Here is a 57,671-nt window from a genome sequence, read left to right on the forward strand (position 1 = left end):
TGTCAGTGTTGAGTGAAATCATCACGGCTGTTGTGGCGAAGAGAGCGTACCCCAACGTCTTTGATCTATAGGCGGCTCTCGCCCTCCGTTAATATCAAGTCAAGTTACCTTGGTGAACGATTACGATAAAACACACAATGTCACGCTATAAGTGTGTGATTCACTTTGCCCCATGAGCTCGCTTTGATATAAAGGCAAATAGAAATTTCCTAAGATGTACCTATTAATGCAAATAAGCCAGCTCAACCGACTCAAGCGCAGCGCCCTAATTTTTGTTTCTGTGCTACTACTCTCTGCCTGCCAGATTGAGTCGGAACCCAAAAGTGAATTCGAAAAAATTCAGGAACGTGGCGTGCTTCGTGTTGGCACGCTAAACAATCAGCTTTCCTATTATATTGGTCCCGATGGTCCCGCTGGGTTGGATTACGAATTGGCGCGTCAGTTTGCGGAGCAGCTCGGCGTCAAGCTCGAGATTAAACCTGCCTTTCGCCAAGCCGAGCTTTTTCCTGCTCTTAAGAAAGGAGATATTGATCTCATCGCTACGGGCTTAAATCAAACGTCACAAGCGGTAAAACGCTTTAGACCGGGCCCTGCTTATTATTATGTAAGCCAACAAGTTGTGTATAAAAAGGGGCAACTTCGACCACGTGATATCGAACAACTGATTGAATACCAAGCATCGAAAGACAGCGAATCAGACGAAGATACAAATGCTGGCGCGCAAACATTAAAGATCGTCGAACAATCGCAATATGTTCCGACCCTAACCGCATTAAAGAAGCAATACCCAGAGCTGCAGTTTGAAATTGTTGGCGATGCTGACACGAGAGACTTACTTAAATATGTATCCACTGGTGAGTTGCGTTTTACTGTGACTGACTCTGTGGAGCTTTCCCTAGCTCAGCGCCTTTACCCCGATCTTGCGCTCGCGTTTGAGCTTACAGAAGATCAACCAGTATCGTGGTTTACTCGACGTTCTGAAGACGAAAGTTTGTATGCGATGCTGATAGAGTTTTTCGGTAACATTAAACAATCAGGAGAACTGTCCACTCTCGAAGAGAAGTACATTGGTCATATTGAAGCATTTGACTACGTTGATACTCGCGCATTCATTCGAGCTCTGGATGACAAATTGCCTAAGTGGGCACCTTTATTCCAAAAGTACAGCGAAGAGTTCGACTGGCGCTTAATTGCAGCATTGGCGTATCAAGAATCACACTGGAAGCCAGCGGCAAAATCGCCAACGGGTGTTAGAGGGATGATGATGCTTACTCTGCCAACAGCGAAAAGCGTCGGGGTAACAAACCGTTTAGACCCTGAGCAATCTGTTCGTGGTGGTGTCGAGTACTTACGTCGCATTGTAGGTCGCGTGCCTGATAGCATCAACGAGCATGAAAAAATATGGTTTGCCCTGGCTTCATACAACATTGGCTATGGCCACATGATGGACGCACGACGACTTACTAAAGCGCAAGGTGGCGATCCAAACGCTTGGGCGGATGTAAAAGACAGATTGCCTTTACTGCGTCAGAAGCGTTACTACAGTCAAACTCGCTATGGGTACGCCAGAGGTGATGAAGCGCGTAATTACGTAGAAAATATTCGACGTTACTACCAATCCATCATTGGTCATGTCAGCCAACAGCCAGCGATTGATGAGAATAGCGATGACTTACAAGTGATTCCGCCGCTCAACCCCGACATTTTGATATCAGGAGCAGTAGAGGTTGTCGTCGAGCAAGTCTCAGGTGCTTCTGATGTCACGGTTGAAGAAGACACCGAACAAGAAAGCCTTGAAGAATAGACCCCCTGTAAACTAAAAAATGACGAGCCCATGAGCTCGTCATTTTTATTGAGTCCTAGCGAAAACTTATCTAGAATCCAAGACTCTGAGTGACACCAACCACACTCAATCATTCCTATGGTTGGTCGCCTTTTCTTCACCATTAGTTAAACTGATTGCTTTGTAACAGATTGCTTCGTAACCACATGGTTTAGCTCACTTGATGAAGCGGCGCTTTCGGCTACGCTCTGCCGAAATAACGTCACTCATATTATTAAGCACCGTATTGAAATTGTTTGCTGGCTCTGTGCAATGCAGAAGTCAAATGAAGAACGTTAAACCATCAAATGTTTAGTGCGATTATCGAGCCTATTGTAAAGCATCGATGAACCGCTATTTACTGGTATAAGTCTTGTCTGCAGGAGGTTTTGAATATGAGAAGACGTAGAGTGCAGTCAAAGCGTTTAAATAACACAGTAGCTGCTATCCGACGTAAACGTAAACTGACATGTATGAAAAAGAAAGTAAGTTCACGTAATCGTGTTTTTGTACATTTAGTCAATCACTAGTGCGTCCAAGCAAACATCTACCACGTTGTAGGTGTTTGCTAGCCCTCACTACTCCCACTACCTTGTTCGCTCTCTCCATTTTCTAATGCTTTTTGTGCTTGTTTCTTTGCTTTAATTTCCTTTCGGCGACGCTTAAAAAACGCTTGTAGCTGAGTGCGGCACTCATCTTCTAGCAGCCCCTTTTCAACTAAGGCGTAATGGTAAGCAGCTTGGCTTTCAAACAAATTAAGCACTGTTCCTGCTGCTCCCGCTTTTAAATCTGGCGCTCCAAAAACGACCCGCTTAACGCGGCTATGCAGTAAGGCTCCGGCACACATTGGACATGGCTCAAGTGTTACATACAAAGTCGTATCCAGAAGGCGGTAATTTTCTATCTTTTGGCCTGCTTTACGCAGTGTTTGAATCTCAGCATGTGCGGTAGCGTCATTAGTACCAATAGAGCGATTCCACCCCTCAGCGATAATTTCACCATCTTTGACAAGCACTGCGCCGACAGGTACTTCCCCCTCAGCTTCTGCTTGCTCAGCAAGCACCATCGCTCTGCGCATAAACAATTCATCTTGAGGGGTAAACGGATGGTTAGACAAAGGAGGCTCCAAAGAAACAAAAAACGATTGAATTCAGGAATTTTAGCACCAACTTCGGTTTCACTACAGCAACACATCACGGGACAAAGTTTGCAACTCCAAAAAACCTAGTTACAAGACCTATCGATGTTCGTTTTGCGAGAACAAAAAAGCGCAGATCGAAGACCTGCGCTTTTTGGCTGCCAATTAGCGGCTTTCACACCCTACACGTTTTTACATTGTGTAAGTGTAAGGAGCTTGAATGCCTAGCGGGATACCTACCATCCAATAAGCAACTAGGAAGATAGACCAACCGATCAGCATTGCAATCGAGAATGGCATCATTAGTGACGCAAGCGTACCGATACCAGCCGACTTCACATAACGCTGACAGTAAACCACTACAAGAGGGAAAAATACCATTAGAGGCGAAATGATGTTCGATACAGAGTCACCCACACGGTAAGCCGCTTGAGACAGCTCAGGCGAGATACCAACCGCCATTAGCATTGGCACTAAGATTGGACCAATTAAAGCCCATTTTGCCGATGCAGAACCAATAAGTAGGTTTACAGACGCAGTTAGAAGGATCATACCAATGATGGTCACTTCACCAGGTAAGTTCATCGCTTTCAGACCTTCTGCACCATACAACGCTAGCATCGTACCGATGTTTGACTGAGCAAATGCAGATAAGAACTGAGCACAGAAGAACGACATTACAATGTATGCGCCCATGGTCGACATAGTATCAGCCATCGCTTTGATAATGTCGTTGCTGGTCTTGAACGTACCTGACACTTTACCGTAAACGTAACCAGGAATGATAAACAGAATAAAGATCAACGGCACGATAGACTTCATTATCGGTGCTGAGAAGGCCGTAATTTCACCTTCAGGCGAGCGAAGAGCTGATGTTTCTGGAATTAACGCTGCAACAAGTAAAGCAATACCCGCCATCATTGCCCAACCTGCATAACGGAATGCTTTTGATTCCAGTTCAGTAAATGAGCCTAGGTTTGGCGCGGTTTCCGCATCGTCATCAATTGGCATTTTTGATAAACGAGGCTCGATGATTTTCTCTGTCACGTACCAACCAATCCCCACAATAATGATGGAAGATAGGCCAGTGAAGAAGATGTTCGCTAATGGGTTAACCACATATTCAGGATCAAGAACCTGCGCCGCGGTTTGTGTAAAGCCAGCTAGTAGTGGATCGATACCTGAAGGGATAAAGTTTGCAGAGAAGCCACCAGATACACCTGCAAATGCTGCCGCAATACCCGCTAAAGGGTGACGACCTGCCGCATGGAAGATAATACCGCCAAGAGGAATAACCAGAACATAGCCTGCATCTGCCGCAGTATGCGATACAATAGCAACCAAAATAAGCATTGGAGTAAGAAGCTTAGCTGGCGTGAAGTTCAGCATCTTCTTAAGACCCGTCGTAATAAAGCCCGAAGAATCTGCAACACCCACACCTAGCATTGCGACAAGCACGATACCCAATGGCGCAAAGCCAGTAAACGTCGTCACCATGTTAGCAAGGAAACTTGCTAGCGCTTCGCCCGTAAGTAAGTTGGTGATAGTAAGAGCTTCGCCCGTTCGAGGGTTTGGAAGATCGAATGATACATTCGATAAAAGTGCTGACGCCGCCCAAGTAATGATCAATGCCCAGAAGAACAAAATCGCAGGATCAGGGATTTTGTTACCTGTCCTCTCGATAAAGTTTAAAAAGCGCTCCATACCGCTCGGCTTCGATGATGGTGCCTTATTTACAGCTTGGTTACTCATGGTAACTCCATAGTGAATGATGTTGGTGCCAAGGCCTATTTGAGTAATTATGACGGCCTACTATCCAACGAGTATTCTAGTAAACACTAATGGAGAAAGCACAAGGTTCTATATTTTTTTTCATAATTGGAGACATATTTTGCAAAAACACCACTTCAATTAAACATAATAAAAACAGTAGCACATCAACTCGATTAACAGTTCAAAAACCATTTATTAACCGTGACAAATCCGGTATCAAACAGGAATTACACCCGCATTTGTCTCAGCGGATGCAATTGAACTTAGTTTTCGAATTCACTGTATTGTGAGATCATCGTTTTAAGCTGAACTGATCGCGTCTCGCCGATTCTATCCTTCCAGCTAGAGGTAATAGTGATAGTTTTCAGTGTTCCTGAAACCGTGGCAGCTGGAACTTCCCACTCGACGACATAAGATCCAGTAACAGAAGAGCCTGTTGCAATAGAAGCAAAATTTGCAGGTGTGATGGTAGACATCGCCGCAGAAGCACCACGCGTCCGGAACCATTCGAGCTGGTTTTCTGCTAGACGCAGTGCTTCAATACTTTTTATGGCATATTCGGATTCGCGTTCTAGATACACGTTTAGCTTCGTTAAACCTAACGCGCCTACGCCAAGAAGCAGGAAAGAAATTAAGACTTCTAGAAGGTTAAATCCTTTTTGTTTAGAGATCATTCCAAGAGCCCTTTTTCCAATGTGCTTTCTTCAGCTTCTCTTGAGGCTCCTCAATTACATCGCGATTGTATTGGAATGATAACGCGGCATTAAAGAGTGCAAATGTTCCTGGTGCATCCATGACAAATCCTCCTAACGGGTTAAATGCACCGTGCTGAAAATAGCCAACCTTTGTCTTTTCCATAGGCACTGTTGTTTTTAAAGCCGCTATGACGCCATCCAATGCGGCATCATTGGCAGAGCCAGACCAGTCGGTAAAATCAAATGTAGCCCCAGTTGTAGGTTCGGTATACAGCGGAGAAATAAAGTGGTAAAGCATTCCTTTGAAATCCTGCGTGCCTATCGTAGAAAAAATACCGTCTTGAACGACTAGAATTATCCCGCTCCCACCCAGGCTATTATCTATGGCGTTCTTTATACTCGTAAAATCGGCCGTATTAATTTCACAGCCACCATAAACCCAAATAAGATCTTTCCCATTTTCGATATTGCTAACAATCCCCTCCGCGCATGTCTCGTTGAATACAGGAGAAGGGAGATCTGCTTTTGAGTTCAATTTCATACTATTTAATGACAAGGGTACATATCCGAACAGGGAATTATCCGACATCACATCGAACCACTCACTTCGAGGGACATCAAATACATCTTTAAACGGATCCATATCCGAAGACTGACGATAATCACTCTCAGATGCAGCAACACTTGTTCCCCAACTATAGTGAGTAGATGCGCACTTTTGTTCTTGTCCTGCAGGACTGTCAGGGAAACTCGAATAAGGCTTATCAGATAGCTGATAGGGGTGAAAAGTGTTTACACTTGTTGCATAAAAAAAGTTGTAGTAAAGAACAGAAGTGCATTCCCAGAAATTATTACCGAGACTTTTACTCGGATCTGGAGAGCTCGTATATGAGCCATTAATCACGAGGTCGGATTTAGATTTTATCGCTCCAGCCCCACTGCTTGTAGGTAGTTTAATGGTCTTTTTAATTTCCCGATTACCTATCGTTGAAGTCACTAGACTTGAAGAGCCCGAGGAATATGTTAAGGCATCAAGCCCCATAGCTGTGATGCAATCATTCACATTAGTTGGCAATGTTTTATTTATTTTTGTCTTGCTATAGACGCACTCTAGCCCTCCTTCTGCACGCCAATGTTCCTGTCTTGCTTCAATTTGATTATTGGCTCGTTTAATTTGGTAAAAGAGGGATTTATAGCTACCGAGAGACATCATTAATGCCACAACTAGCAATACGCTCACAACTAACAACGCAGCTGCACCTTGTTGTTTCTTCATTACTGCCAGTTCCTTTGCATCGCAGTAAACGACTGCTGAGTGTGAATATCAGTCGCATCTTTCAATTCGGTTCCCAATGTAACGGTCACCAGTACACTTTTTGCATCAGTGCTTTCTAACAGTTCACTAGTAAGGTCAAAACGATTAACGTGAATAACTTTCTTATCAAAAAGATTTTTACATGAGCCAGTGCCTGCAAGGTTAATCACGTCATCAACATCCCATATCGTTGTTTGCTTTTTTTCACAAACAAATAGCGACTCTGGCGTGCTAACTCGTTGCTCATAAGCTACGTTTTTATATAAAGGAAAAGAGCTAGCGCCAGCGCCAGAAACACCTATGTAATAAGCATAAGCAATCACCCCTCTATCAACATCATCGAGAGTGTAAATTGTGTTTGATGAGCCAGATATTTTTATAGAATTGCCATCGTTACCATCAAAACCAGCACGCTGAATGTCACTCTTGAGCATTTGCACGACACTTTCAGAGTTCTGTAACAACATTAGCTCTTTCGACCGTTCCATTATCACCCTTTGACCACTCACATAAATTGCCCCCACTGTCGCAAGAGAAATAAGCCCAAGTGCAGATGCGATCATAAACTCAACAAGGCTTGCCCCTTTTTGTTTAAACATAATCATCCTTTTAAGAGCAAGTTGAATAACCGTAATATTCTGTATTGCTGCTATCACTACACACTCGCACGCGAGCAGACAAAGTGTGGGAAATAAGTTTGAGGACTTTTGAAGGTTCCCCTACGGGATAAAAACGAATACTGCCTGATGACGGACGGCCATAAACGTCGTCAAAACTGATTTGGTCTGAAGCGTAGCTAGGTGTAACGACGATCCCCTCATAAGGTGTTCCTGAAAAAGAGAACAAAACTGTCCCTTCTCCCTCCGTTCCGTTATCAGTAAGCTCGATACGCCAATTACCATCACTGGATGCACTACCGGGCATGATGATGTGTGCCCAAAGTCTTTCACGCTGTAATACTGCTTCAGACTTGCCTTCAATAACAAAGCCATGCAATTCATTAGCTAAGCGCTGCATTTTGTTGGTTTCAAAAACATTTTGGAAAGATGGTGCTGCAAACGCCAATATAATACTCAGCACAGCAACAGTAATAAGAAGCTCCAACAACGTAAACCCGCGAGGCATTTCCCAAATTCCTATGTAAACGGCAAAAGGGCCGTAATTCATCTTGCACAGATGCTATCACCTGCCAAAAATAGGCGGAAAAGTGAAAAGGAAACTACTCGTGATGATTCGAATTTCTCGCTGTAACAGCTACAAAAAAAGATTGGGAGGGATGACATTGATCGAATTACTGATAGCCGTAGTGATTGTCGGGATCATTGCGGCTGTCGCCTACCCTTCTTACACCAATCATGTAATCAAGTCTCATAGGACGGTTGCCTTGAGCGATCTTAGTCGAATTCAGCTAGAGCTAGAGACATCTTATGATGGTGGGTACGACTGGAGTCATATTATCTCTGGAGGCACATGCACTCTATGTGATTCAGACACAGATAGATTTTCTTTCAATATTGCGAGCTCTGCAAGTACGGCCTATACCATTACAGCAACAGCAAAATCGGCTCTGGGACAAGACGACGACGAGTGCTTGACTGGCGCTAAAACGATTACTTTAACGTCAACAAATGTCGAAGAACCAAGTGATTGCTGGAATTAGAAAGAACACCGAGATGCAAAAAGGCCTGCATTTTAGCAGGCCTTTGTATTTGTGCTTTTCACTAACGTCTAGCTGGTTAAATCATCAAAGAACTTTTTCACACCGTTGAAAAAGCCTTCTGATTTAGGCTTGTGCTTTGTCGCCGCTTCACCACCACAAGACTCTTCAAACTCTTTGAGCAGTTCTTTTTGGCGTGAGCTTAGGTTTACTGGTGTTTCAACAACCAACTTAACAATCAAGTCACCGATACCGCCACCGCGAACGCCTTTCACACCTTTACCACGCATGCGGAACATACGACCTGTTTGCGTTTCTGAAGGTACTTTTAGGCTTACGCGACCATCTAGAGTTGGTACTTCAACTTCACCACCTAGAGCCGCCATCGCAAAGCTTACAGGCACTTCACAGTATAGGTTGTTACCATCACGTTCGAAGATATGGTGCTCTTTCACGTGCACTTGTACATACAAGTCACCCGCTGGAGCTCCCATCTCTCCCGCTTCACCTTCGCCAGATAGACGAATACGGTCGCCAGTATCAACACCTGCAGGGATCTTAACGTTAAGTGTTTTGGTTTTCTGTTTACGACCTTGACCATGACACTCATTACAAGGGTCTTTAATGATCTTGCCTTTACCGTGACAGGTTGGACAGGTTTGTTGCACTGCGAAGAAGCCTTGGCGCATCTGTACTTGACCATGACCATGACAGGTACCACATGTTTCAGCAGATGAGCCTTTCTTCGCGCCACTACCATCACAGGTATCACAGTGTACTAGTGTTGGTACTTCGATCTCTTTCGTTACACCACGAACCGCCTCTTCTAGCGTCAGTTCCATGTTGTAACGTAAGTCCGCACCACGTTGAGCACGGTGACCACCACCGCCACGACGACCACCACCAAAAATGTCGCCGAATACATCGCCAAAGATGTCGCCGAAATCAGCACCGCCGCCACCAAAGCCGCCGCCACCGAAACCACCGCCGCCTTGTTCAAAAGCAGCATGACCGTACTGGTCGTACGCCGCTTTCTTTTGAGGGTCGGTCAGAACTTCGTACGCTTCTTTTACTTCTTTAAACTTGTCCGCCGCAGACTCATCACCCTGGTTTCGGTCTGGGTGGAATTTCATCGCTAGACGCTTGTACGCCTTTTTGATATCGCGCTCTGAGGCATCACGGCTTACGCCTAATACTTCGTAAAAATCACGTTTTGACATGTTCTTCGTCACCAGTTAATTACTACAAACGGCATCGATTCACCGCTTGGTGTTTGTATCGTTCTAGGTAAGTGCACTTATCCGCAACATACTTAACTAGAAAGACAGCGTTTACAAACAGACGGGCGTAAGAGTTGCCCCAAACGCCCGCACACGAAGTCTTATCGACCCCAGATGGCTTTGCAGCCATCTGGTTAAGAAATATTATTTCTTGTCGTCTTTAACTTCTTCGAACTCAGCATCTACAACGTCGTCTTCTTTAGACTGTGCATCGGCGTCAGCACCTTGTGCTTGCTGCGCTTGAGCTTGTTGTTGAGCGATTTCCATCAGTTTTTGAGAAGCGGTCATTAGTGCTTGAACTTTAGCATCGATAGCTTCTTTGTCTTCGCCTTTGCGCGCTGTTTCTAGCTCAGAAATTGCTGCTTCAATCTTCTCTTTCTCTTCTGCAGGTAGTGCTTCACCAGCTTCTTCTACTTGCTTACGAGTACCGTGAATCATTTGGTCAGCTTGGTTACGTGCAGTCGCTAGCTCTTCGAACTTCTTGTCCGCTTCTTTGTTAGCTTCTGCTTCTTGAACCATTTTCTCGATGTCTTCATCGCTTAGACCGCCAGAAGCTTGGATAGTGATCTTCTGCTCTTTACCAGTCTGCTTGTCTTTCGCAGACACGTGTAGGATACCATCCGCATCAAGGTCAAAAGTAACCTCGATTTGTGGCATACCACGTGGTGCAGGCTGGATGCCTTCTAGGTTAAATTGGCCTAGAGACTTGTTGTACATCGCTTGCTTACGCTCACCTTGTAGAACGTGGATAGTAACCGCGCTCTGGTTGTCTTCCGCTGTAGAGAAAACTTGGTTCGCTTTAGTTGGGATAGTTGTGTTCTTCTCAACTAACTTAGTCATTACGCCACCCATTGTCTCGATACCTAGAGACAGTGGAGTTACGTCTAGTAGTAGTACGTCTTTAACGTCACCAGCAAGTACACCACCTTGAACTGCAGCACCCATTGCTACTGCTTCGTCAGGGTTTACGTCACGGCGCGCTTCTTTACCAAAGAACTCAGCAACTTTCGCTTGAACCATTGGCATACGAGTCTGACCACCAACTAGGATTACGTCAGTGATGTCGTTTACTGATAGATCAGCGTCAGCTAGAGCTACTTTTAGTGGCTCAAGAGAGCGTTGTACTAGGTCTTCAACTAGAGATTCTAGTTTTGCACGAGTCACTTTAATGTTCATGTGCTTAGGACCAGTTGCATCTGCAGTAACGTAAGGTAGGTTTACGTCAGTTTGAGAAGTAGAAGAAAGCTCGATTTTCGCTTTTTCTGCTGCTTCTTTAACACGCTGCATTGCTAGTGGATCGTTCTTAAGATCGATACATTGCTCTTTCTTAAACTCGTCTACTAAGTAGTTGATTAGGCGGTTATCAAAGTCTTCACCACCAAGGTGAGTATCACCGTTAGTCGCTAGAACTTCGAATGTTTTCTCGCCTTCAACTTCATCGATTTCGATGATAGAGATATCGAATGTACCACCACCAAGGTCGTATACCGCGATAGTGCGATCGCCGCCTTTCTTATCAAGACCGTAAGCTAGCGCTGCTGCTGTTGGTTCGTTGATGATACGTTTAACTTCTAGACCTGCGATACGGCCAGCATCTTTTGTAGCTTGACGCTGAGCATCGTTAAAGTAAGCAGGTACTGTGATAACTGCGCCAGTTACTTCCTCACCAAGGAAATCTTCAGCAGTTTTCTTCATTTTCTTAAGAACTTCAGCAGAAACCTGAGGAGCCGCCATTTTTTGGCCTTTTGCTTCTACCCAAGCGTCACCGTTGTCAGCCTTAACAATTTTGTAAGGCATGATTTGGATGTCACGCTGAACTTCTTCGTCTTCAAAACGACGACCGATTAGACGCTTAATTGCAAATAGCGTGTTTTCTGGGTTAGTTACTGCTTGACGTTTCGCAGGTTGACCTACTAGCGTCTCACCGTCAGTGTAAGCAATAACCGATGCAGTAGTACGTTCGCCCTCTGCGTTTTCAATTACACGTGGTTTGTCGCCGTCTAATACAGCAACACATGAGTTAGTAGTACCTAAGTCAATACCAATGATTTTACCCATCTGGCTATCTCCGAATAAATTCTATTTTCGTTTGGTTATAACCCCAATGTGGGGGGAGGAGAATCGGGTTTCAACCCTTGCTCACAAACAAAAATAATCAATGTTTGCTTCTCTATGCCACATAGATAAGGGCGGCAAAATGCTTTTCAAGGGCAGAATTAAAAAAAAGCGTCTTTTTTCGAAATTTATGTGTTTCTTTCTGATTAGTTGGGAACTCGTCACACTGCTGTAGCGCAACAAAACACCATTTCTCAGGTAAATGTATTTATGCCCGACTCTTCCTAAACAAAAAAACGAGCTCATAAGAGCTCGTTTCAATATTAGGGTTAAAATAAATGATTCAAGACATTAAGCGTTCGCTTGAGCAGGCTCAGCGTCAACGCCTTCTTCTTTACCAATCTCACCTTCTGTTTTTGCAACAATGGTGTTTACCGCCGTGTCGCCCACAACGTTTGAAGACGTACAGAACATGTCATTAATACGGTCAACCGCAGCAATAATTGCCAAGCCTTCAGGTGGTAAGCCTAGTTGATGAAGCAAAACGCCTACCATTACCACGCCGCCTCCAGGAACGCCACCAGCACCAATAGATAATAGAAGAATAGTTAAACCAAGCGTGAAGATGTCTGCGGTGTTAATTGGCTGGCCAAAAGCGTTCGCAACAAACATCGTTGCTAGAGCAATATAGATAGACACACCAGACATGTTCATCGTTGCGCCCAGTGGTACACCGAAGCCAGCAACCGATTTAGAGACCTGAAGCTTTTCTGTCAGTGTTCGCATCGTTACCGGGATAGTCGCGTTTGAGCTCGCGGTAGATAGAGAGAACAGAATCTGCTCACGAGTTGCACGTAGGAAAGTCTTTGGAGAAGTTCCGGTCGCAATACTCACTGCCATTGGGTAGAAGAAGAAGATCCAGAACACCAACATCGCAACCACCAAAGCCACGTAACCAGCCACGGACATCAATGTATTGGCGTTTAGTGTTGCACCCAATTGAATCATTAGCGCGAACACACCATATGGCGCAAGACTCATCACTAACCCAACCAGTTTCATCATGATTTCATTTGCCATTTTGAACGTGCGGATGGCAGGACCACCACGAGAATCCAAAGCTTGAATTGCAAGACCTGTCAGAATTGCCATGAAGATGATTTGCAGCATGTCGCCGTTAGCAAACGCTTGTACTGGGTTGCTAGGAACAATGTTAACAACTAGAGAGAAAATGTCCGGCGTTTCTGTCGTCGTCAGCTGTACGGCCTCAGATACCGTTCCTGCCAGATTAGCACCAGCTCCTGGCTGGAAAATCAAACCAACAGTCAAAGCCGCCGTAATCGCAATGATGGTGTTAAGAATGTAGAGGGTAAAAGTTTTTCCACCAAGACGACCAAATGCACTGATGTCTTTCAAGTCAACAATGCCGCATACGATTGAAACGTAAACTAAAGGAACAACAAGCAATTTGATCAGCGAGACAAACATGCCGCCAACGCCTTCTGCTGCTCCAAGTAGGTATGTATCAAAAATCGCAATACCGCTAAATAAGTACTGAATTGCTGTTCCGAGCACAAGGCCGGCAAACAAGCCTATAAAAATCTTACTAGAAAGCGATTTATCCATTATAAATCTCCGATATGTTGTGTTTGCTATTTACATCTTTGTAGTTATATATGCTTACTTTTAAAGCATTAGTCGCAAATCATACACACGAAGGTTACAAAATAAAGTCATAATTTACATTTTTGTTAACGGAATTGTTGTAGAAAAAATGACTATCTTTACATTCCTATGCAGGACAAACATTCACACAACGAATGATTACAATTACTTATAGCCCTCTTCGTTCATAAACACGCAGTGAGATGAGAAGAAATCTCCTATAGGAAAATAATTAACCAATAAGAAAAAATATGAAGGGGATCAAACTTCCATTTTATCGATATACAATGAAGCTCATTACAACAACTTACGTTTAAAACAAAAAAGCGCCCATCAAAAAATGATGGGCGCTTTATATTTGAAAACAGGCAGTTAAGGTTATTTAGCAACCATTACCATTGCCGGACGAATCACACGGCCGTTTAGTTCGTAACCTTTTTGCATAACAAACATAACTGTGTTTGATTCATGATCTGGGCTTTCCTGAATCGACATCGCTTGATGGAACTCTGGGTTGAATGCTTCACCTTCAGGGTTGATTGCTTTCAAGCCAAATTTCGCCACAACGTCGACAAACGTTTTGTGTGTTAACTCAACACCTTCTAGGAACGGCTTAACCGTTTCATTCTCTGTATCTGCCGCTTGAATTGCACGCTCTAGGTTATCAATAACAGGAAGCAACTCTTCGGCAAACTTGTTCAACGCAAACTTACGTGCTTTATCGATCTCTTGCTCGGTACGACGACGCATGTTTTCTACTTCAGCTTTAGAACGCAACACCGCATCTTGCTGCTCTTTTACTTTTGCCTCGCTAGACAATAGTGCCGCTTCTAGTTGAGCAATCTTAGCGTCTGTCTCATCACCAATTTCTTCAAGCTCAGCTTCTACTTCTTGTGCTTCAGCTTCTACTTTTTCAGCCTCTTCGATGATTTGATCAAGCTCTTCTTCTGTAACTTTGTTTTCTTCGTTGCTCATGATATCTCCAGAATTCAACATAATGCCCTTAAAGCCATGCGCGTTTTTGCGGGCTTTAACCACATAAAAATTCGCATATTTAGGTGACTTGCCATTATTATGGGGATGAAGATTCCTGATTCAAGCCTCTTTAATGCGGAAATGCTATGAAAAATCCATGTAACGTGATCGCGATTATCGGAAAACCAAGAGATCAACAAGCAATTCAAACTCATAAAGAGTTGTACCAATGGCTGACCTCTGAAGGCTATAAAGTATTTATTGACGATCGCCTTGCCGCAATACTGGATGATATCCCGCAGAGTCAATTTGCCAGTTTAGTTGAACTAGGAAAAAATGCCGATCTAGCCATTGTGGTTGGTGGGGATGGCAACATGCTAGGCGCGGCAAGAATTTTATCCCGATTTGATGTACCAGTCATAGGGGTGAACCGTGGAAACCTGGGCTTCTTAACTGACTTAAACCCAGACGAGTTCCAAGCGTCTCTGCAAGCGGTACTCGACGGTGAGTATATTGAAGAAGAGCGCTTTCTCTTAGAAGCGGAAGTACACCGTCACGGGCAAATTAAAAGCCACAACGCTGCGCTAAATGAAGCTGTACTTCACCCAGGGCAAATTGCCCATATGATTGAATTTGAAGTGTACATTGATGAAAGCTTCGCCTTCTCTTTACGAGCCGATGGTTTGATTGTCTCTACACCAACGGGCTCGACCGCATATTCGCTTTCTGGCGGTGGTCCAATTCTTTCGCCTAGCTTGAATGCCATTTCACTCGTGCCAATGTTTCCTCATACCTTGTCGAGTCGACCTTTGGTGGTTGATGGAAAGCGTCGAATTAAATTGGTGGTGTCACCAGAGAACCGAGGAACACAAGAAGTTAGCTGTGATGGACAAGTGTCTCTCCCTGTTTCTCCAGGAGACGAAATCCACATCTATCAAAGTCCAAATGTACTAAAGCTCATCCATCCAAAAGACTACAGCTACTATCACGTCTTACGGAATAAGCTTGGCTGGTCTAGTAAATTGTTCTAACACTTGTTACTCAGGGAAATGACTTCAATAAAAAAGCCAGTAGCTTAATTGCCACTGGCTTTTGGCTTTCTTAGACAAGAAATAGACACAAAGTAGTGAGGCGACACGATATTTGCTGTCATTAAAGAGAAGTTTATAAATTTTGATCCTGTGGGCAAAGTTTACACAAAAGATAGAAAAGCAAATTCAATGATCTATGTCCGGTGATATTCTCACCATGAATAGAGTATTAACTCTATTTCATAAAATCAATAAAGGACATATTATGAAGAAAACCATCATTCTGTCTGTTCTCAGTACATTAGCACTTATTGGCTGCCAATCAGAGGAAACGCAAGTCAACAGTGTATCCAACGCAAAAGCGGAAGATATCACTAAGACGAAGCGTGCCCTCGCTCAACAATTGAGTGAGAACTATGCTGCCATTGAACCCATGTTGAGAAGAGATATTACTCCACAACAGACTAGCGTCTCTGTATCAGCATTTGTTCAACAAAACCCCAACTCCGAGTTTAGCCGTCAGCTTGTACAAGCTGACACTCAAATTCGTAGCTGGAAAGGTATTTCTGAATACTCAGATCAGTTGCTGGAAGTTCGTTTAGCGAATGAGAGCATGATAACAGCATGGCAAAGTGGCGAGGTCGAGCCATTATTTGCATTTGAACCAAGTGGTGATGATGAGAATTGGCAATATATCGAAGCATTTGATGTGTATGGCAACATCCATCAACTCGATGTTTACCAACTCCCTGAGGTACCTGTACTCGTTGTTGATAACAACAGCTCTGCAGAGCTAAAAGCAGGCTTGCAAGCTATGCAAGCTGAGATGAAAAAACTCGGTCAGCCAGCTTTAGTTCAACCATATATTGCTGATGAACAACGCCAAAATGCACCGCTATTGTCAAGTAGCACAGTGGGCGAAGCGGCTCCAATTCAAACAACGCAGTTGAAAAAGATCCGTCTAGCCGATGACAAAGAACCTTGGATCTCTGGCAAGGCAGAAATCTACGCTATCGTAACGGGCGTCAATCCAAGTCGTGATGAACCTACTCTCGATTTAGTAGAGCTTCCATACTTAGACTACGATAACCAAGATTACTACCCAAATCAGATCATTATTCACTGGTCTCGTTACCGTTGGGGCGCTGCGGACATCGTGCTCATGGAACAAGATGATGGTACAGACTATAAACAGTTGGCAAAACTCCTTGTTCAAGTTGCTGGAGAAGTGCTGAAAGCGATTCCAGATCCAGAAGTTCAGGCTTACGCGATTATTCCGCAAATCACGAATAAGATCATCGACACGATCCCTGACGGCGTCCTAACGAATGATGATGACTTCGTCGACGTTTACTACACACTAATGCAAGACACATCATACGTGGATCATCCAGGTGCTGGTGTGAATGCAGTAGTCACATTAGAGCCGCTCACGATTAACCCAACTCGTCCGTAACCTGTTCAATTTTAATGAGTCGTTGTAATCACTTCGGCTCATTTTTCCCACTTCATCACAAAAAAGCACCCCACACAGAAATTTTTTCTCACCTGTCTTTACTGTATAAAGAAACAGTATATACTGTTCTCTTATACAGTATTGTTCAGTTATACAGGTAAATAAAAATGCTGGCTCATCTAAGTGTTAATAATTTTGCGATTGTTAAGTCTTTACAACTCGAGCTGTCTAAGGGCATGACCACCATCACAGGTGAAACAGGCGCGGGTAAATCCATTGCTATCGATGCACTTGGGCTCTGCTTAGGCGGACGAGCCGAAGCTGGCATGGTTCGACAAGGTGAAGAAAAAACCGAAGTTAGTGCCGCTTTTTTACTGGACAACAACCTACATGCAACGCGTTGGCTAGAAGATAACGATCTGCTTGATGGCAGTGAATGTATTTTGCGTCGCATCATCACAAAAGAAGGTCGCTCAAGAGCCTTCATTAATGGCAGTCCTGTCCCACTATCACAACTCAAATCTCTAGGGCAACTGCTGATCAATATCCATGGGCAACACGCTCATCATCAATTGATGAAAAGCGAACACCAAATGGCTATGCTCGACCAATATGCAGGCCATCTGAACCTACTAAAAAGCACACGAAGTGCTTACCAACATTGGCGTCAGGCAGACAATAACCTCAAGCAACTAAAAGAAAATAGCCAGCAAAACCAGGCGCAAAAACAGTTGCTTGAATACCAAATCAAAGAACTAAATGAGTTATCGCTAGGTGAAGAAGAATTTGCAGAGCTCGAGCAAGAGCACAAACGACTATCCAACAGTGGTGAACTCGCCACTACCTGTCAGCAAGCCATCGAACTTATTTACGAAGGTGAAGAAGTCAATGCGCTTGGTATTTTGCAATCGGCCAATCACTCCCTAATTCAACTAGCTGAGTTAGATGAAAAGCTATCTGAGCTACCCAACATGTTGTCAGAAGCGATGATTCAACTGGAAGAAACGAAGAACGAATTACGCAGTTATCTAGATGGCATCGATGTGGATCCTGCTCGTATGGCTTATGTAGAAGAACGTTTTTCTAAAGTGATGTCTGTTGCTCGCAAACACCACGTGATGCCAGAAGAACTATACCAACATCACCAAGATCTTCTGGCCCAAGTAGAAGCGTTAGATTGCTCTGATGAACGTTTAGATGAACTCGCGCAAGAAGTGGAACAAAAGTACCAAAGCTTCCTAAACCAAGCAGAAAAACTACACAAATCACGCAGCCGTTACGCTAAAGAGCTGAATAAGCTGATCACGCAAAGCATGCACGAATTGAGCATGGAAAAAGCGGTATTCAATATCGAAGTCAGCAATGAAAACACGCACCCATCACCACTTGGCATGGACAGTGTGTGCTTCTTAGTATCGACCAACCCAGGACAGCCATTGCAACCTATAGCAAAAGTTGCGTCAGGCGGTGAGCTATCACGCATCTCATTAGCTATCCAAGTGATTACCGCTCAGAAAGTGGATACACCAAGCTTGATCTTCGATGAGGTGGATGTCGGTATTAGTGGTCCAACAGCAGCTGTAGTCGGCAAAATGCTACGCAAGCTTGGCGAGTCTACTCAGGTATTGTGTGTCACTCACCTCCCTCAAGTTGCGGGTTGTGGCCATCAACAAATGTTCGTGGCTAAACAAACAAAAGCTGGCCAAACCGAAACACAAATGCACGCATTAGATGAACAACAACGTGTGGCAGAATTAGCTCGCCTACTTGGAGGTAGCCAAATTACAGATTCTACCCTTGCAAACGCCAAAGAGCTCCTCATCGCCGCTTAGCCATGCTCTTCCAAAGATAGAGTCACGAACACTGCTCCGTGACTCTACCTCCCCCATCACCATATCAAAGTGCTTGGGTGCTGATTCCCTTTCGAAATAATGGTCAGTGCCACCCCATAGCTCAATAACTTGGCTATTTGTCATTAGTTACCGCTTAAACTGGATAGAAAACCGCTCATCGACATAAACATACATGTGAGAGAATCAATAAATGCAACTCAACTCAAAATTCGTTGTCAGATTTCCTATCATACGACGCATAGCTTTTTACATCTGCGTCGAGCTTGTTTATTATCAGCGCAGTATTTTAAAGGTTACTAAGAAATTATTATGCAATTAAAGAAGTGGTTAGTTGCCGTACCATTAGCAATGACATTGCTGACAGGATGTTCGGTATTGGAAAAACTGGTTTATCGCATTGATATCAACCAAGGCAACTATGTAGAACAAAGTGCGGTAGATAAATTAAAGTTTGGGATGACTAAAGCACAGGTTCGCTTCGTACTAGGGTCGCCAATGCTTATTGAAAACGGCTACCCGAACACTTGGTACTACATTTATCACCATACTCCTGGTCACGGTGATCCAGTGCAAAAAGACCTGATCGTTAACTTTAACGACCAAGGCACACTCGCAGATATCAGTGGTGACTTCCCAAAAAGTGACGCTTTTTACGAACAGATTCAGTAAACGACTTTTGCAAAAAACCTCTCACATGAGAGGTTTTTTATTATCTAGATATCGCGCAATCACACTTTGAATCAATGACGCCATCCATTGGGATTGATATCAAGTCTACTTATTCTTACGTACAGAGCTAGGCTTACCACCGGTGACTGGGTCTGCATTCCCCTCGGCTTTAGCCTGCTCCGCCCGCTTACGACGAATCTCTTTCGGGTCTGCGAGTAACGGACGATATATCTCTATTCGATCTCGATCTCGAACGGTCGCATCTAACTTCACATTACGACTAAACACACCCACTTTATTCTTAGATAAATCAATTTCAGGGTATAACTCTAACACGCCAGATTGTCGAATGATCTCTTCTACCGTTGCGTGATTATTCACCACTAAATTAAATACACGCTGTTCATGAGGAAGAGCATAGACAACCTCTACGTGAATCATATCTGACTCAATACTCATAACACTCGTAGACCTGTTTTGCGCGTTTAGTGAATGCATTTACCATGTTACTGGTAAGCTCGTTAAAAACCTTACCGAAGGCCATCTCAATCATTTTACTTGAGAATTCAAACTCAAGCTTTAGCTCAACCTTGCAAGCTTGCTCATCTAGCGCGGTAAAAATCCAACCACCACGCAATGTCTTAAACGGACCATCCACCAAGTTCATCATAATTGCTTGGCCTGGGATCAGCTCATTTGAAGTAGTAAACGTTTTGCTGATACCAGCCTTCGCCACATCGACAGAAGCCACCATACCATTACCCGAAGACTCAATGATTCTAGAGCCCGAGCAACCAGGCAGAAACTCAGGGTATTTAGCAACATCGTTAACCAGATTGAACATCTGTTCAGCACTAAAAGACACAAGCGCAGAACGGCTGACTTGCTTCATACATACTCCTATCGATACATGTACAGATTTAAAGCTCCTGCCAATTTTACTTTTATTCCACGATTGCGCAAATAAAAGGATTTCCTATCCGATATCCAACCCGTATAATGTCGCTATTATGGCAAAGAAAAAAACGAAACAAAAAGCGGGTAGCAATACTATCGCGCTGAATAAAAAAGCTCGCCACGAGTATTTCATCGATGATGAAATCGAAGCTGGCTTGGAGCTCCAAGGTTGGGAAGTGAAAGCCCTTCGCCAAGGTAAAGCCAATATTTCTGAAAGTTACGTATTTATGCGTGACGGTGAAGCCTTTGTGAGTGGCATGACAATCACTCCTTTAAATCAGGCATCGACACACGTTGTGGCGAACCCCACACGTGTGCGTAAACTACTAATGAGTCGTCGTGAACTAGACAACCTATTCGGACGTGTGAACCGTGAAGGTATGACATTAACGGCCCTCTCTCTGTACTGGTCTCGCTCTTGGGTGAAACTAAAAATTGGCGTAGCAAAAGGTAAAAAGCTGCACGATAAACGTACGGATTTAAAAGAAAAAGACTGGGCAAGAGAGAAAGCACGCGTAATGAAGAGTACACTGCGTTAATCTTGACCACTTAAACGCATAGTACTGGACAGCCAATGCTTTTCTGTTACTATGCGAATATTACCTGGGGCTGATTTAGGATTCGACGGGAATTCAGAAGTCTGAGGTGCATGCCGAGGTGCGGTAGGCCTCGTTAACAAACCGCAAAAAAATAGTCGCAAACGACGAAAACTACGCACTAGCAGCTTAATAACCTGCTCAGAGCTCTCTCGCCCTAGCTTCCGCACGTAAGACGGGGAATAACGAGGGATCAAACCCAAACGCGCTAGCCCGGATTCTCCCGCCTGAGAGATGAACGGCGAATTTTAATTCAGGCTAGTCATTCATTAGCGTGTCGGTTCGCAGGTGGGTGGCGAAATTAAAGATCGACTAAGCATGTAGTACCAATGATGAACGGTTTTCGGACGCGGGTTCAACTCCCGCCAGCTCCACCAAACGTTTGGAAAAGGCCACCTTCGGGTGGCCTTTTTTGTATCAACAATCCACTTTCCACATTGTCTTCTTTTCTCACGCACTCATGCTACCTGATAACTTTTCACGAGCATTGCTGCATAACTCTGAACGTACGCCGATTTAAAAACTCGTTGAGTATTAAGTAACAGACGATACGCTCATAAATACACAACCAAAAGCACATGGAAGTTCAGAAGAACTCATTCAAGGCCAAAAAGTGTGTACTATATGCTCTTCGATTTAAAGTGTTCTAAGTCTTTGGGGTATCAACAACTACGAGTGCTAAATCTAAGTTATAGAATTATGATGGGTTAAAGTTGAACAATTTGGGTTTATCACTAACCATCAAAAGATACTTAATAAGCCTTTTCTTTTGTTCTTGGTTATCACAATTGGCGGAAACATAAATTATCAAGTCAATCTAGCATTACGATGTAAATTAATAAAAACACCTCTTGACCAAGCGACTAATTAACTATTTTCAATATGATTTCATTGTCTGAAACCTAGTATTTATAGAGATCTTTACCATTCGATAGCTCTCGTTTATTTTGCTTCCACATTACCTGATGAAAGCCTCAAAAATCCAATATAATATAACTACCAAAGATTAGCGAAGACTGAGTGTTCCAGATTTAAACTTTATTAATGCTAATAAAAAGCGGTCAAGTAGATAAACATAAATCTAAAAATGTAATTTTCAAATTCACAAGTTACAAGGACAATGCAGTACTAATCACATAGTTAACATTAAATATTGTAAAAACACACAATACATATACATTTATAGATTTTTAAAATGAAAAAATTCGATGTGAAAAATTACTTAGTTGGATTTATTACAATCATATTGTTGAGCATTAATATGAGTTTTGGAGAGAGTATATTGAATTGCGATAAAGTTAACCAATACACACCACAAATCAATGGTGTGCTAACAAAAAAAGGAAAGCCGATTAATAACCAAAAGGTTAGTCTTAGTATTGGTTTAAGCGCTTCAGGAAAATCAATAGACTTATCAACATTTACTGACAGCAGTGGTCGGTTTGAATTTTCTCCTGTGTATGAGAACAAAGAGAGCGTTAAGATCCCGCTTATTGAACATTATGTAACTATTGTTTTAACCACAGAACTAGATATTGATGAAAGCGTTATTATTTGGGAAGGTTCGTTCGATGGCTATGAAATAGAGGATTACGTAAAAAACAATATGGCTAATCTAGTCTGTGATGCAGCAAACCCTCTTAAGTACTTTGCTTTTTCAATTGATGATGACGAAAACGATGACTACTACGTAAATAGTCAATGTGAATTATTTGGATATATTGACTCTGACTTATATGGAAATTAAAGAATGCAATCACTCTCACCAAAGCTATCATCTAGAATCGCAGAAATCCCTTATTCTGTATTCGCAACTAATGTTCGTAACGTTAGTGGTTATATAGCAAAGTTTTTTACATTTGATCTAAGGAATGATGTCAAAAAAGGAACGACAAGTGGCTTTATGGGATTTGGTGGAATGACATCAGATTTTGTAGCGATAGGTCGAGGTAAGGGCGAGTTTGCCGATACTTTAGTATTTTCCTTCCGAGGCACTCAAGCAAACATCGGCGACATTATGACCGATGGAAACATTGGGATATCAGGTACCTCATCCGGTTACAGGGTACATGCAGGTTTTGTAAATCTCTTCAATACGATAAAGCCACAACTTGCAGCATACATCGCTGGTTATTCGAAAAAGAACATGAAAGCACCGAAGGCAGTACACTGTGTAGGTCATAGTTTAGGTGGTGCTCTTGCTTCATTAGCGGCAGATTGGGTGAAGAGTCAGTACGGCTATAGCGTACACCTATATACTTTTGGCGCACCAAAAGTTGGCTTTAAACCATACGCAAGAAGGGAGTTAGATTCTTCATATCGCTGCACTCATGGTGCAGATCCAGTTCCGATGTCTCCTCTTTGGCCATTTACTCACGGTGGTATTGAGTATCGGCTAGATGGAAGTTCTGGCATCTACTTCTGCGCTCATGGACTAGGAAAAAAATCTGTTCCGGGTTATGTCAATACCGCTACAAGTAATGAGTGGTCGGCACTACAACCCAAATCTCAAACTTACCTAGAACGCAACGTATTTCTTGACTTCAACAATAGATATAATGCTCGAATGACTGATGGTTGGGTAAGTAAAATAGTCTCTTCAATTTTGACCTTACTAAGAATTTCAGGTCTGGGTCATATAATACAACAAATAGCAACCGTAGGCCTTACTGCTTGGGATCAACTAGCTAAAGCTATGGCGTACATTTCAAAACTAAAAAACGAGTATACAGAACACGTCCGCGGTATTTTAGGTCACATGAATGTAATGTCAGGTAGCGCAGCGATCGACCTATCGAGTATTACTTATAGAGTGATAAAACTTTGTTTTTCGAGACTAGTAAGAAGGTTAGACAGTCATGTTAGAAATGCTCTAAATATAGTAGAGTGACAGTAAAAGACACTAACAATTATTCTAAAAACAGCTCTATTAGCCTCAACTAGATTGAGCTCAAAAAATGCGAAGCCATTTAGCTTCGCATTTTTATTTGGGTTAAACATGGTTAACAATATTAGAAACGATATTCCACACCTAGCGATGCTTGGTTAAAATCAGTTTTTGTGCTTGCACCATTCGCGACGTTCTCTGCATTCAGTTCTACGTCGTACCACATATATTCTGCGTTAACTAAGAAGTTATCAGTAACTTTAAAACCAACACCGGCACCAGCGAATACACCTTCGTCATCTTTGTTGCCTTGGAAGCCCGCAACGTTGTAATCCGTCGAGTACCACATTTGACCACCTTTTGCGTAAAGATCGACACGATCAGCAATAGGGGCTGTAACTTTTAGTGCTGCGGTGTAACCGTCCGTTTCGGCATTTGCTAGGTTATTACCATAGCTACCAAAATCAATGTAACCGCCCTCTAACGCTAAGTAAGGGTTAAAACGGTAACCAACCAAACCTTGAATAGCATCGCTGTCATCATCAAAGTCATCTTGTCCATCAACTTTTAAGTAACCATAGTTGGCGCCGACATAAACACCATGATCTTTGGAGTCCGCTGCGTGAGATAAAGTACTAAACGTTGCTAAAGAAAAAAGGCCAATCAAAGTAACAACATTGCTTTTCATTTCGTTCTCCTAATATAAGTGCCATTGAAAGTTCGAATTATACAAAGCAAATGCAATGCCAATTTTAATTTAATGAAAAACATTTTCTACTTTATAAAAAATTGACATCATTTTGAAATTAAAACAACAAAAATAAAAGTTATACCGTTTTATTTACCTTGAGAAAACAATATTAGATTTGTGTAAATACTAATGATGTAAAACATTCTATTTTATTTGTAGTTTTTTCAAAAGATAGGGAAAATCAATAAACAAACCCCAATCATCAATTATTTACATACCCATTATATTTAGGATTCTTAATTTTTGGTCTGGGTTCTTTATGAACGAGTAAGGAAGGTAATCACACATCGGCTTTTTCTCTCTTTGCTTCAATAGGTAAATCTCCTACTCTGTGAATAGGCTATCTCCATGGGACTGAAGTATGTTAAAAGGCAGTGAGTACCCTTCTATCCGAGCATTAAGGACGTTTGTCGCGGTTGCAAATTACCTCAGCTTCTCAAAAGCGGCGGATGCCCTATGCATTACACAAAGTGCAGTAAGCAAACAAATTGCCGCGCTTGAACAACTAGTGGGTTTACCTTTAATACAAAGAGGCTCGAATGGTATTGAGTTAACTGAGGAAGGAAAACGCTACCTACCGCAAGTCACAGAAGCACTAGAACTTATTCAGAATGCAACCGCCAACTTAATACAATCAGATTCAAAGCAAGAATTGCTCACCGTGGATGTTACTCCTTCTTTCGCTAGCCTTTGGTTGGTACCTCATATTGATGACTTCCACCAGCGACATCCCAATATCCGTGTAAGAATCTGTACCGGAGATGGGAACGTAAAAGGTTCAAGCGGTGAAAGCGACTTGCATATTCGTTGTCTTCCATTGTCCACGCATTATGAATACAGCCACTTACTATGCGAAGAAATTCTACTATTGGTCGGTTGTACTAACGCTCCTGCACTCAAGAATGTGCACGCTGTTAGCGACTATCCGCTGATACCTCAAATCACTCGTCCTCAGTTGTGGGAGCAATTTAAGGCTGCGCATGCAGTAGAATCAACCGTTACCTATCACTCTGTAGGCTTTGAACATTTTTACCTAGCTTACGAAGCCGTCAAAATGGGAAAAGGACTCGCCTTACTTCCTGATTTTATGGCGCAGAATTCTATTTTAAGAGGGGATATCCAACGTATTCTTAACCTATCTTTACAGAGTGGTTATGGTTATTACGTGATGATCCCAAATTATCGCCTATCGGCTAAGAAAGTGGCGGCGTTTTACGAATGGTTGAAGAGCAAACTAAGCTAATATTGTTTTCTTGATATGCTTTTGGTAACCCAAACAACTCAAAGACTTCAGTATCTGTCTGCTCCAAATTGTGGCATTCTCATTAACACTGTTTCAAAAGGATAAATGGATTGAAAGATATGGACAGCAATTCGCCCAAACTCTCATTACGTACCATTGAGCCAACGGATTACCCTGAGCTTGCAGAACTAATGGACTTAGTGTTTCCTGATGTTGGCGGCTCATGGCCACGGCTGACTATTATGGATCTCATTCATCAGTTTCCTGATGGCCAAATCTGTATTGAAGATAACGGCAAAATAGTCGGTGCAGCATTAACCATTAAAGTGGACTACAACCGCTTTTCTCTTCCTCACCTATATACCGACATCATTACCGAAAACAACGTCATACAGAATCAAGTAACCGGTGATGCAATGTATGGTCTCGATGTATTTGTCCACCCGGACTATCGAGGGCTACGTTTGGGTCGACGTTTGTATGATGCGCGTAAAGAGCTTTGCCGGAGTAAGAACTTCAAAGCCATTTTAGCCGGTGGCCGCATTCCTAATTACCACCGATACGCAGATGAACTGAGCGTTGCAGAGTACATCGACAAAGTAAAACGCCGTGAGCTTCATGACCCTATTTTGTCTTTTCAGCTTGCTAACGACTTCGATGTAAAACGAATCATGCGCGGCTACTTACCAGAGGATAGCGCTTCTAAAGGTTACGCGACACTGCTGGAGTGGGATAACTTTTTCTACGAAGAGGATATTCAATCCGTACACGATGTAGAAAAGACTCTGATTCGAATTGGTGTTGTACAGTGGCAAATGCGCGCGATGAATGATCTGGAGGATTTGCTCGATCAAGCTGAGTTCTTCATTTCTTCTCTTGCGAATTACAAGGCCGATTTCGCCCTATTCCCTGAGTTCTTTAACGCACCGCTGATGGGCTTGCAAAACGACAAAAATTCCGTTGAAGCAATCCGCTTTTTGGCTAGCTTTACGGAAGAGATCAAAAACCGTTTCTCGCAGATGGCAGTCACCTACAACATCAACATTATTGCAGGCAGTATGCCCGTTATCGAAGATGGCAAACTGTATAATGTGGCCTACTTGCTGCAACGAGATGGTGAAATTAACGCTCAATATAAAATCCACATCACGCCTCATGAACAAAGAGACTGGGTGATCGACGGTGGTGACAATGTTCAAGTTTTCGAAACCGATGCGGGCAAAGTCGGCATACTGATTTGTTATGACAGCGAATTCCCTGAATTGGGAAGAATGTTAGCAGAACAAGGCGCACAAATTGTATTCGTTCCTTTCTGGACGGACACAAAAAATGGCTATCAACGAGTACGAATTTGTTCCCAATCGCGTGCCATTGAAAACGAATGCTATGTTGCAATTGGTGGCAGTGTTGGTAACTTACCTCGTGTTGATAACGTGGACATCCAGTACGCACAATCTGCCGTATTCTCACCGTCGGATATCTACTTCCCGCACGATGCGACCTTGACAGAAGCAAGCGCCAACACCGAAATGATGATCTTCGCCGATGTTGATTTGACTAAGTTGAAGCAACTTAATACCGAGGGTTCAGTAACCAACTTACGTCACCGACGTCTTGATTTGTATGGCGCATTTACTAAAGCTAAAGAGTCATAATGGTGTGCCTTATTCGCCGCCACACGGGAGCGTGGCGGCGAATAAAACAAGCAGCAGATTGATTCCGCACAATAATCAGAGGCATGTCAGTTTTTCTCAGCGGTGAGAAACAAGAATTGACCCAGTAGGACATTCGGAGTATCACTCCAACTTCGTTCCGCTTTTATTAGGGGAAAGCTTTTGGAACACATTAACGAACTTCTCATGTCAATGAAGCCTTTGCTCGAGCAATACGGCTACTTGGCGCTGATTGTCAGTATATTTCTAGAAGGGATAGGTGTACCGATGCCTGGTCAATCGCTGATGATCGCGGCATCTTTGCTCTCTTCAGAACAAGTCATGAACCTAAGTATGGTTATGATGGTATCGTGGCTAAGCTGCTTTTTTGGGAATACCTGTGGTTACCTAATCGGTTATTACTTTGAAGGCTGGTTGGATAAAAAAGGCTATATCTCTGGCCCGAAGATGCAAACACTTCAACTGACTATCCAGAAATACGGCCCTACGTGCTTGGTCGTCAGTCGCTTTATTGAAGGAATGAAGCAATTTATGCCTCTTGCATGCGGTATCGCGAAAATGCCACGTAGAGAGTTTTTGCTCGGTAACGCCCTCGCGGCGACGGTTTGGGTATTGGTATTCAGCTTGTTAACTCACTTTGCATTTGAACATTTAAGCGTGTTGACCAACCTGTACACCGAATACAAATATCTGGTATGGGCATTTGCTGCTGTCTTATTTACGTGGATGGTTTTAGGTATTGTTAAACGCAAAAAAGCCAAATCAATGCAATAACGACAGTCCCTTCATTAGTGCATAACTAAAGCTCGTGGTATCAGTGAGATACGTAATACGAGCTTTTATCTTTTTCTTTACGTGCAAAATTTAAACAGCCATTTAGACGTCTAGACGTTGACAATGCGTAAATGTGATATTAGTCTGCTCTTCTCTCTTATTATTAACATTGTCGTTTACATGTCCGGTTCCCAACAAACAACTAAAACAGTTGCACCTTCTGCGGTCGCACTGATCCCATTGATTGTATTCCTTGCGCTGTTTATTGGCGTAGGCACTTACTTATCTTTGCAAGGCGTTGAATTTGCCTTCTACCAGCTGCCTGCACCCATCGCGGTATTACCAGCCATCATCATTGCGTTTCTTTTAAGTAAAGAGAAACTTAACCGCTCAATCGAACACTTCATGCGTGGTGTTGGCCACCCAGACATCATCGCAATGTGTATGATCTATCTGCTTGCTGGTGCTTTTGCTGCGGTAGCAAAAGCCTCTGGCGGTGTTGATGCAACGGTGAACCTTGGTTTATCCGCAATTCCAACCAGCATGATTTTGCCGGGCATTTTTCTGATTTCTGCTTTTATCGCAACAGCGATGGGCACTTCGATGGGTACCATCGCAGCCGTTGCCCCCGTAGCGTTGGGGATTGCTGAATCAGCAGGAATGAGCTTACCGTTAACCGCAGGCGTTGTGCTGAGCGGCGCTATGTTTGGTGATAACCTTTCTATCATCTCTGACACCACCATCGCGGCGACACGCTCTCAAGGTTGTGAGATGAAAGACAAGTTTAAAGAGAACATTCGTATTGCTTTGCCTGCGGCGTTGATCGCGATTGCAGTGTTCGCTTTCAACAGTACAGCGACTCAAGTGCCTGCAACTGGCGATATTGAGTGGCTGAAAGTCTTGCCGTACATCACTATTTTGATCTTAGCGGTATCTGGTGTGAATGTGTTTGTGGTTCTGTCGATTGGTATCCTTTTGGCTGGCGGCGTGAGCTTGGCATCGATTGACAATTACGGACTGACTAATCTAGCCCAAGACGTTTATAAAGGCTTTGGTAACATGCAAGAGATCTTCTTGTTGTCCATGCTAATTGGTGGTTTGAGTGAACTGATGCGTCGTCAAGGCGGTCTTGCTTTCCTAACCAATTTCGTTAGCAGCCTTATCCACGCGTTTGGCTCTAGCCACTCTAAGCATGCCAACAGCCGCGCGAGTGAGCTAGGTATCGCAGGCTTGGTGTCGATGGTCAATGGCTGTACGGCGAACAATACGGTCGCCATCATTGTCTCGGGCAGCGTTGCTCGCCAACTGGCGGAAGAGAATAATGTCTCTCCTCGCCGCTCAGCAAGCTTGTTAGACATTTTCTCATGCGTGGTGCAAGGCGTATTGCCTTACGGTGCTCAAGTACTGCTGCTAGGTTCCGTATTCAACCTATCGCCACTTGAAGTAGTTGCTAATTCTTACTACTGTTTTGCATTAGCGATAGCGGCTGTTGTCGCGGTGTTTATCAAATATCCCGCTCGTCAACCTGTAGCGCAAACTGAGAACTAACGACAAATACCAAAAAGGCTCCGATGGAGCCTTTTTACTTTCTTCTTTATTTTCCTTGCCGCGAACAGATTTACTTCAAAACTGAACGCAAACTTTGCGCACTGTGTAAAGGAATCGCAAATCGATGCGCCACATCGCGTAGAGCTTCCACCTGAGCCGCGTTACTGATTGCTAACTCGCCTGTCACATCGAAGTGGTTGTTCTCAAAACCAACTCTCACATCGAATCCAAGTAACATCGCACTCGCTAAACAGTCTTGCTCTCGCGCGCCAAAAGCACAAATGGCACATCGAATTTCTTCCTCGACAAAACGCGCCAAATTCAAGCCTCGTAAATCCCATGGCGACGACTGTTGAGCTTGGTGATAACGCCCTAACACCACTAATGCATGCTGATGCGTTTTAGGTAACACGCCCGCATCACGCAGTTGGAAATAACGTTCAATGTCGGTTGCATCGTAGAGAATAATTTGGCTCACGATGTTGTTTTCAGCCACCCAATGGAAAAAGGCATGCCCTTCTTTCTCACTTGATCGATCGGGGATTAATTCCCTCAATGCGAAAGAAGCCGCTTCTGGTTTCACTGCTTTAACTAACGCCATCTGTTGTGCCGGAGAATACAAGCCCACCGCCTCTGTGGTGAGCTGAACCATCATGTTTTCTCCCACCGCTTCTTTCACGGCATGGTAAATTGCCATGTTGTCGTCGATGTCTAGTGAATGACGTCCGTTAGCGTCCCTAGCATGCAAATGGATCATGGCAGCCCCTGCTGTTTGACAAGCGATAGCCTCTGCAACCAGTTCGTCTGTTGTCATGGGTAAGTTGACGTGATCGTGCTTGGTTTTTCTTGCGCCGTTTGGAGCCACGATAATAGCGATAGGTTCTCGCAAATATTGGTTTGCTACTTCCATGTCTCCGCCACCTCTTTTAACGTCAGTGAGAGTTTACCGACTAGTTCATCAATATGATGAGACTGAATAATGAATGGCGGTGCGAGCAAAATATGGTGCCCATTAACGCCATCAATCGTTCCGCCCATTGGATAGCACATTAAGCCATTTTCCATTGCTCGCTGTTTGATGCGTTTGTCTGCCAATGTGGCTTTACTCAGAGGCGCATTGCTTTCTTTATCCGCCACCAACTCAATGCCCAAAAACAAACCTTTACCACGAATGTCGCCAATGTATGGTAAATGGGCCAATGCAGAAGTAAGCTCTTTACGCAGCAAAACACTTTGCTGATTCACCGCTGTTAATAAATCATCTTGGAAGATGGTTTCAATGGTTGCCACGGCGGCAGCGCACGCCACAGGGTGCGCCATAAAAGTATGACCGTGTTGGAAAAAACCGCTTCCATCAGCAATAGCTTGATAGACTCGATCATTCGCAACCACCGCGCCAATAGGTTGATAACCCGCACCAAGCCCTTTAGCCATGCAAACCAGATCGGGCTCTGCCTCTTCTTGCTCAAACGCAAAAAAACTGCCACTGCGCCCAACGCCACACATGACTTCATCCAAGATCAATAACACATCGTATTGGTCGCATATTTCGCGAATACGTTTAAAGTAACCTTGAGTCGCAGGTACAGCTCCAGCGGTGGCTCCCACAATAGGCTCGGCGACAAAAGCCATGACATTCTCAGCCCCCAACTCAAGAATTTTTGCCTCAAGTTCATTCGCCGTTCGTAATGAGTAATCCAATTCCGACTCATGAGTCTGCTGATACCGATAAGCATAGCAAGGGGCAATGTGATGGCTCGGATGCAAGATGGGTTTGAACGGTTCACGTCGCCATTCATTACCACCGACCGCCAGAGCTCCCAACGTATTGCCGTGATAACTTTGCTGACGCGCGATGAATTGCTTCTTCTCTGGCTTACCTGATTCCACAAAATGCTGCCGCGCCATTTTTAGTGCCGACTCCACCGCTTCTGACCCGCCACTGACTAAATACACATGGTTGAACTGCTCAGGCATGTACTGACAAATCAATTCCGCTAGTCGCTCACCGCTGTCACTAGTAAAAAATCCAGTATGAGCAAACGGCACTCGCTCGAGCTGTTCCAACATGGCTTTTTTAACGGCTTGATGACTGTGGCCAAGGTTTGATACCGCAGCGCCGCCACAAGCATCGAGATACTGTTTCCCTTGTTTATCGAATAGATAAACACCCTCACCTTTATCGATGATTGGCAGCGTGGCATTGCAATGACGGTGAAATACGTAAGACATTTGAGTCCCTTCCAATGTATAAGATTTGCACACATCATCAGGAACAAACCCAAACGTGACAAGGGAATAAATTTCACCCTCTATGAGCTTTTGGAATACCACAAACCAAAAGAACCAAAGCCTTTGATATTTAAACAATAAAATAAAAACAGGCCAGCTTTTTTAAAGGCTGGCCTATGGGTAACCAAAAGCTAAAAACAGAATCGTTTACGCGTTTAGTGCCTGTTCTAAATCGGCTAGAATATCGTCAATATGCTCAATACCTACAGATAAACGAATCATCTCTGGTGACACACCAGCTTGTTTTTGTTCTGCTTCGCTCAACTGACGATGAGTCGTCGATGCTGGATGGCAAGCCAATGATTTTGCATCGCCAATGTTCACCAAACGCTTAAAGATTTTCAGAGCGTCATAAAAGCGCACACCTGCGTCATAGCCGTCTTTTAAACCAAACGACAAAATCGCAGAAGGCTTACCTTTCATGTATTTTTCGGCGAGATGGAAGTGTTCAGAACTTGGCAATCCGGCATAACTCACCCAACTGACTTTGTCACTCTGTTCCAAGAACTCAGCCACTTTGAGAGTGTTCTCGGTATGGCGCTCCATACGCAGCGGTAACGTTTCTAGCCCTTGCATAAGCATAAATGCATTCATCGGTGATAATGCCGATCCGGTATTACGCAATGGTACGGTACGCGCGCGCCCGATAAATGCCGCCTCACCAAACGCTTCGGTATACACCACGCCGTGGTAAGAAGGTTCTGGTTGGTTGAAAACGGGAAAGCGGTCTTTGTGCTGCGCCCAAGGGAATTTACCGGAATCCACAATCACGCCACCCAATGTGGTGCCATGCCCACCAACGTATTTAGTGAGAGAGTGAACGACGATATCCGCACCGAACTCGATGGGTTTGCACAGCACTGGCGTCGCGACGGTGTTATCCACAATCACAGGTACGCCTTGCGCGTGAGCAAGCTCCGCTACGCGTTCTAAATCAATGATATTACCGGCTGGGTTACCAATGCTCTCGCAGTACACCGCTTTGGTATTTTCATCAATTAACTCGGCCAAGCTTTCTGGCTTGTCATCTTTAGCAAACTTCACCTGAATCCCCTGATTTGGCAGCATGTGCGCAAACAAGGTGTAAGTACCGCCATAAAGTTGCGGCGTAGAAACGATGTTATCGCCCGCTTGCGCTAAGGTCAGAATCGCATAGTTAATCGCTGCACTCCCCGCACTCACGACCAACCCGGCAATGCCGCCTTCTAACGCCGCCATGCGTTTTTCCAGAACATCGTTAGTCGGATTCATTATGCGAGTGTAGATATTCCCCGGCACTTCCAAGTTAAACAGATCAGCGCCGTGCTGCGCGTTATCAAACTCGTACGCGACCGTTTGATAAATCGGTGTCGCGACAGATTTAGTGGTAGGGTCAGTTTCGTAACCAAAATGGATGGATAGCGTTTCGTCTTTCATGTTCTTCCTTGAGCGTCATCGAGATAAATCGTGGACTTATCATGCCGACTTTTTAACCACAGAACCTCGTTATGGGTCACATTGCCCAAGTCCAGAAACGTTTATGAAATGGGAAAAGGTAACATTTTTGATATTCATCGATAGGTATAACTTGCGCTTGATTGAAAGTCTTTAATCTTGTTGATAATCCTCCTTCAATATGAACTAAAGTGAATTTGACCTATTGAGTTCTCAAACTCATTGAGATGGGAGCAATAGGCAAAAAACTTACTCTGTATGGAGATGACCGATGAACAAAAACTGGATCCCCATTGCCCTATCTGGGCTTGCTTTAACGGGGTGTTTTTCTGAAGAAGCGAAAGAAATAGAAGCCGTCGCCGAGCCACTCAAAGTAACCGCCGCAGACAAAATTTATTATGGTGGCGACATCCTAACCATGGCAGGCGATAAACCAGAGTACGCCGAAGCCGTCGCGACATTAGGCGAGAAAATCATTTATGTCGGCAGTAAAGATGGAGCGATGGAACACAAGTTCGGTAAAACACAGTTGGTCGACTTAAAAGGCAAAACTATGTTGCCTGGCTTTGTTGATCCGCACAGTCATGTGTATGGTGTTGGTCTGCAAGCCATGGTCGCAAACGTGCTGCCATCTCCTGATGGCGAAGCCGATAACGTTGCGAAAATCATCGAAACTCTGAAAAATGCCGAGAACAATAATACGCAACGCCTATTCATTGAGAAAACGGGGTGGATTTTAGGTTTTGGTTACGACGACGCCCAACTGGATTACTACCCTACCAAAGCGGATCTCGATAAAGTCAGCACAGATAAGCCTGTATTAATCATCCATACTTCGGGGCATTTGAGTGTCGCGAACAGTAAAGCGTTAGAGCTAGCTGGCATCACATCAGAATCGGAAGATCCAAAAGGTGGCATTATCCGCCGAATGGAAAACAGCCAAGAACCAAATGGGGTCCTAGAAGAAAACGCGCACTTTGCAATGCTGTTCAACCTCAATAAGTTGATTGATTCTGAACTTCAAGATCGCATGTTAGAAGCCTCGCAAGGTATGTACGCGAAATATGGCTATACCACGGCTCAAGAAGGACGAGCAACATCAGAAGGTTATGAAGCGATGAAACGCGCGTCGAAAAACGACAAGCTAATGATCGACTTGGTTGCTTACGCCGATATGGTATCGAGCAGTGATTTTATGGACTCGGAATACAACACGCCAGAGTACACAAACCATTTCCGCATCGGTGGCGTAAAGCTGAACTTTGATGGTTCTCCACAAGGTAAAACGGCATGGCTAAGTCAGCCTTACTTCCACCCGCCACATGGACAAGATAAAGACTACGCTGGCTACCCAACCTTTGAAGATCAACAAGCTTACGATTACGTAGAAACGGCCTTTAAAAATGAATGGCAGGTGCTGACGCATGCCAATGGTGACGCTGCGATCGAGCAATTTATCAATGCAGTGACCAAAGCAAATGAAAAGCTAGGAAAACAAGACCGCCGACCTGTACTCATTCACGGCCAAACCATGCGCCAAGACCAAGTGGATCGCTTAGCTGCGCAAGGCATCTTTCCTTCTCTATTCCCAATGCATACTTTTTATTGGGGTGACTGGCATGTAGACTCGGTACTCGGCCATCCTCGTGCCGATTTCATTTCACCAACTCAAGCGGTGAGAAAGGCAGGGTTAAAATTCAGTACACACCATGACGCACCTGTGGCGCTGCCAAGCTCATTCCGAGTATTGGATGCGACCGTCAATCGCACCACCAGAACCGATAAAGTACTGGGGCCAGATCAGCGCGTTGACACGTATACCGCACTGCAAGCCATGACGATTTGGCCGGCTTACCAACACTTTGAGGAGTCGTATAAAGGTTCTATCGAAGTGGGCAAAAATGCGGATTTAATCATCCTCGATAACAATCCATTGAAAGTGGAACCTAAGGTGCTAAAAGACCTAAACGTGGAAGAAACCATCAGCCGAGGCGAGTCGGTTTATCAACGGCAGTAATCCCAAATAAAACACCGCCGTCATCGAGGCGGTGTTTTCTATCTGACTCACCAAGTACTATATCTATTTGTTTGCCACTTGCTGTAATAACCAAGTACGAAACTTGTTTGTGGACTGGCTTCGTGTGTTCATGATCAAGTAGTACCCTGCACTGGCTGGAACCGGCTGAAAGGGAGAGACTAAACGCTCCGTCGTCAATTCATCCTCAATCAGTGCCATTCGTGCCATTGCAATCCCAACTCCTGCTTCCGCCGCAGACATCGCCATATCCGTTCTATTGAAAAAGTGTCCAATATCGGTTTTAAAGTCTAATCCCATTGCTGACGCCCAATATAGCCACTCATAGTCACGCGTCGCTTTTTCCCATGGCATCGCATCGTGTAGTAGCGTCGCCTCCTGCCATTTCTTCACTGACATTGAGGATTCTTGTTCATCAAAAGGCACTTTTAGCCAACCATGATCCTCAAGGTATTTTGGACTCATCACCGGCAGCAGATGCTCATTCAAAATCAGCTCCGCGTTAGCATTTCTATAAGGATGAAGACCATAGTCAATTGCGACGTCATAGTCTTTTATCTCACTATTTACCAACGCACCTTCCGCAAAGATTTGTACTTGGATATCCGGGTTCTCGTGATGAAAACTTTCCAGCTTTGGGACTAACCATTTAAAAGCAAAAGAAGGCGTTAATTTTAAGCGGATCTCATTGGTGTGCTTTTCTACTTTGAGCTCATCAAGCAGTTTGCTCAGCTCAGAAAAGTGAAACTGCGTTGCTTGGTGTAACTGAGTGCCTTTAGCGGTTAAACGAATACCGCGGGAATGGCGTTCAAATAAAGTAAAACCTAATAACGCTTCCAAATGAATAATTTGTTGGCTCACGGCTCCCGTAGTGAGGTGCAAAAACTTAGCCGCGCCAGTAAAGCTGCTGTGTTCCGCGACTTGGCTAAACAGACACAAGCCACTTATTAAATTACTTCTCATCCTTGAGCCTATAGTTTTTCTAAACGCTGTATGTAATTTATATCGATTGTTAACAAAAGGTAAAGAAAAGAAACTAACCACTCAGATAAATGTGTGGAGTACATCAATGGAAGTCATCGTATTAGGCAGCGGCGTCATCGGCTTAACCTCTGCTTGGTATTTATCTCAAGCAGGCTATCAAGTTACTGTTATTGACCGTCAACCAAGCAGTGCAATGGAAACAAGTTTCGCCAATGCTGGGCAGATCTCGTACGGCTATTCTTCGCCTTGGGCTGCGCCTGGTGTTCCTGTTAAAGCCATAAAGTGGTTAATGGAAGAGCATGCTCCACTCAAAATCAAACCAACCCTCAATGCCGATATGATCAGTTGGGCAAGTAAGATGGTGGCCAACTGCACCCTGTCTCGCTACCAAGTCAACAAAGCTCGCATGCTTTCGATAGCTAACCACAGTCGTATGTGTCTGGAACAATTACGTCAAGAACATGCCATTGAATATCAAGGTCGCCAGTTCGGCACCTTGCAAGTATTTCGAACGCCTCAACAGCTGCAAGCCATTGAAAAGGATATGCAGCTTCTAGAGCAAAGCGGGACTCGGTTTGAGTTGATGGACGTAGAACGCTGCATTGAACAAGAACCTGGACTGGATCTTGTGAAAGATAAGCTGGTTGGTGGCTTGCACCTGCCAGATGACGAAACAGGCGATTGCTATCAGTTTTGCCAACAACTAACAGAGCTAGCTAAGGCCCATGGCGTCAGGTTCGAGTTCGACACCGAAGTAAGCAATTGGGTTACAGTAGGCAAAAAGATCATGGGTGTCCAAACGAATCGAGGACAGTTTAAAGCGGACCAATATGTGGTTGCCTCTGGCAGCTATTCTACAGCGCTACTCAAGCAAATCGACATTGAGATTCCTGTCTATCCAGTAAAAGGCTATTCACTCACCATCCCAATGGAAGATGAGCACTTCTCTCCTCGCTCTACTGTGATGGATGAAACCTATAAAGTCGCCATGACTCGGTTTGATGACAGAATTCGCGTAGCGGGCACCGCAGAATTAGCAGGGTTTGATGCCTCCCTTCCGCAAAAACGAAAAAATACCATCGAAATGGTCATCCGTGATCTTTTCCCTCGCTGCGGCGACTTTAACCAAGCCGAGTTTTGGAGTGGCTTTAGACCAATGACGCCTGATGGCACACCGATTATTGGCGCAACTAAATACGATAACCTTTTCACTAACACCGGACACGGCACTCTGGGTTGGACGATGGCTTGTGGTTCTGGTCAATTACTAGCGAGCATTATGACTGGTGAAAAAGCGAAAGTGATGGATGACACAGAGCTTAACCTTTGCCGTTATGCATAAGGACATATCTGCATAAAAAACAAACAGGCCTTTACTCCACAAAATGCATATTATTTGGCATTTTTAACTCATCAAATGTGCAGCACATTTTAATGACAATGTGCTGCATATTTAATCATCAGACAAATCTTCTACCTCAAAGGAGCAAATAAGCAACAAGAACTAAATTTTAACAATCACTCTCCATTCTGTGTTCACCATCACGCTACAAAGGATTTATAGCCAAAAAAGTTAACAATTGCATTACATAAAGGGTAATGTATTGTGTGAAAAACAACCACAAACACAACTAACAGGGAAAATACTCATGCAGTCATTAGTTGATTTTCTGAATGGAATTATTTGGAGCCCGGTACTGATCTATCTGTGCCTCGGTGCAGGTTTGTTCTATTCAATCATGACGCGTTTTGTACAAATTCGTCACTTCTTTGAGATGTGGCGCTTATTACTTTCAGGGAAGAGTTCAACAAAAGGGATATCATCATTTCAGGCACTTGCCGTTTCACTATCTGGCCGTGTAGGTACAGGTAACATTGCTGGTGTTGCTGCCGCTATCGGTTTTGGTGGACCAGGCGCCGTATTCTGGATGTGGGTCGTTGCCTTCTTTGGCGCTGCAACCGCATACGCAGAGTCGACACTTGCGCAAATCTATAAAGAAGAAGACGAAGGTGAATTCCGTGGTGGTCCTGCTTACTACATTGAAAAAGCAATGGGACAAAAATGGTACGCTTGGATCTTCGCTATCGCAACCATCTTTGCATGTGGTGTTCTACTTCCTGGCGTTCAATCGAACAGCATCGGTAACGCAGTAGAAGCAGCATTTGGCTCAGGTGACATGATTGAAACCGCTATTGGTACCTTCAGTTTTGCTAAAATTTTCACTGGTACGGTTGTCTGTGTCATTCTGGCCTTCATCATCTTCGGTGGCGTAAAACGTATTGCGAACTTTACCCAAATCGTTGTGCCATTTATGGCGCTGGCTTACATCATCACTGCATTTGTCATCATCCTTCTAAACATTGGTGAGGTTCCACGCATTTTCGGCATGATCATTGGTGACGCGTTTACACCAATGGCAGGTGTTGGTGCGGCAATCGGTTGGGGTGTAAAACGTGGCGTTTACTCCAACGAAGCAGGTCAAGGTACTGGTCCTCACGCAGCAGCTGCAGCGAGTGTTGATCACCCAGCTCAGCAAGGTCTTGTTCAATCTTTCTCTATTTACATCGATACACTACTTGTGTGTTCAGCAACCGCGTTTATGATTCTTATCACTGGCGCGTACAACGTAAATGGTGCAGTTGAAGGTACGTTCCTAATTCAAAACCTACCGGCTGATATTGGTGCGAATGGTCCTGTATTTACGCAAATGGCGATCGAAAGTGCACTACCTGGCGTGGGTAAACCATTCATCGCAATCGCACTTTTCTTCTTTGCGTTTACGACCATTCTGGCTTACTACTACATTGCAGAAACGAACATTGCTTACATTCGTCGTACATTCAAAGTAAATGGGTTGATGTTTTTTCTGAAAGTCATCATTATTTCATCCGTGTTCTACGGAACCGTGAAAACCGCCAACTTAGCTTGGGCGATGGGTGATGTAGGTGTAGGTCTAATGGCATGGCTTAACATCGTCGGTATTTTGATCATCTTCTTTATGTCGAAACCAGCTCTCAAAGCATTGAACGATTACGAAGAACAACAAAAACGTGGTGTGACCGACTTTACATTCAACCCTGTAGCGCTAGGTATTAAAGGCGCAGATTACTGGGAAGATAAGTACAAGCGTAAAACGGGTAAGGCACCAACGGCAGACAACAGTACTACAGAAACTGTTGAACAACCATCAACATAGCCTTAACGCATAAACAAGAAAAAGCAGTGGTCCGTTTAAGGGCATAAAAAAGGGGATTAACCATTGGTTAATCCCCTTTTCTGCATTATGTGTAAAGGATTAAGCAGCGACAGCTTCAACTTTACGAGCGATTTTTGCTTTACCTACAGGTAACACTTCACGACCAAATTCGTTGTTCAGTACTTGCGCCATTGCGAAGTAAATTGCACTTGCGCCACAGAAGATACCTTCGAAGCCAGCGATAGCACCGATCACTTCGCTACCAGTGAAATCACGAGCAGCAAGCAAGAAGAACAGGATAGTTAGAGAACCAAATACCACTTGCTTCGCTGTTGGGTAGCATAGAGAACCAATGAACATGAAACCAGTGAAGATGCCCCAAAGCGCTAGGTACCAACCCATAAAGCTTGCTGGGCTTGCAGGAAGACCCATGTGAGGCATTACGATTAGACCAACCAATGTTAGCCAAAATAGACCGTAAGAAGTAAACGCAGTTGTGCCGAACGTGTCACCGCGTTTAAAGCACATGATGCCAACGATTACTTGGCTAAGGCCACCGTAAAAGATGCCCATCGCTAGAATCATAGAGTCAATTGGGAAAAATCCTGCATTATGAATATTGAGCAGAATCGTGGTCATACCGAAACCCATTAGACCTAGCGGTGCTGGGTTAGCCAGTTTTGTCGACATGTACAAATACCTTTTTTCAAAAATGTTGATAAAAAATGCGCGCGAATTTTAATGGGCCCCAGAACAAAAGAGAAAAGCTGTTATTGAAAACTTAGATTCCATAAATAAACCACTACATATATAAAAAAAGACCCTGCGAAAAAGCAGAGTCTTTATATATGGTTAGGTTATTTTTCACTCGATTACTGGCAAGAAATCTCGTCCCAGAACCAGTTGCTCTGCGTTGGGCTTTCCCACACTCCAGGGCCGTTTTTTGCGACAAAGCATTTGTTTTGGTACGTCACTTTATCGCCGTTAGCGACTTGCGTTACACCCGGCTCCCACTGAATAAAATTGCCTGTCACTGGCGGCTCAGGTTCTGTGACGGGCGGCTCTGGCTCAGTCACCGGTGGTTCAGGTTCTGTTGTAGGCGGCTCAGTAGGTGTGCCTGAAACCAGCTTCCACGGGTCTCCTTTCGTTGGCTCATTACCTTGTGACCACCATTTCGCTTCATAAACAGCACCTTGGTAAGAGACTTGATCACCAGTGTTGTACACTTTGCCTGCATCCCAAGCTGCCACGCCTCCTACAGGCGGATCGACCGGATCAACAGGGTCTAGTTTTTCAACCACACGAACTTCAGGCCACCCCGCATGAGATTGGTAGAAGTTAGTTACGCACTTCTCGTAATCACCCGCAACTAGCGCAGAGTAAGCCGTTTGGAAACCAACCAACTCACATTCAAACGAATGGCCTCCAGGGCGATCTGAGTAGTATTTCCAGTTACCATCCCAGTTGGTGTAAAGCACGTCTGTCGCACCATTTAGGTTCAGACTGCCGTAAGGAGTCTGCTGCCAACAAGTGTTTGTTTCATCAGCTTCAATTGGAATTTGATAATGGGCGGCAAGACCTTCCCAATAACGAATACGGTTAACAGGTTGACCTTTATCCTTGTTTTGCTCACCACACTCAATACCACCATTGATCACGTTGATGGTGGTACCAAAGCCGTAACCAATGCCAGCATCAAGCTCACGCTGTGAAGGCACCCAAGTACGGTCAATCACATGCAGCATTGCTGGTTTCGGTGCTTGTGGAGTGAGGAAGAACCAGATAGCCGATGCCAAGTTCAGCCATGAATCCGCAACCAAGCCTGGATTTTTTAGCAATACAGATGCATCACCATCAAACATCACTTCAGAGAACGCGCCATAGTTAAAATGGTAAGAAAGCTGTTTAGCACCACGTCCAAAGTAACCTTGTCCTGGTTCACATGGCCAACGCTTATTTTGCCAGTCATTCTGACCACAACCTGTCGTGTAACCTTCTTGACCTTCTGACCAGCCCATTTCACGCACATGAACCAAAGCTTGCTGCCACTCTTCCAATCCAAGAGGGTTATCCGATACGTTATCAATCGAAATATGACCACCAGTTTCCTGCGCAAAGTGAGCAAAGGCTGTCACGATCGATTTTTTACAAATCGCATCCGAATCTCGACCATCCGTATACTCACCACAGAATGCTGGGAACTTACCAATTGCACGTAGGAAACGCGTGTAAGTGTATTCAGGTGCCGCCATTTGAGTCAGGAAGTCCCACTCACTTTCAGGGAACACACGCTCTACACGCTTCACGTTTTCTGGATTGGTTGCCGCTCCAGGAACAATCGCCTCCACCACTGAGTTCGGGCGCGTCTCTAATGCTTGTGACCAAATGGCATACATAGGGTCAGAGGTTTTGCTTTGCTCTACGGCTTGAACGTCACCACGAGCAATGACATAACCGTTTGGATTCTGCGGGTCGGGCTGGATATTCATACTCGCATTCGCTTGTGCAGCTAGGACACAACTCAATGCAAGAGGAAGATGTTTGAGTGCAAACATGTCTAGTCTCCGGATTTTAACAATACAATATACAAGGAATAACTAGACATATAGTGGATCATATATACAAAACGCCGAGCTAAGTGCGTTGATTCTGCGAGACAAAATGAATAAATAAGTCCTCGCACACATTTTGTCACAAGAAAAATGTTACCTTGACTCAAAAGAAAAGCGGAGACCCAATGAGCCTCCGCTTTATGATATTTCTATCTTTATTGTTCTGCCGAAACCACGTCTAGCTTCGCGGTTGATTTTTGTTTAGACAACACAAAATAAACCACACACTGAGCAACAATAGCGGCAAGCACAATCACTGGCGAGGCGTTGATTCCAGCTAAAAGGAAACACCCTAATGCAATCATTCCATTGAGTAATGCGTAAGGCAACTGTGTACGGAAGTGCTCATACTGCTCACACCCTGCCCCTGTCGACGACAAAATCGTCGTTTCAGAGATTGGCGAACAGTGATCGCCAAACAGGCCACCAGATAACACCGCACCAATACAAACTAACAATGGAGCATCAATCGCGACGGCCGTTGGGATCACTAATGGCATCATGATGGCAAACGTTCCCCACGACGATCCCGTCGCGAACGAGATAATACCAGCAAGCAAAAAGGCAACCGCTGGCAATAGCCAATAAGGGAAACCCGCTTGAGCTTGTTCAGCAATGTATGCTGCCGCGCCCAGCTCTTTCCCAACCGAGCTAAGCGCCCAAGCCAATACCAAGATAACCGCAACCGACATCATGTTTGACATGCCTTTCAGGTAGACTTGGATACCATCGGAAAGCTTTCTGACGCCATAAAACGCCATCAGCGCAATTAAAGTGAAGGCGGCGAAGAAGTATGCAGAAGACAGCGCAGCCCTAAACGTTGAGCCCGCCACTTTTTGAAAAGGAAAACCGTGTGGTACGAGGATGGTACATAGGACCACCAGCATAACGAGCAAAGGCGCCCAGACAAAACTGGATTTTGCATTTTTATGCGTAAATACATTCATCGATTCCTGAACTTTTCCAAAGTCGGAACCTTGTTCAGCTAACCGTTCGGCCTTCGCCATCGGGCCGAAGTCCAACTTGAAGAAAGAGACAATCGGTACAATCGCAATCGCTAGAAAGGCGTAAAACTGGTACGGAATGGCACCAATGAAAGCATCCCAATCACTCATCGTGACATTTAGAGCCGTAAACTCCTTTTGAATCAAACCCATGATGTAAACGCCCCACCCGATAAAAGGGATCAAGATTGCGACGGGAGAGGATGTGGAATCGATAATAAAAGCTAATTTTTGACGTGATACTTTTAGCTTATCAAATAAAGGCCGGAACACCGGGCCAACAATCAAGGGTGTACCAAGGTCTGAGAAGAAGATAACAACACCGCCAAACCATGCAGAGATCTGAGCTTGGCATTTACTCGCCACCCACTGAGTGACCTTTTTAGCAAAGGCAACACCACCGCCTGACTTTTCCATAAGAGCAACAAAACCACCGATGAACACTAATAATAAAATCACACCAGCGTTATAGCTATCGGTAAGTTGCGGAAGCAGGTAACTTTTCATCAATGCACTAAACGATTCTAGCGGCCCTTTTTCGACAAAGGTGCCTTCAAGCATGGCGACACCACTAACCACACCGGCGAACAAACCAACAACGACATTTCTCGTGGTCAGCGCGAGGAAAAGAGTAATAAGGATGGGAATGAGAGAGGTAACTTCAGCCTGTTCCATAGCAATACCATTTATAATATCCAAACAATTAAAGTGAATATATATTTAATTTTAACGCATGTATATATCCCCTGTAAAAAAGTTGAGTCTCCTATTCACAAATTTGAAGCACAAAAAAACCAGCCCGGAGGCTGGTTCTTATAAACTCAACAGTCTAGAGGAAAATTATTCCCACTCGATTGTCGCTGGTGGCTTACCTGAAATATCGTAAACAACACGTGAGATGCCATCAACTTCGTTGATAATACGGTTAGATACCTTACCTAGGAAGTCGTATGGTAGATGCGCCCAGTGTGCCGTCATAAAGTCGATGGTTTCAACTGCACGCAGTGATACAACCCAGTCGTATTTACGGCCATCACCCATTACACCTACAGAGCGAACAGGTAGGAATACCGTGAACGCTTGAGATACTTTGTCATAAAGGTCTGCAGCGTGAAGCTCTTCAATGAATATAGCATCAGCACGACGTAGCAAGTCACAGTATTCTTTCTTGATTTCACCAAGAACACGAACACCTAGACCTGGACCTGGGAATGGGTGGCGGTAAAGCATGTTATAAGGCAGGCCTAGCTCTAGACCAATCTTACGTACTTCATCTTTGAACAGCTCACGTAGTGGCTCAACAAGACCCATTTCCATTTCATCTGGTAGACCGCCCACATTGTGGTGTGATTTGATCACGTGCGCTTTACCAGTCTTAGATGCCGCAGACTCGATTACGTCTGGGTAGATGGTACCTTGAGCTAGCCATTTCGCGTTTTTCAGCTTCTTAGACTCTTCATCGAATACATCTACGAATACGTGACCGATAGTCTTACGCTTCTCTTCTGGGTCAGACTTGCCTTTCAGTGCTTCAAGGAAACGATCTTCTGCATCAACTTTGATGATGTTTAGGCCGAACTTATCGCCAAACATATCCATCACTTGTTGGCCTTCGTTTAAACGAAGTAGACCGTTATCGACAAATACACACGTTAGCTTGTCGCCAATTGCGCGGTGCACCAGCATTGCAACTACCGATGAATCCACACCACCAGATAAGCCTAGGATAACTTCGTCGTCACCCACTTGCTCTTTAATGCGAGCAACCGCATCTTCGATGATAGATTCCGATGTCCATAGACGCTCACAGCCACATACGCCAAGAACAAAGTTCTCAAGCATTTGTAGGCCACCTTTTGTGTGTGTCACTTCTGGGTGGAACTGAACGCCGTAGTATTTCTTCTCTTCGTTCGCCATCGCAGCATAAGGACAAGTGTCTGTCTCACCAACTTTTACGAAATCGGCTGGGATCTCTACTACTTTGTCGCCGTGGCTCATCCAAACGTCTTGAGTTGCTTCAAGATCTTTAAATAAGGCACATTCACCAGAAACTTTAACCTGAGCGTAGCCAAACTCACGTTCGTTAGAGCCTGCTACTTTGCCACCTAGTTGTTCCGCCATAGTTTGCATGCCGTAACATACGCCAAGTAAAGGAACACCAGAGTCAAATACATATTGAGGCGCGCGTGGAGAGCTCTCTTCCGTTACGCTTTCTGGACCACCAGATAGGATAATGCCATCTGGGTTGAATTCGCGAATATCCGCTTCTTCTACATCCCAGCTCCATAGTTCACAGTAAACGCCGATTTCACGTACGCGGCGTGCTACTAATTGAGTGTACTGAGAACCGAAGTCCAAGATCAGAATACGTTGGTCATGGATATTTTTAGTCATTTTGAGCAGTCTTTTTAAGGCTAAGTGATTAAAACCGAGGCGAGTGTACTCGCCTCTTCTTAATGCTTCAAGGAAAAAGCAAACGTTTCCGTTAGGTAATTAGTTCCCTAGACGGTAGTTCGGTGCTTCCTTAGTAATTTGAACATCGTGTACATGAGACTCTTGCATACCAGCACCAGAGATACGTACAAATTCAGCTTTCGTACGCATATCTTCGATAGTTGCAGAACCAGTTAGACCCATGCTTGAACGTAGACCACCCATTTGTTGGTGTACGATCTCTTTTAGACGGCCTTTGTATGCGATACGACCTTCGATACCTTCTGGTACTAGCTTGTCCGCTGCGTTGTCAGACTGGAAGTAACGGTCAGAAGAACCTTGAGACATTGCACCAAGAGAACCCATGCCACGGTAAGACTTGTAAGAACGGCCGTTGTATAGAATCACTTCACCTGGCGCTTCTTCAGTACCTGCAAACATAGAACCAACCATCACACATGATGCGCCCGCTACGATTGCTTTACAGATATCACCTGAGAAACGGATACCACCGTCAGCGATAACTGGAATACCATAATCATTAGCAACTTCTGCCGCATCTGCGATTGCAGTGATTTGTGGGACCCCCACACCCGTTACAATACGAGTTGTACAGATAGAACCAGGGCCGATACCAACTTTCACTGCGCTTACGCCAGCTTCGATTAGTGCTTTAGCACCAGCACCTGTTGCTACGTTACCACCGATGATGTCTAGATCTGGGTAAGCTGCACGTGTTTCACGAATGCGGCTTAGAACACCTTCAGAATGACCGTGTGAAGAGTCGATAAGTAGAACGTCAACGCCAGCTTCAACTAGTGCAGCAACTCGCTCTTCGTTACCAGCACCAGCACCAACTGCTGCGCCAACACGTAGGCGACCACGCTCATCTTTACATGCGTTTGGTTTACGTTCTGCTTTGTGGAAGTCTTTCGCAGTAATCATACCGGTTAGTTGGAACTCATCATTCACAACCAATACTTTCTCTACGCGAGCTTCGTGCATTTTCTCTTGCACTTCTTCTCGTGTTGCACCTTCTTTAACTGCTGCCAACTTCTCTTTTGGCGTCATTACTGAAGATACTTTCTTAGAAAGGTCCGTCACAAAACGAACGTCACGACCAGTGATAATACCAACAAGCTCATTGCTCTCAGTGACAACAGGGAAACCTGCAAAACCATGCTTTTCAGTGAGTGCAACAACATCAGCGATGGTCGCGTCAGGGTTTACTGTAACCGCGTCAGTTACCATACCAGCTTCGAACTTCTTAACTTTACGAACTTCGGCTGCCTGCTGCTCAATAGACATGTTCTTGTGGATAAAGCCAATGCCACCCTCTTGCGCTAGCGCGATCGCTAGACGAGCTTCAGTAACAGTGTCCATAGACGCTGAAATCATTGGGATGTTTAGGGTGATGTTCTTAGTTAGCTGAGTGCGAAGATCAGCTGTGTTTGGGAGAACGGTGGAGTGTGCTGGCACAAGTAGTACGTCATCGAATGTCAGCGCTTCTTTGGCAATTCTTAGCATTTGCAATATCTCACAATTAGAGGAGTAAAAAGAACAATCCAATCTCATCGTTTCGCATAATGAGGGTAACCTGCGTTAGCAACTAGCTACATTTGGATTAGATATTGCGGAGGGATTATACGGTTAACGCAATCGCTTGACCACAAATTTTTTAATTTTTTTCTTGCAATTACCCCCTTGCTATGTATTATATTGCCGCTAATTTCCATACTCACGTCTAAGAGATTAGCTGTGCTCTCCAAGACCAATCAAAACATCTTTACTGTTTCTCGTCTCAACGCAGAAGTTCGTTTACTCCTTGAAAACGAAATGGGGATCGTTTGGCTCGTCGGAGAGATATCCAACTTTTCAGCTCCAGTCTCTGGTCACTGGTACCTCACTCTTAAAGACTCTCGCGCTCAAGTTAAATGTGCCATGTTTCGTGGTAACAATCGCCGCGTTACTTTCAAGCCCGCTAACGGTAATCAAGTCCTAGTAAAAGCTCGTCTTTCTCTTTATGAGCCTCGCGGTGACTACCAATTGATCATCGAAAGCATGCAACCGGAAGGTGACGGCCGTCTTCAGCAAGAGTTTGAAGAGCTGAAAATGAAGCTTGCCGCAGAAGGGTTGTTCGCTCAAACCAATAAGCAACCTTTGCCTGAACACCCAAAACGTGTTGGCGTCATCACATCGAAAACTGGTGCCGCGCTTTACGATATCTTAGACGTATTGAAACGTCGTGATCCTTCCCTACCCGTTGTGATTTATCCGACAGTAGTACAAGGTGAGGACGCAGCCATTCAAATTGCACAAGCCATTGGTCGAGCTAACAGCCGTGATGAATGTGATGTGCTAATTGTGGGCCGAGGTGGTGGTTCATTAGAAGACTTATGGTGCTTTAACAACGAGATATTAGCTCGCACGATTGCAGCAAGCCAAATTCCTATTATTAGCGCCGTTGGACATGAAGTCGACGTGACAATAGCTGATTTTGTCGCCGACGTACGCGCGCCTACTCCATCAGCAGCCGCTGAGCTAGTAAGCCGTGATAACAGCCACAAAGATCAAGCTTTAGTTACCCGCCAGCATAAGTTAGCGAGCGCGATGCGTTACTACCTAGCACAACAAAAGCAGCAATCTGCGCAATTAATGCACCGTCTAGAGAGACAGCACCCAAGCTATCGCTTGCAACGTCAGACGCAACAGTTAGATGAGTTGGACATGCGCTTACAGCGAGCGATGAGTCGTTTTATTGCCTTGCGTCAACAGCGAATCGAGCGTCAACATTATCGGCTGCAATTGAACTCTCCTGTAACACGCCTTAGCGAGCAGAAGTCGAAGCTAGAACGTGTTGAGCAAAAGCTCATGGATGCAATGGATCGCAAGTTACTGACTATGCGCCATCAACTCGCGATTGCTGCAGAGAAGTTAGACACTGTCAGCCCGCTAGCGACATTGAAACGAGGTTACTCAATTACTCAAACTGAGCAAGGTAAAGTGATTACTCAATCTTCAGATGTAAAATCGGGAGATGTATTGATTACTCGATTAGCCGAAGGCGACGTTCGCTCTACCGTTAACTGAATACAAACTCTGGTTAACTGATTTTCTGGAACTCAAATCGGACACGTGATTTTGATTTGAGTTCATTACACACATTACAAAAGTAACTCGCAGCACCGCATGCTTGCAGCTTCTCCAGCTCCGCCTCACAATCAGGGCAAAAACCTACTTTTTTAAAATCCGATTCACACTGTGCGCAATGATATTGTCCTGTCCATTCCAGTTCGACATTGCAAGTCGGGCAAATGTTCTGCTGCATATCCCGTTCCTCTCTCTAAACTAAGCAATTTCGAGTAACGCATGCTACTCAAAATAACGAACAAGTATGTTGATCTTCATCACCGCCCCAACAAGTTTCACGAGGCGCTAACCATACTTGATACGTAGGATCTTATACTGATCGTCTGATATTTACTCCTTGATCAGCGATCACCCCTTAAAAGAATATTTATATAACCACACACCGAAAGCATAAGTTACATATTCTGCATTCCGATTTAGTGCAGAATAAAAATCCTTAAGTTGATTTAATTAAACACAAAATCAGAATTTAATAAAAAGATCTTATTCAGAAAGCAGCATTTACATTGGTGTGCATTTCGATAGTTTGAGCGTCGAGCTCAACGAGTTTAACTTGGATAAAAGCAAACTCATTTAAATGGCTCGCATGCGTTCCACCACAAGGGATTACCGCTAATTGACCTTCTCCTAAATCGCACTTCCAATAGCGAGAATCCGTTAATCTGTCGCCGTGGCATTCCATGGTGATCATCGTATCTCTTTGAAGCCATTCAACCAGTTGGCCATTCACTTTTTCTGCAATCGCCTGGAGGTCATTCAGCATATCTGCACTGTTTAATCCTCTTTTACGGAGTGTTTTGCCTAAACGGTACGTATCGAGGCACTTGTCTGGAGTGACATAACTCGTAACTTGCGCATAGCTATTAAAGTCATAATAACCATGTGGGTCTTTGCGGTCTGCGTCTTTTCGCCAATAGTCTTCCGCTAGTACTTTATTCAACGCCAAATACGCTAAGTGTCCTGCAGTGTGGCCTCGGCTCAAAGCATTTTGATAGTCTTTATCTACCGCTAATGTCACCAAGTCATTAATTGCAAGTGATTCCGTACGTGATAAAACATGGACGACGACAAACACCCAACCTTCAGCATCACGCTTTACAGGAATGTCACTACCCACATACAGAGCACCACTTTCCTGCTCCACTGCTCCAACTTGGCAATCTACCACGTCATGCTCAGCCCCATTCACCTTCAACGTTCCTTTGTCTGCAGGGTGATCCGGCCATATGTGACTAACGGGATGGAACGGCGTGACATCTGTAATAACGTAAGTCACTTCTTCCGTAGATTGAACGAGCTGTATTTGTGCTTCTAATTGCCATATTTGATGACAAAAACGAGTCTTTGTTGCTGTGATAGTCATTTTTACGATTACTTTTGATAAAAAAATACCCAAGTAGAAACTTGGGTATTCGAATTTCATTATTTATTGCGGTTTTTCACCATCGACATCATACGCTTACGTTTACGCTCTTGTGATAGCGTAAGCTTATTCGTACGATTCTCGTATGGGTTATCACTGTTGTGGAAGTTAATGCGAATCGGTGTTCCCATAATTTCCAGAGACTTACGGAAGTAGTTCATCAGATAACGTTTATACGAATCTGGCAATTCACGAACCATGTTACCGTGGATAACAACGATCGGTGGGTTGTAACCACCTGCGTGTGCGTATTTGAGTTTGATACGACGACCACGAACCATTGGCGGTTGGTGATCATCCACTGCCATCTTCATGATACGCGTCAGTACTGACGTACCCACACGCGTTGTCGCCGAGTTATATGCTTCTTGGATAGATTCAAACAAGTGACCAACGCCAGTACCGTGCAGCGCAGAGATAAAGTGGATACGCGCGAAATCGACGAATCCTAGACGGCGGTCCAGTTCTTTCTTCACGCTTTCTTTCACGTCACTGTCTAGACCATCCCACTTGTTAACGGCGATGACAATTGAGCGGCCAGCATTCAGTGCAAAACCAAGCAAGCTTAGGTCTTGGTCTGAAATATTTTCACGTGCATCAATCACCAGTAGAACGACGTTTGCATCTTCTACCGCTTTCAGCGTTTTAACAACAGAGAACTTTTCAACCGTTTCATTGATACGACCACGACGACGAACACCTGCGGTATCAATTAGTACGTATTCGCGTCCATCACGTTCCATCGGGATGTAGATAGAATCACGCGTTGTACCAGGCATATCGTATACAACTACACGTTCTTCACCCAGAATACGGTTAGTCAGTGTCGATTTACCTACGTTCGGACGACCGATGATCGCCAACTTAATCGGCTGCTCTTGAAGGCGCTTGAATTCAGCTTCTGCGTCTTCTTCAGTGTAATCTTCAACAAGAGGCTCTTCGTCTTCGAATCCAGTCAGGTCTTCAATTTCACCTTCTTCAGATTCACTTGTTAATAGATCATCAAAGAATGGAGATAAAGCACGCTCAAGCAAAGCGGTCACACCACGGCCATGAGCGGCCGCAATCTGATACATATCATCCACACCGAGCTGCCAAAAATCAGCACACGCTGCATCGGCATCAATACCATCTATTTTGTTTACCACCAGCATCGCTGGCTTTTCAATTTTACGCAGATGCGCAGCAATTGCTGCATCTGAAGGTGTCAGACCAGCACGACCGTCAACAAGGAACAATACAACATCAGCCTCATCAATCGCGGCTAATGACTGTTCTGCCATCTTTGTTTCCACGCCTTCTTCTGTGCCATCAATACCGCCGGTATCAATCACAATGAATTCGTGCTCTTCACCAAGTCTCGCCTGGCCATACTTACGGTCTCGCGTTAGGCCTGGAAAGTCCGCAACCAACGCGTCACGAGTGCGAGTCAATCGGTTAAATAGTGTAGATTTACCTACGTTCGGACGCCCTACTAGAGCTACAACAGGTACCATAACAACCTCTACAATAATCTTTCTTCTGTAGTTATAGGTAACGACTTGCTCGATGCCAAATCAAACCAGCTTTTTACCTATAACCACGTCAGGGTTAATAAATTCAAACAACAAAACGGCTCCTAGCTGTCACCAGCCAGGAGCCGAATGTGAATTATATCACGATATTATTCGTTAATGGTTAGTTTCTTTACATCGCCGTTGCGAGTTGTAATCACATAACCATCCGATAATAACGTCGGGCCAACGGCCAAGCCGCTATCATCGATAAACTGCTGCGCAACAAATTCGCCTGTTGAACGATCCATCCAGTGAAGGTAACCAAGCGTGTCACCGACAACGAGATAATTGCCGACAATAACTGGCGCTGTAAGTTGTCGGTGCTCAAGCAAGCTGTTTTCCCACAACTCAGTCCCACTTCGTGAATCAACGGCAACAACATGATCTTTTTCCGTTATCACAAAGATGCGGCTACCATCTGTAGAAATGTCTGTTGCAGATGAGTAATTACGCTTCCAAATCGGGTTCGCTGAACGCAAATCAATGGCGATAAGTTGACCATTGTATCCAATGGTGAAAAGAGTACCGCCTAACACAATTGGCGATGAATCAACATCAACCAAACGATCAATTTCTGTCGCGCCTTTTGGCGTACCAACAGGCTGTTGCCAAATCAGCTGACCACGCTCAACGATAGCAGCTGCGAGTCGGCCATTTGCCGTTCCCCAAAATACACCGCCGCCAATTGCAGTCGGAGTACTGTCGCCACGTAAAGTTAGGTTAGGCACTTCTGTACTCAATGCCCAGCGTTGCTCACCAGTACTCTCATTAAGGGCAATCAACATGCCTCGGCTAGTATTGATGATAATAAGGCCTGAGTCTGCAACTGGCTTCGCCAGTACCTCACCACCAACTTTTACACGCCAAACAATTTCACCTGTTTCTTGGTCAAGAGAGATGACTTCACCATTCTCAGAGCCAATGTAAAGGTTTCCGTATGCTGCTGTGATACCACCAGAGAGACGAGCAATTACATCTTCTTCTAGGTCCGTTTGCCAACGTTGTTTACCGTTTTCAGGATCCAGCGCTTTTACTAAGCCATCGCGACTTGCCACGAACAATGTATCATTCGCAAATACAGGGGATAGCTTTGAAAAGTAATGACCAACACCATCGCCAACCGATGTACTCCACTCACTACTGGTTGTAAACTCACTGTCTACCTGAGGTAGCGGCGCCATTACAATGGTATCTTTCTCACCAGCACAACCGGCAAGAATTCCCATTGTTAACGCCCCTAACAAGGCTTTGTTAAAGACTCTTTTCATCCAATGCGGTCCTTATTTCGCCAGATCGTCCAATTTCATTTGTAGCGTCGGGCTTGCGTCTGCCGCTTGCTGAGCTTCAGTATAAGCAGCATATGCGGCATCTTTGTCACCTTGGCGAATCGCAATATCGCCACGAAGTTCAGCAATACGACCTGTCCATGCAGCATCAGTGACGTTACTTAGTTCAGCCGTTGCAGCGTCAAAGTTACCCATTTCCGTTTCAATGCGCGCAATGCGGTAACTAATCAATGGTAACAGCGCAGCATCTTGAGTGTTGCTTTGCGCCCACTTCAATTGCTCTAATGCAGCAGAAAGATCTTGAGCTTCAACTTGTGCTTTAGCAAGTTGTAGCGCAGCCAATACTGAATATTCTTTTACTTCATTTGACTCAATGAAAGCTTTCACGTCAGCTTGAGCATCAGTACCTTTATCTTGCAAAGCATTCATTGCTGTCGTGTAGCTTTGAGAAGCTGCTTCACTCGCCTGAATCACAGAATCCTGGTAGTAACGCCAGCCAAATAGACCACCTAAGCCAACAACCGCACCGATGATGACGGCTTTGCCGTTTTCCTTCCACCAGTCTTTAATGGCTTCAACTTGTTGTTCTTCAGTATCGTAAAGTTCCACTTCCTGTCCTCTTAAAACATGTAAATGGCAGCTTAGATGCCATTGTTCCTATTTCGTTTAAAGGCTCCACATTTGGGAGCCTTAGCTTACGAACTAGGATGTAATTTTGTTAGATTACTAAAAGACTTAAATCAGTGCTGCGATCTTTTCTGCAACTTCTGCTTGGTTGTAAGTCTCTTGCTCACCACCGGCCAAATCTTTCAGTACTACGGTATTATCCGCAACTTCGTTTTCACCCAGAACTAATGCTACAACAGCACCAACTTTGTCTGCGCGTTTAAACTGTTTCTTGAAGTTACCACCACCGAAGTGATTCATCACACGAACGCCAGGAATAGACTCACGAAGCTGCTCTGCTAGCTTCATTCCTGCCATCATGGTGCCTTCGCCTGCTGTTACTACGTAAACATCCACACTGCGACGAACGTCTGTTAGTTCTAGTGTTTCTAGCATCAGAACAAGACGCTCTAGGCCCATTGCAAAGCCAACTGCTGGTGTTGGTTTACCACCTAATTGCTCTACAAGACCATCGTAACGTCCACCGCCACAAACGGTGCCTTGAGCACCTAGGCTTTCAGTGATCCATTCAAATACCGTGCGGTTGTAGTAATCCAGACCACGAACTAGACGTTCGTTAACTGTGTATTCGATACCTGCGGCGTCTAAAAGTTCACATAGACCTGCGAAGTGTGCTTTAGATTCTTCACCTAAGTAATCTGAAAGGCGAGGTGCATCACCTAAAATAGCTTGAACGTCAGGGTTCTTCGTATCCAGAACACGCAGTGGGTTCGTGTGCATGCGACGCTTACAATCTTCGTCTAGCACATCAATATGTTGCTCAAGGAACGCAACCAGTGCAGTACGGTAGTCTGCGCGGTCTTCTTGAGAACCGATAGAGTTCAGCTCAAGACGAACATGTTCATTGATACCTAGCTCACGCCATAGACGCGCCGTCATCATGATAAGCTCTGCATCAACATCTGGACCATTTAGACCAAACACCTCAACACCACACTGGTGGAATTGACGGTAACGACCTTTCTGCGGACGTTCATGGCGGAACATAGGCCCCATGTACCACAGACGCTGTTCATCACGGTTGATAAGGCTATTTTGAATACATGAACGTACACAACCCGCCGTACCTTCAGGGCGAAGTGTTAGGCTGTCGCCGTTACGGTCATCAAAGGTGTACATTTCTTTTGAAACGACGTCTGTTTCTTCACCAACAGCGCGGCTGAATAGGTTTGTTTCTTCAACGATTGGCATGCGCACTTCGTTATAACCGTATGCGCTAATTACATTTTTCACTGTGTTTTCTAGTTTTTGCCACAGTGGCGACTGAGTTGGGAGGCAATCGTTCATGCCTCGAATTGCTTGAATTGTTTTTGCCACAATACTTACCGTAATTCTCGTTGAGATTAATCTTGTACTTTAACTTCGATGCGGTTTTCGCCATTCATCATGGCTGCTTTCGCACGGATCTTAGCTTCTAGCTGATTCACAAGGTCATCGTTATCAAAGCGTTCTTTCTGGCGTTTACCATCTTCGTAGAATGCGCTCTTCTTGTTACTACCAGCTAGACCTAAGTGAGAAACTTCTGCTTCACCAGGGCCGTTTACCACACAACCGATGATAGACACATCCATTGGCGTGATGATGTCTTCTAAACGCTGCTCAAGTGCGTTCACCGTGCCAATTACATCAAATTCTTGGCGCGAGCAACTTGGGCAAGCAATAAAGTTGATGCCTCGAGAGCGAATGCGCAGAGATTTAAGAATGTCGAAACCGACTTTGATTTCTTCAACTGGATCGGCAGCCAAAGAGATACGCAGCGTATCGCCGATCCCTTCAGACAACAGCATACCTAAGCCAACAGATGACTTAACAGCGCCAGCGCGAGCACCGCCCGCTTCTGTAATACCCAAGTGAAGCGGCTGATCGATTTTCTTTGCTAGTAGACGGTATGAATCCACCGCAAGAAAAACGTCTGAAGCTTTCACGCTAACTTTAAATTGGTCAAAGTTAAGACGATCGAGATGATCTACGTGACGCATCGCCGATTCAACCAAAGCTTCCGGCGTTGGTTCACCGTATTTCATCTGTAAATCTTTTTCCAAAGATCCACCGTTGACACCAATACGGATTGGGATGTTTTTATCGCGAGCACAGTCAACAACAGCGCGAATGCGCTCTTCATTGCCGATGTTACCTGGGTTGATACGTAAACAGTCAACACCGTACTCCGCCACTTTCAGCGCGATACGATAGTCGAAATGAATATCAGCCACTAATGGTACAGAAACTTGCTGTTTAATCAGTTTGAAAGCTTCTGCTGCGTCCATAGTAGGTACAGAAACTCGAACGATATCTGCACCGACTTTTTCTAGTGCTCGGATTTGAGCGACTGTCGCTTCTACGTCAGTCGTGCGAGTGTTAGTCATTGACTGTACGGCAATTGGCGCACCATCACCAATTGGCACATCACCCACATAAATACGCGTCGATTTACGACGAATAATTGGAGATTCGTGTTGCATAATTTTTTATAACGGTAGAGTGAATCTAGCTACTTTGCCTGAAGTATACCCAGAAAGGTCGACAGGTTCACTTGCAAATGTCATTGTAACCCCTTCCGGTGCGCCTAATATCACTTTAAACGGCGCTTTTCCGGTAAGTTCTACATCTTGTCCTGGTTTATGAGTACCACTTACCAGCGTTTTACCATTGGTGTCTTTTACTTGAATCCAACAGTCCGCTTTAAACTTCATAGTAAGAAGTGTCATGCCTTCAGGTACGACTGGCGCAGGCTGTTCCTCTTCCGCAGTTTCAATCACGGCAACAGGTTCTTCAGAATCTACGCTTGTTGTATTTTCAGTTTCAGCAAGCAGAGGATCGCTACCCTGCTCGACTGGTACTTCACTCGTTTCAACAACATCATTACTTGTTGAAACAACTTCTTCAGGAGTACTTGCGATTAACTCCTCAGCCGTCATTAAATCGATATCAGCTAACTCTTGCGCTGTGGGCTTCGGCGCTTCAACACTTGAATCCGTAACTTCCTTCGTTAGGCTATTCTCTTGCTGGTTTTGCCACCACCAAGCTGCAGAAATACCAATAATGACCAACCCGATAACCCAAGTCAGGAGCATGATACGGCTATTGTGCTTCTCATCTTTTGTTTTGCGAGAGAAGCTCTGCATTTCAATTTCTTGCTCTTGCGGCTGTACATCTGCTGTCTGCTCTAACGCAGTCAAAACCATCTTCTCATCAAGGCCCACGAACTTCGCGTAAGAACGCAAGTAACCACGCGTAAATGTCGCAACTTGTTGAGACTCAAATCGGTTATTTTCAATATCTTCAATAACAGAAACGCGAAGCCTCAGGCGATCAGCAACTTGCTTTTGACTCATCCCAAGAGATTCGCGTTTGTTTTTCAGTAATGTGCCAGCTTCAATAGAAAGTGGCACTTCATTCGTATTTTCGTGTTCTGTCATAATGGTGGTATTTAATCTGTTTTAGTGGCTAACGTGGTTATGTATTTTCGTTATTGTTCTTAAGCCTCTTTAAAAGATAGCTAGCCTAAACGCGTTAACCAAAATAATAATTTTAAGAAACTCTCAGCGATTTGAGTGTGAATACCCGTTTTGCAAAAATCAGCAAAGCGTATGTGAGAAAATGCTGAGAATTATCGGTGTCATCGTTAATGTCACATATCATGATAAGCGAATGTGTAACGAAGACAAAAACTCTTTACACTCAAACTAACAGATAGCTCAAGCTTTTGTCCAAACTTTGACAAAGGAATTCGAAATTATACCCAAATAACCTCGAGTTGGAGAG

47 protein-coding genes and 1 other RNA gene are annotated in these 57,671 nt (G+C 44.5%); 18 read left to right on the plus strand and 30 right to left on the minus strand.

All coding sequences use genetic code 11. The annotated features are described in order from the left end of the window. Positions 1–226: 226 nt before the first annotated feature. The gene (mltF, locus tag L3V30_RS19690) at positions 227–1,804 is read left to right on the plus strand and encodes a membrane-bound lytic murein transglycosylase MltF (RefSeq protein WP_191907355.1); all 1,578 of its coding nucleotides are present in this window, start codon (positions 227–229) and stop codon (positions 1,802–1,804) included. A gap of 586 nt (positions 1,805–2,390) precedes the next feature. Here mltF and tadA read toward each other — a convergent pair. From tadA to L3V30_RS19720, 6 genes are all read right to left on the minus strand, one after another. Next, positions 2,391–2,939 carry a tRNA adenosine(34) deaminase TadA gene (gene tadA, locus L3V30_RS19695; RefSeq protein ID WP_182036875.1) on the minus strand — a complete coding sequence of 183 codons (549 nt, stop codon included), beginning with the start codon at positions 2,937–2,939 and terminating at the stop codon, positions 2,391–2,393. 213 nt (positions 2,940–3,152) lie between these two features. Next, the gene (locus tag L3V30_RS19700) at positions 3,153–4,712 is read right to left on the minus strand and encodes an AbgT family transporter (RefSeq protein ID WP_017635695.1); all 1,560 of its coding nucleotides are present in this window, start codon (positions 4,710–4,712) and stop codon (positions 3,153–3,155) included. Between the two features lie 284 nt (positions 4,713–4,996). Beyond that, a complete protein-coding gene (locus L3V30_RS19705; RefSeq protein ID WP_074190965.1) occupies positions 4,997–5,407 on the minus strand; it encodes a prepilin-type N-terminal cleavage/methylation domain-containing protein in 411 nt (136 codons plus the stop codon). After that, positions 5,397–6,704, minus strand: coding sequence for a hypothetical protein (locus tag L3V30_RS19710; protein ID WP_237309623.1), 1,308 nt, complete (start codon positions 6,702–6,704; stop codon positions 5,397–5,399). Before L3V30_RS19710 ends, L3V30_RS19705 begins: the two co-directional genes overlap by 11 nt. Beyond that, positions 6,704–7,342, minus strand: coding sequence for a pilus assembly protein PilW (locus L3V30_RS19715; RefSeq protein WP_139059803.1), 639 nt, complete (start codon positions 7,340–7,342; stop codon positions 6,704–6,706). The genes L3V30_RS19710 and L3V30_RS19715 overlap by 1 nt, the downstream gene beginning before the upstream one ends. Before the next feature lie 10 nt (positions 7,343–7,352). Then, entirely contained in the window at positions 7,353–7,868 is a 516-nt protein-coding gene (locus L3V30_RS19720) for a GspH/FimT family pseudopilin (protein ID WP_171058408.1), read from the minus strand. A 103-nt stretch (positions 7,869–7,971) separates the two neighbouring features. Here L3V30_RS19720 and L3V30_RS19725 point away from each other — a divergent pair, with 103 nt between their 5' ends. Continuing rightward, the gene (locus L3V30_RS19725) at positions 7,972–8,403 is read left to right on the plus strand and encodes a type IV pilin protein (RefSeq protein ID WP_047010170.1); all 432 of its coding nucleotides are present in this window, start codon (positions 7,972–7,974) and stop codon (positions 8,401–8,403) included. 68 nt (positions 8,404–8,471) lie between these two features. Here L3V30_RS19725 and dnaJ read toward each other — a convergent pair whose 3' ends face one another. The 4 genes from dnaJ to grpE all read right to left on the minus strand — a co-directional run bounded on the left by dnaJ (position 8,472) and on the right by grpE (position 14,375). Continuing rightward, positions 8,472–9,620: a molecular chaperone DnaJ gene (gene dnaJ / locus L3V30_RS19730; RefSeq protein WP_005391453.1), complete on the minus strand. Its 1,149-nt coding sequence runs from the start codon at positions 9,618–9,620 to the stop codon at positions 8,472–8,474. Between the two features lie 204 nt (positions 9,621–9,824). Beyond that, positions 9,825–11,738: a molecular chaperone DnaK gene (gene dnaK, locus L3V30_RS19735; RefSeq protein ID WP_237309626.1), complete on the minus strand. Its 1,914-nt coding sequence runs from the start codon at positions 11,736–11,738 to the stop codon at positions 9,825–9,827. Between the two features lie 348 nt (positions 11,739–12,086). Next, on the minus strand, positions 12,087–13,361 hold the full coding sequence (locus L3V30_RS19740; protein WP_047010172.1) for a dicarboxylate/amino acid:cation symporter: 1,275 nt from the start codon (positions 13,359–13,361) through the stop codon (positions 12,087–12,089). A gap of 417 nt (positions 13,362–13,778) precedes the next feature. Continuing rightward, complete coding sequence (grpE, locus tag L3V30_RS19745; RefSeq protein ID WP_012842091.1) at positions 13,779–14,375, minus strand: nucleotide exchange factor GrpE; 597 nt, start codon at positions 14,373–14,375, stop codon at positions 13,779–13,781. A gap of 146 nt (positions 14,376–14,521) precedes the next feature. On the opposite strand from grpE, the gene nadK reads away from it, so the two are divergent. The 4 genes from nadK (at position 14,522) to bamE (ending at position 19,384) form a co-directional block, all read left to right on the plus strand. Continuing rightward, positions 14,522–15,406 (plus strand): NAD(+) kinase, encoded by an 885-nt coding sequence (gene nadK / locus L3V30_RS19750; RefSeq protein ID WP_005391462.1) that lies wholly within the window; start codon positions 14,522–14,524, stop codon positions 15,404–15,406. Positions 15,407–15,671: 265 nt separating this feature from the next. Then, a complete protein-coding gene (locus tag L3V30_RS19755; protein WP_005391464.1) occupies positions 15,672–16,862 on the plus strand; it encodes a DUF3103 domain-containing protein in 1,191 nt (396 codons plus the stop codon). A gap of 167 nt (positions 16,863–17,029) precedes the next feature. Next, entirely contained in the window at positions 17,030–18,694 is a 1,665-nt protein-coding gene (recN, locus tag L3V30_RS19760) for a DNA repair protein RecN (RefSeq protein ID WP_104969114.1), read from the plus strand. A 330-nt stretch (positions 18,695–19,024) separates the two neighbouring features. Continuing rightward, positions 19,025–19,384 (plus strand): outer membrane protein assembly factor BamE, encoded by a 360-nt coding sequence (gene bamE / locus L3V30_RS19765; protein WP_005391468.1) that lies wholly within the window; start codon positions 19,025–19,027, stop codon positions 19,382–19,384. 105 nt (positions 19,385–19,489) lie between these two features. On the opposite strand, the gene L3V30_RS19770 is transcribed toward bamE, so the two are convergent. After that, on the minus strand, positions 19,490–19,843 hold the full coding sequence (locus L3V30_RS19770) for an RnfH family protein (RefSeq protein ID WP_005391471.1): 354 nt from the start codon (positions 19,841–19,843) through the stop codon (positions 19,490–19,492). Next, positions 19,833–20,276, minus strand: coding sequence for an SRPBCC family protein (locus L3V30_RS19775; protein WP_005391473.1), 444 nt, complete (start codon positions 20,274–20,276; stop codon positions 19,833–19,835). Before L3V30_RS19775 ends, L3V30_RS19770 begins: the two co-directional genes overlap by 11 nt. 118 nt (positions 20,277–20,394) lie before the next feature. On the opposite strand from L3V30_RS19775, the gene smpB reads away from it, so the two are divergent. The 4 genes from smpB to L3V30_RS19795 all read left to right on the plus strand — a co-directional run bounded on the left by smpB (position 20,395) and on the right by L3V30_RS19795 (position 23,827). Beyond that, positions 20,395–20,880, plus strand: coding sequence for an SsrA-binding protein SmpB (smpB, locus tag L3V30_RS19780; protein WP_005391476.1), 486 nt, complete (start codon positions 20,395–20,397; stop codon positions 20,878–20,880). A gap of 66 nt (positions 20,881–20,946) precedes the next feature. Continuing rightward, positions 20,947–21,314: a transfer-messenger RNA gene (ssrA, locus tag L3V30_RS19785) on the plus strand. Positions 21,315–22,132: 818 nt separating this feature from the next. Beyond that, complete coding sequence (locus tag L3V30_RS19790; RefSeq protein ID WP_237309628.1) at positions 22,133–22,684, plus strand: DUF6795 domain-containing protein; 552 nt, start codon at positions 22,133–22,135, stop codon at positions 22,682–22,684. 3 nt (positions 22,685–22,687) lie between these two features. Beyond that, positions 22,688–23,827: a lipase family protein gene (locus L3V30_RS19795; RefSeq protein WP_005391480.1), complete on the plus strand. Its 1,140-nt coding sequence runs from the start codon at positions 22,688–22,690 to the stop codon at positions 23,825–23,827. Between the two features lie 121 nt (positions 23,828–23,948). On the opposite strand, the gene L3V30_RS19800 is transcribed toward L3V30_RS19795, so the two are convergent. Then, positions 23,949–24,512, minus strand: coding sequence for a porin family protein (locus L3V30_RS19800; RefSeq protein ID WP_012842100.1), 564 nt, complete (start codon positions 24,510–24,512; stop codon positions 23,949–23,951). 424 nt (positions 24,513–24,936) lie between these two features. On the opposite strand from L3V30_RS19800, the gene L3V30_RS19805 reads away from it, so the two are divergent. From L3V30_RS19805 to L3V30_RS19820, 4 genes are all read left to right on the plus strand, one after another. Then, positions 24,937–25,818, plus strand: coding sequence for a LysR family transcriptional regulator (locus L3V30_RS19805; protein ID WP_006741861.1), 882 nt, complete (start codon positions 24,937–24,939; stop codon positions 25,816–25,818). 119 nt (positions 25,819–25,937) lie between these two features. Beyond that, on the plus strand, positions 25,938–27,473 hold the full coding sequence (locus L3V30_RS19810) for a bifunctional GNAT family N-acetyltransferase/carbon-nitrogen hydrolase family protein (RefSeq protein WP_006741862.1): 1,536 nt from the start codon (positions 25,938–25,940) through the stop codon (positions 27,471–27,473). Positions 27,474–27,677: 204 nt separating this feature from the next. Then, the gene (locus L3V30_RS19815; RefSeq protein ID WP_006741863.1) at positions 27,678–28,265 is read left to right on the plus strand and encodes a DedA family protein; all 588 of its coding nucleotides are present in this window, start codon (positions 27,678–27,680) and stop codon (positions 28,263–28,265) included. Positions 28,266–28,445: 180 nt separating this feature from the next. Then, positions 28,446–29,813: a Na+/H+ antiporter NhaC family protein gene (locus L3V30_RS19820; RefSeq protein WP_237309655.1), complete on the plus strand. Its 1,368-nt coding sequence runs from the start codon at positions 28,446–28,448 to the stop codon at positions 29,811–29,813. 70 nt (positions 29,814–29,883) lie between these two features. Here L3V30_RS19820 and L3V30_RS19825 read toward each other — a convergent pair whose 3' ends face one another. From L3V30_RS19825 to L3V30_RS19835, 3 genes are all read right to left on the minus strand, one after another. Beyond that, positions 29,884–30,723, minus strand: a complete 840-nt coding sequence (locus L3V30_RS19825) for a 3-keto-5-aminohexanoate cleavage protein (RefSeq protein ID WP_237309631.1) — start codon at positions 30,721–30,723, stop codon at positions 29,884–29,886. Then, the gene (locus L3V30_RS19830) at positions 30,714–32,045 is read right to left on the minus strand and encodes an aspartate aminotransferase family protein (protein ID WP_237309633.1); all 1,332 of its coding nucleotides are present in this window, start codon (positions 32,043–32,045) and stop codon (positions 30,714–30,716) included. The genes L3V30_RS19825 and L3V30_RS19830 overlap by 10 nt, the downstream gene beginning before the upstream one ends. Before the next feature lie 207 nt (positions 32,046–32,252). Beyond that, positions 32,253–33,521: an O-acetylhomoserine aminocarboxypropyltransferase/cysteine synthase gene (locus L3V30_RS19835; RefSeq protein WP_237309635.1), complete on the minus strand. Its 1,269-nt coding sequence runs from the start codon at positions 33,519–33,521 to the stop codon at positions 32,253–32,255. Between the two features lie 289 nt (positions 33,522–33,810). Between L3V30_RS19835 and L3V30_RS19840 the strand changes: the two genes are divergently transcribed. Further along, entirely contained in the window at positions 33,811–35,556 is a 1,746-nt protein-coding gene (locus tag L3V30_RS19840) for an amidohydrolase (RefSeq protein WP_237309637.1), read from the plus strand. Between the two features lie 63 nt (positions 35,557–35,619). Here L3V30_RS19840 and L3V30_RS19845 read toward each other — a convergent pair whose 3' ends face one another. Continuing rightward, complete coding sequence (locus L3V30_RS19845) at positions 35,620–36,537, minus strand: LysR substrate-binding domain-containing protein (protein WP_237309638.1); 918 nt, start codon at positions 36,535–36,537, stop codon at positions 35,620–35,622. 106 nt (positions 36,538–36,643) lie between these two features. On the opposite strand from L3V30_RS19845, the gene L3V30_RS19850 reads away from it, so the two are divergent. Both L3V30_RS19850 and L3V30_RS19855 read left to right on the plus strand, forming a co-directional pair. Continuing rightward, a complete protein-coding gene (locus L3V30_RS19850) occupies positions 36,644–37,900 on the plus strand; it encodes a D-amino acid dehydrogenase (RefSeq protein WP_152812595.1) in 1,257 nt (418 codons plus the stop codon). 307 nt (positions 37,901–38,207) lie between these two features. Further along, entirely contained in the window at positions 38,208–39,755 is a 1,548-nt protein-coding gene (locus L3V30_RS19855; RefSeq protein WP_237309639.1) for an alanine/glycine:cation symporter family protein, read from the plus strand. 99 nt (positions 39,756–39,854) lie between these two features. Here the strand turns inward: L3V30_RS19855 and L3V30_RS19860 are convergent, their stop codons facing one another. The 5 genes from L3V30_RS19860 to guaB all read right to left on the minus strand — a co-directional run bounded on the left by L3V30_RS19860 (position 39,855) and on the right by guaB (position 47,331). After that, on the minus strand, positions 39,855–40,445 hold the full coding sequence (locus L3V30_RS19860; protein WP_005391518.1) for a GPR1/FUN34/YaaH family transporter: 591 nt from the start codon (positions 40,443–40,445) through the stop codon (positions 39,855–39,857). A 182-nt stretch (positions 40,446–40,627) separates the two neighbouring features. Further along, positions 40,628–42,310, minus strand: a complete 1,683-nt coding sequence (locus L3V30_RS19865) for a chitinase (protein ID WP_237309640.1) — start codon at positions 42,308–42,310, stop codon at positions 40,628–40,630. A 212-nt stretch (positions 42,311–42,522) separates the two neighbouring features. Continuing rightward, complete coding sequence (locus L3V30_RS19870) at positions 42,523–44,046, minus strand: Na+/H+ antiporter NhaC family protein (protein ID WP_203346613.1); 1,524 nt, start codon at positions 44,044–44,046, stop codon at positions 42,523–42,525. Positions 44,047–44,211: 165 nt separating this feature from the next. Continuing rightward, positions 44,212–45,765 (minus strand): glutamine-hydrolyzing GMP synthase, encoded by a 1,554-nt coding sequence (guaA, locus tag L3V30_RS19875; RefSeq protein ID WP_237309641.1) that lies wholly within the window; start codon positions 45,763–45,765, stop codon positions 44,212–44,214. Positions 45,766–45,864: 99 nt separating this feature from the next. Next, entirely contained in the window at positions 45,865–47,331 is a 1,467-nt protein-coding gene (guaB, locus tag L3V30_RS19880) for an IMP dehydrogenase (RefSeq protein ID WP_005391524.1), read from the minus strand. 231 nt (positions 47,332–47,562) lie between these two features. On the opposite strand from guaB, the gene xseA reads away from it, so the two are divergent. After that, the gene (gene xseA, locus L3V30_RS19885; RefSeq protein WP_203346623.1) at positions 47,563–48,894 is read left to right on the plus strand and encodes an exodeoxyribonuclease VII large subunit; all 1,332 of its coding nucleotides are present in this window, start codon (positions 47,563–47,565) and stop codon (positions 48,892–48,894) included. Between the two features lie 13 nt (positions 48,895–48,907). On the opposite strand, the gene L3V30_RS19890 is transcribed toward xseA, so the two are convergent. The 8 genes from L3V30_RS19890 to rodZ all read right to left on the minus strand — a co-directional run bounded on the left by L3V30_RS19890 (position 48,908) and on the right by rodZ (position 57,325). Beyond that, positions 48,908–49,132, minus strand: coding sequence for a zinc ribbon domain-containing protein (locus tag L3V30_RS19890; protein ID WP_012842112.1), 225 nt, complete (start codon positions 49,130–49,132; stop codon positions 48,908–48,910). Positions 49,133–49,441: 309 nt separating this feature from the next. After that, on the minus strand, positions 49,442–50,317 hold the full coding sequence (locus L3V30_RS19895; RefSeq protein WP_046874358.1) for a metal-dependent hydrolase: 876 nt from the start codon (positions 50,315–50,317) through the stop codon (positions 49,442–49,444). A 59-nt stretch (positions 50,318–50,376) separates the two neighbouring features. Beyond that, positions 50,377–51,873 (minus strand): ribosome biogenesis GTPase Der, encoded by a 1,497-nt coding sequence (der, locus tag L3V30_RS19900; RefSeq protein WP_005391527.1) that lies wholly within the window; start codon positions 51,871–51,873, stop codon positions 50,377–50,379. Positions 51,874–52,040: 167 nt separating this feature from the next. Continuing rightward, on the minus strand, positions 52,041–53,201 hold the full coding sequence (bamB, locus tag L3V30_RS19905; protein ID WP_005391528.1) for an outer membrane protein assembly factor BamB: 1,161 nt from the start codon (positions 53,199–53,201) through the stop codon (positions 52,041–52,043). A gap of 12 nt (positions 53,202–53,213) precedes the next feature. Continuing rightward, complete coding sequence (locus tag L3V30_RS19910) at positions 53,214–53,828, minus strand: YfgM family protein (RefSeq protein ID WP_005391529.1); 615 nt, start codon at positions 53,826–53,828, stop codon at positions 53,214–53,216. 126 nt (positions 53,829–53,954) lie between these two features. Further along, complete coding sequence (hisS, locus tag L3V30_RS19915) at positions 53,955–55,223, minus strand: histidine--tRNA ligase (RefSeq protein ID WP_046874336.1); 1,269 nt, start codon at positions 55,221–55,223, stop codon at positions 53,955–53,957. A 26-nt stretch (positions 55,224–55,249) separates the two neighbouring features. Next, entirely contained in the window at positions 55,250–56,368 is a 1,119-nt protein-coding gene (ispG, locus tag L3V30_RS19920; protein WP_005391537.1) for a flavodoxin-dependent (E)-4-hydroxy-3-methylbut-2-enyl-diphosphate synthase, read from the minus strand. Between the two features lie 6 nt (positions 56,369–56,374). Next, positions 56,375–57,325, minus strand: coding sequence for a cytoskeleton protein RodZ (gene rodZ, locus L3V30_RS19925; protein WP_046874337.1), 951 nt, complete (start codon positions 57,323–57,325; stop codon positions 56,375–56,377). Between the last annotated feature and the right edge of the window lie 346 nt (positions 57,326–57,671).

It is taken from the genome of Vibrio sp. A1-1 (assembly GCF_021728175.1).
Taxonomy (GTDB): Bacteria; Pseudomonadota; Gammaproteobacteria; order Enterobacterales; family Vibrionaceae; genus Vibrio; species Vibrio diabolicus.

What these genes read in the sequence shown, in the direction of transcription:
- der (WP_005391527.1), bottom strand. Translation starts at nt 51,873, where the DNA reads ATGGTACCTGTTGTAGCTCTAGTAGGGCGTCCGAACGTAGGTAAATCT.
- bamB (WP_005391528.1), bottom strand. Translation starts at nt 53,201, where the DNA reads ATGAAAAGAGTCTTTAACAAAGCCTTGTTAGGGGCGTTAACAATGGGA.
- L3V30_RS19830 (WP_237309633.1), bottom strand. Translation starts at nt 32,045, where the DNA reads ATGTCTTACGTATTTCACCGTCATTGCAATGCCACGCTGCCAATCATC.
- smpB (WP_005391476.1), top strand. Translation starts at nt 20,395, where the DNA reads ATGGCAAAGAAAAAAACGAAACAAAAAGCGGGTAGCAATACTATCGCG.
- guaB (WP_005391524.1), bottom strand. Translation starts at nt 47,331, where the DNA reads ATGCTAAGAATTGCCAAAGAAGCGCTGACATTCGATGACGTACTACTT.
- grpE (WP_012842091.1), bottom strand. Translation starts at nt 14,375, where the DNA reads ATGAGCAACGAAGAAAACAAAGTTACAGAAGAAGAGCTTGATCAAATC.
- L3V30_RS19710 (WP_237309623.1), bottom strand. Translation starts at nt 6,704, where the DNA reads ATGAAGAAACAACAAGGTGCAGCTGCGTTGTTAGTTGTGAGCGTATTG.
- dnaJ (WP_005391453.1), bottom strand. Translation starts at nt 9,620, where the DNA reads ATGTCAAAACGTGATTTTTACGAAGTATTAGGCGTAAGCCGTGATGCC.
- L3V30_RS19890 (WP_012842112.1), bottom strand. Translation starts at nt 49,132, where the DNA reads ATGCAGCAGAACATTTGCCCGACTTGCAATGTCGAACTGGAATGGACA.
- L3V30_RS19770 (WP_005391471.1), bottom strand. Translation starts at nt 19,843, where the DNA reads ATGAGTATTGAGTCAGATATGATTCACGTAGAGGTTGTCTATGCTCTT.
- L3V30_RS19725 (WP_047010170.1), top strand. Translation starts at nt 7,972, where the DNA reads ATGATTCGAATTTCTCGCTGTAACAGCTACAAAAAAAGATTGGGAGGG.
- L3V30_RS19715 (WP_139059803.1), bottom strand. Translation starts at nt 7,342, where the DNA reads ATGTTTAAACAAAAAGGGGCAAGCCTTGTTGAGTTTATGATCGCATCT.
- L3V30_RS19795 (WP_005391480.1), top strand. Translation starts at nt 22,688, where the DNA reads ATGCAATCACTCTCACCAAAGCTATCATCTAGAATCGCAGAAATCCCT.
- L3V30_RS19870 (WP_203346613.1), bottom strand. Translation starts at nt 44,046, where the DNA reads ATGGAACAGGCTGAAGTTACCTCTCTCATTCCCATCCTTATTACTCTT.
- L3V30_RS19895 (WP_046874358.1), bottom strand. Translation starts at nt 50,317, where the DNA reads ATGACTATCACAGCAACAAAGACTCGTTTTTGTCATCAAATATGGCAA.
- L3V30_RS19835 (WP_237309635.1), bottom strand. Translation starts at nt 33,521, where the DNA reads ATGAAAGACGAAACGCTATCCATCCATTTTGGTTACGAAACTGACCCT.
- rodZ (WP_046874337.1), bottom strand. Translation starts at nt 57,325, where the DNA reads ATGACAGAACACGAAAATACGAATGAAGTGCCACTTTCTATTGAAGCT.
- L3V30_RS19720 (WP_171058408.1), bottom strand. Translation starts at nt 7,868, where the DNA reads ATGCCTCGCGGGTTTACGTTGTTGGAGCTTCTTATTACTGTTGCTGTG.
- L3V30_RS19700 (WP_017635695.1), bottom strand. Translation starts at nt 4,712, where the DNA reads ATGAGTAACCAAGCTGTAAATAAGGCACCATCATCGAAGCCGAGCGGT.
- recN (WP_104969114.1), top strand. Translation starts at nt 17,030, where the DNA reads ATGCTGGCTCATCTAAGTGTTAATAATTTTGCGATTGTTAAGTCTTTA.
- L3V30_RS19860 (WP_005391518.1), bottom strand. Translation starts at nt 40,445, where the DNA reads ATGTCGACAAAACTGGCTAACCCAGCACCGCTAGGTCTAATGGGTTTC.
- L3V30_RS19850 (WP_152812595.1), top strand. Translation starts at nt 36,644, where the DNA reads ATGGAAGTCATCGTATTAGGCAGCGGCGTCATCGGCTTAACCTCTGCT.
- L3V30_RS19815 (WP_006741863.1), top strand. Translation starts at nt 27,678, where the DNA reads ATGTCAATGAAGCCTTTGCTCGAGCAATACGGCTACTTGGCGCTGATT.
- L3V30_RS19840 (WP_237309637.1), top strand. Translation starts at nt 33,811, where the DNA reads ATGAACAAAAACTGGATCCCCATTGCCCTATCTGGGCTTGCTTTAACG.
- L3V30_RS19705 (WP_074190965.1), bottom strand. Translation starts at nt 5,407, where the DNA reads ATGATCTCTAAACAAAAAGGATTTAACCTTCTAGAAGTCTTAATTTCT.
- L3V30_RS19825 (WP_237309631.1), bottom strand. Translation starts at nt 30,723, where the DNA reads ATGGAAGTAGCAAACCAATATTTGCGAGAACCTATCGCTATTATCGTG.
- L3V30_RS19820 (WP_237309655.1), top strand. Translation starts at nt 28,446, where the DNA reads ATGTCCGGTTCCCAACAAACAACTAAAACAGTTGCACCTTCTGCGGTC.
- nadK (WP_005391462.1), top strand. Translation starts at nt 14,522, where the DNA reads ATGAAAAATCCATGTAACGTGATCGCGATTATCGGAAAACCAAGAGAT.
- L3V30_RS19790 (WP_237309628.1), top strand. Translation starts at nt 22,133, where the DNA reads ATGAAAAAATTCGATGTGAAAAATTACTTAGTTGGATTTATTACAATC.
- L3V30_RS19775 (WP_005391473.1), bottom strand. Translation starts at nt 20,276, where the DNA reads ATGAAGCAAGTCAGCCGTTCTGCGCTTGTGTCTTTTAGTGCTGAACAG.
- L3V30_RS19800 (WP_012842100.1), bottom strand. Translation starts at nt 24,512, where the DNA reads ATGAAAAGCAATGTTGTTACTTTGATTGGCCTTTTTTCTTTAGCAACG.
- L3V30_RS19740 (WP_047010172.1), bottom strand. Translation starts at nt 13,361, where the DNA reads ATGGATAAATCGCTTTCTAGTAAGATTTTTATAGGCTTGTTTGCCGGC.
- L3V30_RS19810 (WP_006741862.1), top strand. Translation starts at nt 25,938, where the DNA reads ATGGACAGCAATTCGCCCAAACTCTCATTACGTACCATTGAGCCAACG.
- L3V30_RS19855 (WP_237309639.1), top strand. Translation starts at nt 38,208, where the DNA reads ATGCAGTCATTAGTTGATTTTCTGAATGGAATTATTTGGAGCCCGGTA.
- guaA (WP_237309641.1), bottom strand. Translation starts at nt 45,765, where the DNA reads ATGACTAAAAATATCCATGACCAACGTATTCTGATCTTGGACTTCGGT.
- bamE (WP_005391468.1), top strand. Translation starts at nt 19,025, where the DNA reads ATGCAATTAAAGAAGTGGTTAGTTGCCGTACCATTAGCAATGACATTG.
- L3V30_RS19845 (WP_237309638.1), bottom strand. Translation starts at nt 36,537, where the DNA reads ATGAGAAGTAATTTAATAAGTGGCTTGTGTCTGTTTAGCCAAGTCGCG.
- dnaK (WP_237309626.1), bottom strand. Translation starts at nt 11,738, where the DNA reads ATGGGTAAAATCATTGGTATTGACTTAGGTACTACTAACTCATGTGTT.
- mltF (WP_191907355.1), top strand. Translation starts at nt 227, where the DNA reads ATGCAAATAAGCCAGCTCAACCGACTCAAGCGCAGCGCCCTAATTTTT.
- ispG (WP_005391537.1), bottom strand. Translation starts at nt 56,368, where the DNA reads ATGCAACACGAATCTCCAATTATTCGTCGTAAATCGACGCGTATTTAT.
- L3V30_RS19755 (WP_005391464.1), top strand. Translation starts at nt 15,672, where the DNA reads ATGAAGAAAACCATCATTCTGTCTGTTCTCAGTACATTAGCACTTATT.
- L3V30_RS19865 (WP_237309640.1), bottom strand. Translation starts at nt 42,310, where the DNA reads ATGTTTGCACTCAAACATCTTCCTCTTGCATTGAGTTGTGTCCTAGCT.
- L3V30_RS19805 (WP_006741861.1), top strand. Translation starts at nt 24,937, where the DNA reads ATGTTAAAAGGCAGTGAGTACCCTTCTATCCGAGCATTAAGGACGTTT.